Below are 57,671 nucleotides of genomic sequence, written 5' to 3' on the forward strand. Positions count from 1 at the left end.
GTATCTCGCTGCTTGACTGCGCGGCCGCCGACGTGGACACGGTCTGCGACAACATCTACAACAAGATCACCGACAAGGCCCGCGACCTGGTGAAGGTCGGCGAGTCCATCGAACGCGACTTCGGCATCCCGATCGTCAACAAGCGCATCACGGTCACGCCGATTGCGCTGGTGGGCGCGAGCTCTTGCAAATCGCCGGAGGACTTCGTCAAGATTGCCCATGCGCTCGACCGCGCGGCCAAGCAGGTCGGCGTCGATCTCATCGGCGGCTACAGCGCGTTGGTTTCCAAGTCGATGACACCGGCCGAACGCATGCTCATCGAATCGATTCCGCAGGCGCTCTCGCAAACCGATATCGTCTGCTCGTCGGTCAACGTCGGCTCCACCAAAACCGGCATCGACATGGATGCCGTCGAGCTCTTAGGCCACGTCATCAAAGACACCGCCTATGCCACGCGTGACAACGACAGCTACGGCTGCGTCAAATTCGTGGCCTTCTGCAACGCTCCTGACGACAACCCGTTTATGGCCGGTGGTTTCCACGGTGTCACCGAAGGCGATGTGGTCGTCAACGTCGGTGTTTCTGGGCCTGGTGTGGTCTCCCGTGCGCTCGACGCGGCCAAAGGCAAGGATTTCGAATTCCTGTGCGAGACCATCAAGCGTACCGCTTTCAAGATTACCCGCGTCGGTCAGCTTGTTGCGCAGGAGGCTTCCAAGCGGCTCGGTGTGCCCTTCGGTATCATCGATCTGTCGCTGGCTCCCACGGCCGCAGTCGGCGATTCGGTGGGCGAAGTCTTGGAGAAGATTGGCCTCGATCAGGTCGGTGCTCCTGGCACCACTGCGGCGCTCGCGATGCTCAACGATCAGGTGAAGAAGGGCGGCATCATGGCCTCCTCCTATGTTGGCGGCCTTTCCGGTGCGTTCATCCCAGTTTCTGAAGACAAGAACATGATTGATGCGGCGGCATCCGGATGCCTGACCATTGAAAAGCTCGAGGCGATGACCTGCGTCTGCTCGGTCGGCCTTGACATGATTGCGATTCCTGGCGAGACCACCGCTTCCACGATTTCTGGCATGATTGCTGACGAGGCCGCCATCGGCATGGTCAATCAGAAGACCACCGCTGTGCGCGTCATCCCCGTCTATGGTAAAAGCGTCGGCGAAGTGGCCAATTTCGGCGGCTTGATGGGCTACGCGCCAATCATCCCGGTCAACCAGACCTCCTGCGAAGCCTTCGTCACCCGTGGCGGCCGCATCCCCGCCCCGATTCACAGCTTCAAGAACTGAAGTCCGGTAACAGAAAAGGCCACTGACACACTGTCGGTGGCCTTTTCGTCATATTCTTAGGAAATTTATTCCCCGCCTTGGAAACCGAGCTGGCGCCAGGCTTCGTAGATGGCGATGGAGGCGCAGTTTGTGAGGTTGAGGCTGCGAAGGCTCGGGCGCATCGGCAGACGCACTTGCTCGGCGACGTGCGGGCCTTCCATGATGTCCATTGGATCGGGGATGTTGCCCGGTTCCGGGCCGAAGAGCAGGATATCGGTCGGTTTGTATTCGATGTCCGTGTAGAGCTTGGTGGCATGCGCGGTGAAGGCGATGATGCGTGAGTTCGGCATCGACTTCACCAGGTCGTCGAAGTCCGGGTGCAGCACGACGTGGGCCATGTCATGGTAATCAAGGCCGGCGCGGCGCAACTTGGTGTCTTTGAGGTTGAAGCCGAGCGGCTCGACCAGATGCAGAATCGTCCCGGTCACGGCGCACAGGCGGATGGCGGAGCCGGTGTTGCCGGGGATGCGCGGGGAGTAGTAGCACAGGTGCGGCGTCACCGTCTTGGCCTCGCTGGCGTCCTTGGCGCTCATCATCGCGTCGACCACGCTGATCGGGTTGCCGTGCGCGTCGGTGACGAGCTCGTCCGGCCCGTAATTGGACTTGCGATAGCCGTATTCGTACATATCGGTGACTTTGTTCTCTGGATTCCCGGCGTTTTCCGCCGTCTGCGCTGCTTCTGTCATAGTTCAAAGTTATCGCCGCAAAGCGACACGAAAAAGCCCGCCGGAAACCAGCGGGCTTTTCATCGTTAAAGAACCCTTACATCAGGCTCTCATAGATGGCGCGGATTTCGTCCTTGGTGGGTTTGCGCGGGTTGCCGCCCGTGCAGACATCTACGAAGGCGTTCTCGGTCAGGCCGTCGATGTCGCTTTCCTTGGCGCCGACCTCGCTGATGGTGGTCGGGTTGCCAAGGTCGACGGTGAGCTTGTGAATCTTCTGTACGGCCTCTTCGCGCACCTCGTCGATTGAGCGATCAGGGTTGTAGGATCACCGTCGCCGAACGCGTGGGCGATGGCGCGGTACTTCTCACCGGTGTAATCCTTGTTGTATTCCATGACCGGGGCGAGCAGAATGCCGTTCGCCACGCCGTGCGCAACACCGAGCAGACCACCCAGAGCGTGCGCCATGCCGTGCACCAGGCCAAGGCCGACATTGGAGTATGCCATGCCAGTGATGTAGGAAGCGTAGGCCATCTTCTCGCCGGCCTCAACGTCGCCATCGGCAGACTTGGCGAGGTTCTCGGCAATCATACGAATCGTCTGCAGCGAGAGGCAATCGGAAAGCTCCCAGGCGCCTGGGGTGACGAAGCCCTCGATGGCGTGGGTCAGTGCGTCGAGGCCAGTGGCGACCTTGAGGCTGCGCGGCATCGAGTCGGTCATGTCCGGATCGACGAAGGCGACCAGCGGGATGTCATGCGGGTCGACGGCGACGAACTTGCGCTTCTTGGCGGTGTCGGTGACCACGTAGTTGATGGTCGTCTCCGAAGCTGTTCCGGCGGTGGTGGGCACGCCGAAGATCGGGACGGACGGGTTCTTGGTGGCAGCGGTGCCTTCCAGCGAAAGCACGTCAGCGAACTCTGGGTTCGCGGCAATGATGCCAATGCCCTTGCAGGTGTCTTGCGGCGAGCCGCCACCCAGACCGATCAGGAAGTCGGCGCCGGCGCTCTTGAACTTCGCCACACCGTCTTGGATGCACTCCACCGGCGGGTTCGGCTTGACGTTGTCGAAGATTTCGTAGGGCATGCCGGCCGCATCGAGCACGTCAGTGACCTTCTTGACGGTTCCGGTCTTGAGCAGCACCGGGTCAGTGACGATGAAAGCCTTGGTGAAGCCGTGTGCCTTGGCGACATTCGGGATTTCCTTGATTGCTCCGCGCCCGAAATAGGCTTCCTGATTGAAGATCATGCGATACACCATTGTTCACTCCTTTATGGTTTTAGTGTGAGATAGCTCACATCGTTGTTTATTGTAGTGTCATGTTCCTACTATCTCGTTATCGCTCACAGCATTTGATTCGTAAGGCTGTAGCGGCATCAGGGCAGAATGGTCGGATGATTCAGGAAGGCGTGGATATGACGGCAACTGGCGAAAGTCCGTGCGATGTGGATAAAAACTCGTACAGCGGGATTGAAAATGTGCGTGCCGCAGATGCGGATTCGGCTCGAGGGCTCGCAGGTGAGCGTGGACCGGTCGAAGGTTTCAGTGCCGACGAACTTGAAGTGATGAGGCAGGAGCTGTTCGCGTGGTGGGACGAGAACGCCCGCGATCTACCGTGGCGATTCGGGCGCACGACGCCTTGGGGCATCCTCATTTCCGAAGTCATGAGTCAGCAGACGCAGATGAGCCGCGTGGTGCAGTATTGGACCAATTGGATGGACGTCTGGCCGGATGCCGCAAGCCTTGCCAAGGCGAGTACGGCCGAGGTCATCACGGCATGGGGCAGGCTTGGCTACCCGCGGCGTGCATTGCGGCTTCAGGAATGTGCGAAAGTGGTGGCCGAGCAATATCACAACGAACTTCCTCATACCTACGACGAGCTGGTGGCACTGCCGGGCATCGGCGACTATACGGCCAGCGCGGTGATGAGCTTTGCGTTCGGCGAGCGTATCGCCGTCCTCGACACCAACGTCCGCCGCGTGCTCTGGCGCACGTTCAAAGGCGAAGAGTCTTTCGGCGGTGCCACCAAGACGGAGGAACGCAAGCTGGCGAACGCCGTGCTGCCGCAAAGCCCTAAAGAAAGCGTGATTTGGAACGAGGCTCTGATTGAGCTGGGCGCGTTGATTTGCACCGCCAAGAATCCGAAAATCGACGAGGACCCGTGGGCCTCGCACAGTCGCTTCTACGCCGCCGGCTGCCCGCACATGGGGGAGAAGCGCACCCGTCCGCGCCAGAGCTTCAAGGGCACGAACCGTCAGGTGCGCGGCATCGTTTTGAATGCCTTGCGTGCGCTCGCAGACTCATCGCCGAAGGAAGCGTTGCCTGATGGCATTGATGGTGCCGGGTCGCAATCGCAACACGAGTCATCGCAGTCACAGTCACAACGTTCCAACAAAGATATATTGTCTCGCCCCGAGGTCGAAAAGCTTTGGCCTGACCACATCCAACTTGACGCCTGCATCGCCAGTCTTGATGAGGACGGGTTGATTGAGATCGAGGCTGACGGCTCGTTGCGTTTGCCGCAGTGATGCGTCTTTGAATTTTGGATGGGCTATGCGGATAGTTGATGTTTTGGATGATTGGGCCAGCGTAACGGGGCAACGATAAGTGCGGTAAACGATGCGTAGGCGCGGACGGCGTGATGTGATGCAATGCGATTGGCCTGGAATTCAGGAAGTTCGTTTACACTGGAAGTATGACCTCTCAGCAGCCGAAAAAGCGCGATTCATCAAATGACGCCAACCGCAAACCCAACAAGGAGATGCAACGCGTCTATCTGCGCCGTCGCATCGTGGTGGTGATTGTGGCGCTGGTGCTGGTCGCGTTGATTGGGTTCGGGGTTTATGCACTCGTGACCAAGGCTTCCGCCGCGCACGGTCATGATGGTCAAGCCGCCTCGAGTTCGGCGGCGTCCAATGCTCATAAAAAGACGGGTCGAAGAAGGCCAACAAATCCGCGGATAAAAAGAGCGATGATTCAAAATCTGGAAAGTCCGATAAAGACAATAAGGACAGCAAAGCCAATCAGAGCGGCGTGAAGCAATGCGGAGAAAAAGACGTGAAACTCGAGCTGACTCCGGCCTCGCAAAGCGTTGGGCTGGGCGGTTCACTGGATTTCAAGGCCACGATTCGCTATGAAGGCTCCGATTCATGCCTCATCGATGCCTCGAACGCTTCGCGTATTCTCACCATTTCGTCGGTTTCCGGCTCTTCCTCGGACGCAGATTCCAGCGACAAGTCCGGTGGTCAATCTGGTTCTGACTCCAAAACGGGTTCTGGCGCTCAATCAGGTTCCAATTCCGGTTCTGATTCGCAGGCGGGTGCAGCTTCCGGCAGCGATACGGTCTGGAGCTCCGCGGCATGCCCAGCTAATACGCGCAAGCTGCTGATGGCCAAAGGCGACAAGGACGTGCAGAAAATTACTTGGCCAACCGACAAAACTGGCTCGACCTGCGTGCCTGATCAGCAGCTTCCTCGCGTCAAGCGTGGCACCTACATGGCCCAGCTGAGTCTCAAAGATCATCCAGAGGTCAAAAGCGAGAAAGTTCCTGTCACCGTTCAGTAGCCGATGTTGCTGGACTGCAATCCAAGTTTCAGATTTTTAGAATGCTGTTAACGATGAATTCCCTCGCTGGTTTTGCCCAACGAGGGAATTTCCGAATTTAACCGCTACTCGATAGCCAAAGGGCGCCGAGTGGCGAATAAAACAACAACATAATGTGCAATCAATGCTGACAACATGATGAAAGAAGACAGAGCAACCTCGCTGTTGCATGAGAAAAGTAAATGGGCACCGACACGGAGGTTGGTTTTTGGGTTTGTTGGCCGTGTCGATGCCCGGTTGGTTCCCGCCCGAGGGTGTTGGATTCCGGGTGGGAAGTCTTAGATTGCATTGCCGTGAAGCCATGTCTTCTATTGACTAGGCTTCGCGGCAATGGTGTTATCTGCTGTGACGGGCTTTTCTGCGCTGGTTGCGCAGGCAGGTGACCGCAGCAAGCAGGAGGAGCGTCGCGCCGATTCCGCCAGCCATCAGTGTGGCAAGCCGTTGTGGCCGCCCGCCGGTCAACGGCAGGCCGGATTGTGCGCCGCTGAGCCTCAGGCTCGCAGTGGTGTTCAGCGAAATGGCAGTATTGCTGGCTTGCCAAGGTCCGTTGGTGCCGAGATAGGCCTTGATGTCGTACTGCCCTGCGCGGATGGTATCGGCATTGTGAGGCAACGTCACGGCCCAGGTGTGCGTGTTGGCGCCGTTCCAACTCAGGGATGTGGCGTCCCATTGGCTGTCGGCACTGCCGGTATTGGCGCATTGCCATGCCGTCTCGGCGCTACCGGTGGGTTTGACGCAGGCGGTGACGGTATCGGTGCTGGCCCAAGGTGTGGCCGACCCGGTGATGCGGATCTGGTTGTTGCTGGCGATGCGCACAGCCCCCATGTTCGTGGGTGTGGCCACGGTCTTCCAAACGGCGTAGAGCGTTTTGGCACCGATACCGCCCAGCTGCTTGCCGGGGTTGAGCGTGGCGTCGGCGGCGGTAGCGGTGGAGGAGGTGCTCCATCCGATGAATGCCAAATGGGAAACGCCTTGCCCTGAATCAATGGCGCCGATGGGTATGGTGCCTGTCGGGACGGTCACGCGCGTATAACCGCTGGCGGTGTCTACAAGCCCCTGCACGGTTCCGGCCGGCGCTCCGGTGCCGCCGTTGGCGTCGAAGCCGACTTTGGCATAGGGCAATATGCCGGTCAATTCGCTGCCGTTGGTGGTGGAGGGCACCGTGCTCACCGCTCGTGTGGTACTCGGGTCGGTCAAAGTGACCCAAGTACTGATGGTGTAGGTGTCGCCGTAGTCGGCCTGCAGTTCGCCGACGGAGGGCGTCCAGTAGACGGTCCCTCCCGTTCCGCCGCCGGGGTAGGTATATGTGCATCCGCCGGAGGAGGGGCACCAGGCGGCGCCGCCCGCACTGGAGGCGGCGACGTGCAGGACCTCGCTGTTGTAATGGGTGGCGGGGTTGTCGACCGTGAGCCTGGTGGTCGGGCTGCCGGAGGTGGGCACGGTGACCGTGGGTCTGTTGGCCTTGGGTGCGGGCGCGGCTCGCCATTGCGCGTAGAGGGTGTAGGTGGCGTTGGTGTCTTTGGGGAAGTAGACGGTGCGGTTGGAAGGCCAGTTGTTCCCGCCGGTGCCGGCGCTGTTGGTGTCCCAGTGATCCCAAAGGCTGTTGGCTTTGTTGCCGGTGATCATGGTGGCGCTGGGCATGGTGACTGATCCGGTGCCGGCGCTGGTGTCCGCCTGCAGGTCGACCGATCCACCGCCGGTGCCGCCGTTGGCGTTGACAGAGGTAATTTTCACGCATGGCGGTGTGATGCCACTGCCCTCGCGATAGAAATCACCGGCCGGGTTGGATGAAGTCACGTGCGCGGCCACCGATGCTGTATTGCCGAAGTAGGTGAGTGTGGCGCACTTGTTGGCCGTGTGTGTGACTATATCCCATCGTTGATTACCGTCTAATTGATTAGTTAAAGCCTGAGGATATTTAAATATTCGGGTTGGTCCGAAAGTCAGATGTTGTAGATTGTGCAGGGGTGTGGATGATGCAAAATCAGTCGGAAATATTGAATCGAATACACCCCAATCGACAGCGTGGCTGTTGTTCCAATTGGTTAAGTCTATGGCTTTCAGTCTGATGCAGCCTAGGAACATTTGTGTCGCGCCTGCGCCGTAATGTCCAATGTGGCTGACATCCCAGTCACCCATGCCTTTGATATCGGTGACGGCGCCGTCGCCGTAGAACATTCTGTTGCCTGCGGCACCCCAAAGTTCGAGATTGCCGTTGGTCGTATCGAATGTCGTTAAGGCTGGCATATCGTTGAACATGGGGTTGTCTGTGGAGTCAGTCTCGCCCGTTGTAATCAAGTAGTAGTAAGTACCTAAAAAGATACTAAGATTTCCCTCGGTTTGTACTCGGGTAATTTGGGGCTTATATCTGTCCCAAGGTACATCTTTACGGGCAACACCGTTAAACATTGGAGCGGGAGTCATTCCTCCACCTGATATATGCAGAGTGCAGGCGTCTGGGGAATCATTGAGCCACCAAGAAACGGTGGCGGTGGCGGTGCCGGTTAGATGATAATTGTCGATAGTGCTTTGCGGAAGTGAATCGAGAGTTCCGCGAGCATTGTAAGTTGAACATGAGGAGCGTGTGCTAACAGCTGGGCGAACATGCGCTGACGTGTTGTCTGGATGACGACTTTGATCGACGCTGGTCAAAGAATCGCGGTGATTGGGTTTGTCCTGGGAATGCAGTGATGCAGTTGGTGAAGAACTGCTTAACGAAGAACTGTTTAATGGACTTGACTGGTTACTCAGATATTGCGGGGGGGGCGTGCCCAATGCTGTTGTTGTAATACACAATGCTAACGCAACAATGCTACGAAAAATACCCATATCAAACCCCAAACTTGCTGAACTGCCAATGAACGTTATTGGCACATTTCTGCTGAACGGATTTAATTATACAGCCATGCAATACAAATGTGTGTTTCGTCACTTCGCAAGACTTCGGATCAGCCGTTCGTGAAGGCCTGCAAAATCCTTATTTTGTAAGGTGTTGTTTGTCTCACCTCGGCGTATAATATTGCTTTTGTATAAGGTGTGTCATATTGCGGGCATGCTCTAACGACGAAGCGCCCGCGTAGTGTAGCCGTTTGCGGCGCGTTTCCTCGAGTGAATATTGAAAGATCAAGCGAGCGATAAGGAACGTCCATTGGCTGAAAATAAGCTCAAGACGAACACCACACAAGTCATCGCACGCGCCGATGAGCACGATATCAAGTTGCATAAGGCGTCGGACCGTGTGAATTTCGGTTCCATCAGGGAACCCATTGATGTGCCCTACCTTCTGGGTGTGCAGACCGATAGCTTCGATTGGCTCATCGGCAACGCGCGTTGGAAGAAGAAGGCCGAAGCCGACATCAAGGCCGGCACCAACAACGTGGCCCACACCTCGGGCCTCGAAGAGGTCTTCAACGAGATCTCCCCGATCGAGAACTTCGCACAGACCATGAGCCTGACATTCTCCGATCCGTACTTCGAGGAGCCGCGTCACACGGTCCAGGAGTGCAAGGAGAAGGATTACACCTATTCCGCACCGCTCTACGTCAACGCGGAATTCGAGAACGGCGACACCGGCGAGATCAAGAGCCAGACCGTTTTCATGGGCGACTTCCCGCTGCAGACCCCGCACGGCACCTTCATCATCGGCGGCACCGAGCGCGTCATCGTCTCGCAGCTCGTGCGTTCCCCGGGTGTCTACTTCGACCGTACGCCCGACCGCACTTCCGACAAGGAAGTCTTCGGCGCGAAGATCATCCCGTCGCGCGGCGCATGGCTCGAGTTCGAGATCGACAAGCGTGACGTCCTGGGCGTCCGCGTCGACCGCAAGCGCAAGCAGTCCGCCATCGTCTTCCTCATGGCCATCGGCATGACCAAGGATGAGATTGCGAAGTCCTTCAAGGATTACCCGCTCGTGCTCGATGCTCTCGAAAAGGAGACCATCAATACGCAGGACGAGGCCCTCACCGACCTCTACCGCAAGATCCGCCCGGCCGACACCGCCACCCCGGAAGCCGGCAAGAACCTGCTGGAGTCCTTCTACTTCAACAACCACCGTTACGACCTCGCACGCGTCGGCCGCTACAAGATCAACCGCAAGCTCGGCCTCGAAGCCGACCCGACCGATCGCAGCCTCAGCCGCGAAGACATCATCGCCACCATCAAGTACCTCGTGGCTCTGCATGCCGGCGACAAGACCTTCCCTGGCAAGCGTGACGGCAAGGACGTTGACCTTCGCGTTGAGACCGACGATATCGACCACTTCGGCAACCGTCGTATCCGCCAGGTCGGCGAGCTCATCCAGAACCAGCTGCGCACCGGCCTGAGCCGTATGGAGCGCGTGGTTCGTGAGCGCATGACCACTCAGGACGCCGAGGCCATCACCCCGCAGTCCCTGATCAACATCCGCCCCGTGAACGCGACGATCAAGGAGTTCTTCGGAACTTCCCAGCTCTCGCAGTTCATGGATCAGAACAACCCGCTTTCCGGCGTGACCAACAAGCGTCGTCTCTCCGCGTTGGGCCCCGGCGGCCTCTCGCGCGACCGCGCCTCCATGGAGGTCCGCGACGTCCACCCGTCCCACTTCGGACGTATGTGCCCGATTGAGTCCCCTGAAGGCCCGAACATCGGCCTTATCGGCTCGCTCGCGACCTTCGGCCGCGTCAACCCGTTCGGCTTCATCGAGACCCCGTACCGCAAGGTTGAAAACGGTCACGTCACCGACGAGATCGAATACATGACCGCGGACCGCGATGCCGAGCACGTCATCGCGCAGGCCAACCAGGAGCTGGACGAGAACGGCGACTTCGTCTCGAAGACCGCACTTGCCCGTTCCGGCGAGGACGAAGCGGTCGATGTCCCGGTCTCCGATGTGGACTACATGGACGTTTCCCCGCGCCAGATGGTTTCCGTCGGCGCTTCGCTGATTCCGTTCCTGGAGCACGACGAGGGCCACCGAGCACTGATGGGCACCAACATGCAGCGTCAGGCCGTCCCGCTCGTTAAGTCCGAGCGCCCGCTGGTGGGCACCGGCGCCGAATGGCGCACCGCCTACGATTCCGGCGACACCATCCTGAGCGAGAAAGACGGCGTGGTCACCTACGTTTCCGCGGATATCATTCGCGTCACCAATGACGACGGAACCCAGTCGAGCTACAAGCTCGCCAAGTTCCAGCGTTCCAACCAGACCACCAACTACAACCAGGTCCCGCTGGTCCACGACGGCGAACGCGTCGAGCGCGGCAGCGTCCTGGCCGACGGCTCGGCCACCGAGAAGGGTGAGCTGGCCTTGGGCAAGAACGTGCTGGTCGCGTTCATGCCTTGGAATGGTTACAACTACGAGGACGCCGTCATCATTTCGCAGCGCCTCGTGAAGGACGACACCTATTCCTCGATTCACATCGAAGAGTATGAAATCGACGCCCGCGACACCAAGCTCGGTGCCGAGGAGATCACTCGCGACCTGCCGAATGTCGGCGAGGAAGCAGTGGCCAACCTCGACGAGCGCGGCATCATCCGCATCGGCGCCGAGGTCGAAGCCGGCGACATCCTGGTCGGCAAGGTCACGCCTAAGGGCGAGACCGAGCTCACCCCTGAGGAACGCCTGCTCCGCGCCATTTTCGGCGAGAAGAGCCGCGAGGTGCGCGATACCTCGCTGCGTGTGCCTCACGGCGAGACCGGTACGGTCATTTCCATCAAGGAGATCACCCGCGACGAGGCCGAAGAGGACGGCGACGAGCTGCCCAACGGCGTCAACTCGATGATTCGCGTCTACATCGCTCAGCACCGTAAGATCACGGTGGGTGACAAGATGTCCGGCCGCCACGGCAACAAGGGCTGCATCTCCCGCATCCTTCCGGAAGAGGATATGCCGTTCCTGCCCGATGGCACCCCGATCGACATCATGCTGAACCCTCTGGGCGTGCCTAGCCGTATGAACCTGGGTCAGGTGCTGGAACTGCACTTGGGCTGGATTGCTCACGCTGGCTGGGACATCAAGCTCGACCCGGATCTCGAGGCCGAATGGAAGAAGTACGTGCCGCAGGGCGCCGAGCACGGCGATCCGAACACCCCGGTGGCCACCCCCGTCTTCGACGGCGTGCGTCCCGACGTGATTCAGGGCCTGCTGCGCAGCACCCTTCCTGACCGCGACGGCAACAAGCTCGTGGGCGAAGACGGCAAGGCTACCCTCTATGACGGCCGCACCGGCGAGCCTTTCCCGAAGCCGATTTCCGTGGGTTACATGTACATGCTCAAGCTGCATCACCTCGTGGACGACAAGATCCACGCGCGTTCCACCGGCCCGTACTCCATGATCACCCAGCAGCCGCTGGGCGGCAAGGCTCAGTTCGGCGGCCAGCGCTTCGGCGAGATGGAGGTGTGGGCCCTCGAGGCCTACGGCGCCGCTTACACGCTGCATGAGATGATGACCACCAAGTCCGATGACGTCGACGGCCGCGTGCGCGCCTACGGAGCCATCGTGAAGGGCGAGAACCTGCCGCCGGCCGGCATTCCCGAGTCCTTCAAGGTGCTCTTGAAGGAAATGCAGTCGCTCTCGCTCAACGTCGAAGTGCTCAACGCCGACGGCGTGGCCATCGACCTGAACGACGCCGAGGATGACCCGGTGGGCAACTCCAATGATCTCGGCTTCAACATCGGCGCCCGCCCGGACGCCGCGGCCAAGGACGATCAGGCTGCACCTCAGCCGGAATACCGCTAGAGGCAACGCTTAAAACATACGGCTTAGCCCGGGGCTTGGCAAAAGGAAAGTGCCAAGCCCGGCAAGCCGGCCGAAAATCGTAATTGTTACCAATTGGAAGACAGGACAACATAGTGCTGGACGTCAACGCATTTGACAAACTGAGGATTGGACTCGCCACCACCGAGGACATCCACAACTGGAGCTACGGCGAAGTCAAGAAGCCGGAAACCATCAACTATAGAACTTTGAAGCCCGAGAAGGACGGCCTGTTCGGAGAGCAGATCTTTGGACCGACCCGCGACTGGGAGTGCGCCTGCGGCAAATACAAGCGCGTTCGTTTCAAGGGCATCGTCTGCGAACGCTGCGGCGTGGAGGTTACCAAATCCCGCGTCCGTCGTGAGCGCATGGGCCACATCGAGCTGGCCGCACCGGTCACGCACATCTGGTTCTTCAAGGGTGTGCCGAGCCGTTTGGGCTATCTGCTCGACATCGCGCCGAAGGACCTCGAGAAGGTCATCTACTTCGCGGCCTACATGGTCACGAGCGTCGATGAGCAGCAGCGCCAGCAGGATCTGCCGGATCTGCAGGACGAGTTCGACACCGAGATCGCACAGCTCAACAAGCGTCGCGACAATGAGATCGAGGAACGCGCCAAGAAGGTAGAGACCGATCTGGCCGAGCTCGAGGCCAGCGGAGAAGCCAAGGGCAGTGCGAAGTCCAAGCTGCGCAACTCCGCCGAGCGCGAGATGGCGGCTATCCGCCAGCGCTACGACGACCAGGCTCAGCGCCTTGCCGCCGTGTTCGACCGCTTCAAGACCTTGAAGCCAGGCGACATGGAAGGCGACGTCGACCTGTGGCAGGAAATGGTCGACCGCTATGGCGACTACTTCGAAGGCTGCATGGGCGCCGAGGCCATCCAGAAGCGTCTGCAGGACTTCGACCTTGAGGCCGCCGCCAAGCAGCTTCGCGAAGAAATCGACACCGGCTCCGGCCAGCGCAAGGCCCGCGCCCTGAAGCGCCTGAAGGTCGTCAACGCCTTCCTCACCACGGACAACAAGCCCGAGGCGATGGTGCTGAACGCCATTCCGGTCATTCCTCCGGATCTGCGCCCGATGGTCCAGCTCGACGGTGGCCGTTTCGCCACCTCCGATCTGAACGACCTCTATCGCCGCGTCATCAACCGCAACAACCGTTTGAAGAGGCTCATCGAGCTCGGCGCTCCTGAGATCATGCTCAACAACGAGAAGCGCATGCTGCAGGAAGCCGTTGACTCCCTGTTCGACAACGGCCGTCGTGGCCGCCCGGTCACCGGCGCTTCCAACCGTCCGCTGAAGTCCCTGAGCGACATGCTCAAGGGCAAACAGGGCCGTTTCCGTCAGAACCTGCTCGGCAAGCGCGTGGATTATTCCGGCCGTTCCGTGATCGTCGTCGGTCCGTCGCTGCGTATGCACCAGTGCGGTCTGCCGAAGCCGATGGCCCTGGAGCTCTTCAAGCCCTTCGTCATCAAGAAGCTCGTGGATCAGAACTACGCGCAGAACATGAAGAGCGCGAAGCGTTTGGTCGACCGTCAGGATTCGTCCGTCTGGGACGTGCTTGAGGACGTCATCTCCGAGCACCCGGTGCTCCTGAACCGTGCACCTACGCTGCACAGGCTCGGCATCCAGGCCTTCGAGCCGATTCTGGTCGAGGGCAAGGCAATCCATCTGCCGCCGCTCGCTTGCGCCGCATTCAACGCGGACTTCGATGGCGACCAGATGGCAGTCCATCTGCCGCTGAGCGTCGAGGCACAGGCCGAGGCCCGTTCCCTGATGATGGCTTCCGACAACATCCTGAAGCCGGCTGACGGCCACACCGTGACCATGCCTTCTCAGGATATGATTCTGGGTCTCTATTACCTCTCCACCGTGGTGGAAGGCGCCAAGGGCCAGGGCCGCGTGCTCGGTTCCGTCGAGGAACTGCGCATGGCCGTCGACCGTCACGATGTTGACACCCAGGCCAAGGTGCTCGTGCGCCTGCCTAAGGACTTCGTGCTTCCCACCGATTGGGAGCCGAGTGAGCTCAAGGTCATCGACCCTGAGCCGGGCAGCCCGGACGTGGTCAAGGAAGAGCGTTTCAAGGACGGTTCCGTCCTCTTCGCCACCTCCTATGGCCGTCTGAAGTTCAACGAGACCCTGCCGACCGACTACCCGTTCATCAACGAACAGGTCGCTAAGGGCAAGCTCTCCACGATCGTCGACGATATCGCCACGCGTTACTCCACCGCTCAGGTGGCCGCCACGCTGGACGCTCTGAAGGATCTCGGCTTCACCCGCGCTCCTTGGTCTGGCGTCACGATGTCCTTCTCCGACATCGTCGAGCCGCCGGAACGTCTCGACATCATCCATGACTACGAAGGCCAGGCCGACAAGGTCAACGACCAGTATGACATGGGTCTGTTGACCGAAGAGGAACGCCGCCAGGAGCTCATCAACCTGTGGACCGAATGCACCGACAAGGTTGCAGATGCCATGCGCGATAACTTCAAGGACGACAACAACGTCAACATCATGGTGCAGTCCGGTGCTCGAGGCAACTGGATGCAGATTCGCCAGATCTCCGGTATGCGAGGACTCGTGGCGAACCCGAAGGGCGAGATCATCTCCCGCCCGGTCAAGTCCAACTACCGCGAAGGCCTCTCCGTCTTGGAGTACTTCATCTCCCAGCACGGCGCCCGTAAGGGTCTGGCCGATACCGCACTTCGTACCGCGGAATCCGGCTACCTGACCCGTCGTCTCGTCGACGTGGCCCAGGAGGTCATCGTTCGCGAAGAGGATTGCGGCACCAAGAAGGGCCTGATGGTCAAGATCGCCGACCGTGATGAGGACGGCAATCTCGTGCTTGTCAAGGACGCGGACGGCGGTCCTTACTCCCGTCTGCTCGCCGACGATGTCATCGATCCGAAGGACGGCAAGACCGTACTCTACAAGCGCGGCGACGCTCTTTCGATGGATGCTTTGCGTGACATGGTCGCTCATGGCGTCGAAGAGGTCAAGGCCCGCTCCGTGCTGACCTGCGAGTCCAAGCGTGGCGTGTGCGCGAAGTGCTATGGCTGGTCGCTGGCCACCAATCGCTTGGTGGATGTCGGCGAGGCCATCGGCGTTGTCGCGGCACAGTCCATCGGCGAGCCTGGTACGCAGCTGACGCTTCGTTCCTTCCACTCCGGCGGCGTCGCTTCCGCTTCCGATATCACCCAGGGTCTTCCCCGTGTTACCGAGCTCTTCGAAGCCCGTACGCCTAAGGGCGAGGCTCCGATTGCTGAGTACCCGGGCACCGTCAAGGTCGAGGACACCGATCACGGTCGCACCGTGACGCTGACCCCGGACGATACGACCATCGAACCGATCACCTACCCGGTGACTCGTCGTGCGCCGTTGATGGTCAAGGACGGCGACCACATCGACACCGGCACCCAGCTGATCGAAGGTTCTGTCGACCCGAAGAAGGTGCTGCGTATCCTCGGACCGCGTGCCGCTCAGGTCGCCATCGTCGGGCGTGCACGACGTGTATCGTTCTCAGGGCGTGGATATCCACGACAAGCACCTTGAGGTCATCGTCCACCAGATGCTTCGCCGCATCACGGTGATCGATTCCGGCTCCACGAATCTGCTGCCCGGCGAACTGGTCGATCAGACCAAGTTCCGCGATGCCAACATCGAAGCGGTCAAGGCTGGCGGCAAGCCTGCTGCCGGTCGTCCGGAGCTCTTGGGCATCACCAAGGCTTCGCTGGCCACCGATTCCTGGCTCTCCGCCGCTTCGTTCCAGGAGACTACCCGCGTGCTCACGGAAGCCTCTTTGGAGCAGAAGTCCGACGAGCTCAAGGGCTTGAAGGAGAACGTCATCATCGGCAAGCTCATCCCTGCAGGCACCGGCCTGGCGCGTTATCGCAACGCAACGGTCGAGCCCGACAAGGCCATCCGCGACACCATCTACCCGAACTTCGGTTTGGGTGGCGAAAATGCCAGCGGCGACTTCGGCGAGGGCGGCATGGACGATGTGGACTTCTCCAACATCGACTTCGGCGACCTGAAGCTCGGCGACGATTTCAACCCCGATGACTTCCTGAACGATCAGGGCGGTGCTGACGAACTCGGTGGCGACACCGATTTCGGTGCGGCTGCCGGCGCTGATCAAACTGGAGCCGATTCCGGTTCTCAGGCCTGATGATTGATTGACTGTCGGTTCGGCTGCCTCTGGTCGCCGAACCGACAATGTAGTAGATCTTCAAGTTTTGCCCTCCGATGTATAGCATCGGAGGGCAAAACTGTATTTGAAGCGATTCATGATTATTGTCGCCGGTGATGTTGTGGTTTAACGGTAGTATGACACTCATGAGTACTTTGCCTTTTCCGCCGCCACCGGAGTACGGATGGTATGACGATGACGCCGCGCCGACTTCCGTCAACGAGGTCGCAGACGACCGGGTTCCGGCGAACCAATCTGTTCAAGAAGCGGTGACGAGCACCGAACAGAAGCCTTCGGTCGATGCCGGTTGGTCGTCGGCGATGCCTGAAACCAACAGCGACGGCGATATCGAGGATTGGGACGGCACGGTGCTGTCCACTGCGTTCATGGCCGAAGAACCGAAAAAGCGCTATCGCCTCCACAATGATGCGACGGGACAGGATATCATCCTTGATAAAAGCGCCTTGCTGGGCCGCAATGTGTCGGCCACAGTACCCGAAGGCGCGGCGTCGATCAAGCTCGCAGACCCGACGCGTACCGTCTCGCGCAACCATGCCGCCGTCAGTTACGACAAGGACGGCGTGCTGTGGATTGAGGATTACGGCTCGCTCAACGGCACGTATATCATCGACGGCGATCACGAGGTGCAGGTTAAGGATCGCCCCGTCCGGTTGGTGGCTCCCATGACTTTGCGCATTGGCGACCAGTTCTTCAAACTCACTGAAGACAACGGCTGAACGGTAGTTTTGAGCGCGTATTTGAATCTGACTTGTGCGGGTTTGGCTGGCTATGGGTCTGACTAGCGCTTATGGTTTGGCTTGTTGCTGCAACGTTCCGTTTCGGATTTGAGGATTAAACTCAAGCGATATCGTTCAAATCCGGCGTGTGAATCATGAATGTCCCGCTACTGTTGCAAAGGCAAGGTAGCGGGACATTTGTTTTTCCAAGGCTTATGACCGGCGAAACTATTATTTGACCGGTGAACTATTGCTGCCGAGTGGCTAGGGCAGCGTCGATGGCTGGGTCGTGCAACTGGGCGAGCCAGTTCAACAACTCAGGATAAGTGTTGGGGTTGCGGGCCAAGCATGGGCGCAATTCGGGAGCATACTGGGCGATGCTGGCAATGGTCATCTGGTCCGTGTTCGGGTCCAGCGCTTGCTCGGCCGTGTATCCATAGGCATTGGTGGCCACGGGGATCTGTTGTACGTAAGTAGGTTGCGCTTGCTGGCTATTGGATTGCGACGCATCTGGGGCAACAGAATCAAAATAGGCGGATACATTAGTGACGGGGTGGATGGTCATCATTTGCGGATTCTGTTCGTCTGGTTCGCAGAAGTCTTGTTGATTCGCGATATGGGAGATCGAACTGTTCTGTTGCGTCTGCATGTCGGCGTAGTGAGAAGTCGCGGAAGCCTGGGGCTCGCTTTGAGGCTGTGCTTCACGCGGTGAAACGGCTTGGTCGGGCACCTCAAAACCCATGGATTTGAGTGTTTCGCGGGCGCGGTCGTCACCGAACTGGGCAATCCAGCGCCTCAGGCCGGGATATGCTCGGGGATTCGCGGCGACATTAGCTCCGAACTCCGGGTTTTCGTAGGCGACTTTCGCCAGCATGACCGGGTCTGCGTTGGAATCCTGAACTATGGAGACGGCGGTGTCGTAATCAACCATGTTGAGTTCGCTCCTTTTTAAAAAATGAATCCAACGGACTTCATCGTTTTTCTGTTTCAGCAGACCAATGCTGCTGCTTCTGGCTTTAATTATAAAGGCGAATCATCGCAATGTCATGCAAAAGACGTATTTATGGCTGGCATCGAGAAATTTATACAGTATGGAGACTGTCGAGGGTGACATCGCCGAGGGTTTCCAGTTCTTCTTCGTCGTCGAGCCTGCTCGCATGCCACGGATTCGGCCCGTCGGCAATGGAATTCGAGTTGACATCGACCACGATGACGGTGATGTTGTCATCGCCGCCTGCGTTAAGCGCCGCCGTGATTAGGGCATCGACCGCTTGCTGCGGCTCGGGGTTTGCATGGCAAATGGCGCCGATACTGGCATCGTCGAGCTCTGCGTACAGTCCGTCGGAACAGATGACGAACCGACCTTGCGGCACGACGGCGTAGAAATCGGGCTTGATGCCTTGTGGTGCGCCGATGCATTGGGTGATGATGTTGCGGGGAATGGTGGCGTTGGCCATTTCCGGAGGCATGAGTCCCAAGTCGATGGCCTGTTGGCGTTGGGAATGGTCTTTGGTGATGTGGCTGATTGAGCTGGCGATGGGTGCGCCTTGCCGGTCGCAATCGAAATGGTAGGTGCGTGAGTCTCCGACATTGATGACGTACCAGAGCGGGGTTTGTTCTATTCCGTCTTGTTCTGAGCTGTCTCTGGACGGGCATGACGGGAGAATGATGCCGGTGGCCGTGGTGCCGGCCACGCCGCCGAGATTACGCCCCAAATTGTAGACGTCGTGCTGTGCCGCATTCAAGGTGGATTCAATGGCTTTGCGGGTGCGAACGGACTCGTTGGCCAGTGCTTTGAAACGTTCAATGGCCAGCGCGCTCGCGCGTTCGCCGCCTACACCGCCGCCCATGCCGTCGCAGACCACGTAGATGCCATTCGAAGCGAAGCAGTTGTCTTGGTTGTTGTGGCGGCGTTTGCCGATGTCGCTGCCGGCGGCCACGCGGATATGTGAATGACCTGTCATGAGCGACCTTTCCGAACGGTTGGCTTATGGATGAATTGACCTACGGTTGCCAGTATAGACGCGCGTTTTGTCGAATTCTCTGTCTGGCTTGGTTTGTCGCTTCCATCGCGTCCGGTTGCTGCTTGCTGGGTGTGATTGAAGATGGGATGTGGCATGTGGAACATGCCTTTGAGAGAAAGTTTGGTACGCAGTCGGCGCAGGCGTGGCTGGGCGGCAAGTATGGTTTTGCGCACCGCCTTGACGCGCTTCCAATAATCATCGGTGGCCTTACCGGTGTTTTCTGGTGACTTTCCGGAGAAAGCGACCCAATCGGCCTCGCGACATAGCTGCTGCAACTGCTGGTTAATGTTGGAATTGGCAGCGGTGGTGGAGGTAAGTTCATGGGTGTTGCCATTGTCTCTGACGATTACCTTTTCATGGCGACGAGATTGCTTGCGGCCGTCTTTGGTATCAGTCTGGAATGTTGTGACGGATTCCGTATCCAGCTGTTTATTCTGAAGCGCCTTGCCGATTTGCATAGCCTGATCGCGTCGGGTGCCGCTGGTCTTGATGCCGCTTTGTTCGGCAAGCATGTCAATGGCGCGCCACCCGGAGACGATGCGTTGCCTTGATGTTCCGCGTCTGGACATGGCGGCCAGCTGGATTGCCTTGATCAGGAGAATCAGCCCGCAGATGATGAGGATGATCCACAGCGGGCTACCATAGACGGCCACTTTGCCTGCTATTTCAAGGATTTTCGCCAGCATCGCGTTGCCGTTGTGGTCGCCGGCATCAGTGCCGTCGAGCGATGACTGGTCGCGAGCCTGGTTCTTGTCGCGTAGCGGGTCGACCAGCGGCACAGGCGGCTGGCGCACCAGCGTCTTCGGATTGGGCGGAGTGAGGTCTTGGTTCTTGTTGGGAATCTTCGTTTCCTTGGGCGTGGGGTAGAAGGCGACCCACCCATAGCCTTTGAGATTGATTTCGACCCAGGCTTCGATGTCGTTGCCAGTGAAATCGGTCCGCGTCACACCGTCTTTGCCTTGTTTGGTTCGCGCCTTGGAGATATTGCCATCCTTGTCTTTGGGTACGAAGCCGAGCACCACGCGGGAGGGCAGGCCGAGTTCGCGGGCCATCATGGCCATTGCCGAGGCATACTGCTCGCTGTCGCCCACCATGGCAGAGCCACCAAGCATGGAATCAATGCGGAAGTTGCCGTGGCCGGGCAGAGACGGGTAGTCGCCTGCCAGACCGTGCGAGAACCAGCCTTTGGTTTTCAGCGCCGTGGCCAGTGTGGCGGCAGTGGCACCGTCGGTGGACTGTTTGCCGGTGAGGGCTGGGGCGAGTTTGCCGGCGCTGTCGGGGATGTCCTTGGCTTTGGGCTGGATGACCTGTTGGGCGTGTGCGTGTGCGATTTCCTGTTGGCTGGGGACGGGAGTGATAGTGCCTGATTCGGTGTAGGTCGCGCCGGCGAGGGTGCTGTTGGGCACGATGGCGGAGTGGGTACCGGTGTTGTAGTAAAGATCGGTGTCGCTCAGATTGATTGATGAGGCATCGCCTGCCAATGGCAGCCATTGTTCCGAGAAGCCCTGGTGCAGTTTGAAGGTGGCCGTGAATTTCCGACCGTCCTGGCTCGCCGGAATGCTGCTGCCGATTTTGCGGTAATCGGAGGAGCTGGAAGCGTCCGAGGAATCGGAAAGGTTCCAGACATTGCCGTCGAAACGGTCCATCACGGCCAGACGCAAGGGCGTGCCGGCGGGCAGGCCGCTCACGGTAATCAGCGTGTCTTTCTTGTGGTATTTGACGTAGGAACGCATCTGGCTCAACGGGCTCGTGTATTGGTGCGGGTCGAGCGGGGGATTGTAGCGGTCACGCAACGTCAGGCGGTGCTGGGGAACAATGAGAGTCGCTCCGAAAGCGAGGCCCACAGTGAGTACGAGGATGATGATGACACTGGCTAATCGTTGCCAATCGAGCGATTGCCAGCGCCAGGAAAGCCAGATGACCAGCACTAGCATGGCGAGGATGCCGCAGGCCGGACGGGTCGTGCCATGGTCGGTGCCCAGCAGAGCGCTGGCGGCCAGGTTGAGTGCCAGTGGGAAAACGGTGATGAGGTTGATTTTGTTGCTCGACGAGATGGCGAATATTCCGGCAAGGAATGCCGTCCACAGATTGAGCGTCCACAAGGCCATCAGACTGCCATGGGCCGTACCGAGCGGCGGAATAACGGCGATGACGTATTTGAAGGAGCCGAAGGTCTGGGTGAAGCCTTGGCTCAATGTCTGCAATGTCGGCACGATATGGGTGATGGTCGTCTCGTTGAGCGCAATAATCGGTCCGACGATGAACTGGGCGAGGGCTAGGAATACGATCTGCCACCACAGTTTCAGGGCCGGAGCCATGCCAGCGAGGGCGATGAGTACGCCGATGAGCGCCGCCGGTATGGCGGCCATACCCCAGACGAGCGGACTGCCGTAGACGTCGATGAGATTGGCGGAATTGAGGGTGATAACGATCAGGGTGAGCAAGGCGCCGATACTTGCGGCGGTCTTCGAGCGGCGTGCGGAGACGAATATCTGGCGTCGACCAGCACCTGCGGATGTCACGGCGATGGGCGAGCGGGTGGTGTGTTGGCCCAAGAGCCGGCGGTGTTCGTTGAAACCGATGAGGTCGGCGAAGCTGAGTTTGTGGAAGCGTTGAAGGCAGAGGCAGTTTGATTGACGGAATCGACAGAATCGGAGGCAATACCGGCAGCAGGTTGCTTAGCAGAATCGCTCATATTGCCGCGGAAACGTTGTGGAAGTGCGTTGCTCATTTCAGCGCCTCCATGATCAGCGGCAGTTCGTCCAAATCGGAGAGCGTGGCCAGGGTGAAGTCGTCATATTGGTGGATGGCACTGCCCGCTATCGGGTCGATTTGCAGCATGATGCAGATGGATTCTTGGCTCATTGCTGACGCGATGCGGCGCAGGCGTTTGAGTGTTGCACCGGAACCGACGATGAAGAAATAGAACGAGGCGTTGGAACTGGTAGTCAGGGTGGCGGCAGCCAGATTGGGATTTTCGTCCATGTCAGGCCTGACAGCGCTCATCCAATCAAGGAAGGAAGTGGGGTCGTGCGCAATGAGCGAATCGGACGAGGCTTGAATAGTGAGCGGACGGTCTTCGATCAGGCATTCGATGCCGATGGAGGCGGCGATGCTGACGGCCAGTTCGAATTCGTCTTCCGTCACATAGTCGGCGGGATTCACACCCAAGGTGATGGAGGTGTCGGTGCGTTTGGTGGCCTCGTATTGCCGAACCATCAAGGAGCCGGTTTTGGCCGAAGAGAGCCAATGGACGTTGCGCATGTCATCGCCGGGCCGATATTCGCGCAGGCCGTAAAAATCGAGGTCATCGTCGACCACTTGGCCGGACGGATTGCCTTCCAGATCACGGAAAATGCCGGAATCGAGCGTGTTGAGCGCAACGGTTTTCGGATGGATGAACACCTCGATGGAATCGGAAAGCGACTGTTCGTGCCGAACAATGCCGAAGGGGTCGCCCTTGCTGATGTTCAACGGGCCTACCGGCAAGACTGCACGCGAGGTGGTGCGGAACTCGACCTGTTCGGTCTTTGACTTGCCGCCAGCCAGTGCGGGGATACGGAACCGTTGGTGAGTCTCGCCCATTGGCAGGTCGCCGCGCACGCCCACTGTCTGGCTTTTGCCGGGGTTGGAAATGTTGACATCGACCCGGACCATGTCGCCCACGGTAATGCGGTTGTCTGAAACCGACAAGTCGGCATGGAATTTTGTGTTGCCTAATGACATGACTATGCCGGACAGCAGCAGGGCCAATGCGATGACACCGCACATCAGCAGCTCATGCCATCCCAATATCGGGAAAGCAATCAGGCACACTGCGCCCATGCCGATCACGGACCAGCCCAACGGCGAAACATATGCGGTGAACCATCCGGGAAGCTTTTTGCCTGTTTGCGTCAAGAAACGGCGCGCTTTCAGCAGCAGACGGGCAAGGCTGTGCCGAGGCCTGGCATTCGTTGCTGCTGGGGCCTTCGGCTGCTGTTGCTGATGTGTGGAGAAATGCATGGTACGGCTTTCAGGCTCCGATATTCGGAGCGGGGACGGATTCGACGATTTCGGCGACAATCTGTTCGGACGTCTCGCCCTTGAACGCGGTTTCGGCGTTGAGGATGATGCGGTGGGCAAGCACCGGCACGGCGAGGTCGCGCACATCGTCGGGGATGACATAGTCGCGGCCGTCGGCGGCGGCCCAGATACGCGAGCAGCGGGTTAGCGCCAGCGCACCGCGCATGGAGGAACCGACGCGCAGCTTTTCACTGAGCCTTGTCGCCTCGATGAGACGCTCGATGTATTCGAGAATGCGTTCGTCGACATGCACCTTGCTGGCGGTTTTTCGCAGCCTGATGATGTCTTCGCCGCTCAGGACAGGGAGACGGTTTCGGCGCGGTCGGTGATATCGATGTCCTTCAGGATGTTGATGGCCACGTCGTGGCCTGGCGCGCCTATGGAGGTCTTGATGAGGAAGCGGTCCATCTGGGCTTCGGGCAGCTTGTAGGTGCCGAGCTGTTCCAACGGGTTCTGCGTGGCGATGACGATGAAGGGCTGCGGCATGGCGTAGGTCTTGCCGTCAACGGTGGTTTTCTGTTCCTCCATGACCTCCAAGAGCGCGGATTGCGTCTTCGGCGAGGCGCGGTTGATCTCGTCGGCCAGGACGATGGAGGCGAAGATCGGGCCGGGACGGAATTCAAATTCGCCGGATCTCTGGTCGTAGAAGGTCACGCCGACCACATCGCTGGGCAGAAGGTCAGGGGTGAACTGGATACGCTTGAACGAGGTGGCGATGGAATTGGCCAGGCCTCGCGCCAGCTGGGTCTTGCCGGTGCCGGGGTTGTCTTCCAAAAGCACATGTCCGCCGACCATCAGGGCTGTGACGCACAGTTTGATGGGTTCTGGTTTGCCGACGACGACCTTGCCGATGTTGTCGACCAGTGCGTCGAAAGCTCGTTTGAAGTCGAGTATGGAATTATCCGGCGGTTCGATGATAGAGCTTGGAATGGCACTACCGCTAACGGGGTTGTTGTCGACAATGTTCTTATCGACGGTGCTGGTGTGATTGGCTCTGGTGTCGGCAATGCTGCCGTCAACCGTATTGTCATAAGCGATGTCGGCGCGCTTGACGTGGTTTATGGGCGGTTTCGGCAGTGTGGAGAACAAAGTGTCGTCATCGGTCTTGTCGGTCTTGTCGTTGCCGTTCGGCGCGAGCCCCGAAAGGTGCGTGGCATCCGAGAGCCTTGTCTCGTCGTCGGATGGATCGCTGTTCTGTATGCTCATAGGTTCTCCTTCATGAGGTAATGGGCCGATTGATGATTATTGGTGTACTGATTGCGCATAACGCTTTTTCTGCAACGTCGGAAAATGCTCGATAAGACTTTCGGCCTCAACCTGACTCGGCGTATCCAGATCGCCTGGCATGCCGGGTACGCTCGCCGAGCTCGGAACGGGAGATGTGCTGGGATCACTGGGCGTAGCCGTTTTGGCTTGCCGTATTCCTTCGACCCTGGTGCCGGTTTTCTCGTCGTTGTACTGCGTGTCCGAACCTGCGTCGGCAATGATTGCCTCGATTTTCCAAGAGAAGTCGTTGTTGTCGTAATCGTCGTCGCCGAGCGCCGTGACATCGCACGCGGCTGCCTGCCCGGGCTGCCAGCCGGTGCAGGGAGCGTCCTTGCCGTCGACGCTGATAGTCAGGCTGGCGGTGACATGGCCGTTGTAAGTATCGACGTTTCCGCCGGTCACGTTGATCTTATGACGGTCGCCCGGCACCCATTGCATCTTCAGGTCGGAGGAAATGTTGGCTTTCTTCTTATAAATATCGTTCGACTGTGCAGTGGCGCTCGGTCCGGAGCTGCCGTTGAGCAGCTGGGACACGCTCACGTCGGCACAGGTGCTCCAAGGGCTGGCGGTGGCATATTGCACGGAGGTGTTGCTGGTTTGTGCCCCGTTGTTGACGGAGAAACCGTCGTATTCGCCTTTGCCGACGATGTTCACGCGGCACTGGTCATTGTTTCTGGAGATGCCGATGGACGGTGCTTGAACGGAATAACCGGGAGTCGCTTCGGCGCTCGCCGCCGGAGTGGGGCGTGCCGCGCGTTTGGGATTGACGACCACCGAGATTCTTTGCCTGGTGTTGTATTGCCTTTTCTCGACGTGCACCGTGTCGCTCAGGCTGTTGCAGGTGATGTTCGGCGAGAAGTCGCCGCTCACGTCGATGCTTCCGCAGCCGGCGTTGCGCATGTTGCCGAGCGTGACATTGATGCTCATCGTGTCGCCTCCGGCATTCTGGCGCATGGATACCATCGGCTGATCAGGGTCGCCCCAAGCAGGATTGCCGCCGGTGGAGGCCTCATAGCTCAGCGGGCCGTCACCCGCACGGTTGTGGGCGCGAACGGTGGCACTGAAAACGGCGCCGTCGGTGATTTCGCCGTTGCCGAGGTTGAAGGTCTGGCTCAGACCGCTTGTGTGTTTGACTTTGCCGTTCATTGTCACGGTGTAGTCATCGGGCTTGGTACCGGTATAGCCTGGTGCATCCCAGCTGACGGTGACCTGTTGATAACCGCCGGTGACTCTGACACCGCTGGGGGCGTCGGGTACTTTGTCGGGCATGCCTTCCACAGTGTTCGACGGCTTCGACCAGCCGGCCTCGTTTCTGGCTCGCACGCTGAAACGATAGGCTTTGCCATTCGTCAGACCGTTGATGTTGCAGGTGGTGACAGCGCCGCACGATTTGTTTTGGCCGCCCCAGTCCACCACGTATTCGCTGATGGGGCTGCCGTTGGCCGAGCCCGGAGTCCAGCTCAGGTTGACGGCTCCGTCGGCGGGCTGGCCGGCGACCGGGGAGAGCAACGGCGGGGCGGGTTTGTCGATTACCGAGACGGTGATGGTGGTGCTGACCTCGCGTTCTTTGGTATGTGTGGCGTCCTGCACATTGACGACGACCGTGTTGGAGGAAGCGCCGATGTCGGCGGCCGCACGGATGACGATGGTGCCCTTGGCCCCGCAGTCGACCTTGAGTTTTGCAGTGTCGTCGGCCTGGCAACTCACCACGTTCAGCGGTGTGCCCGGGAACGGGTTGAACGCGCCGGAGAGGATGTTGACGGTGGTGGAGTCGCCGGCGTTCATGCGCCTGCTGACTCCGGAGATCTGGGCGAGTGGGCGTGTGGACTGCACGACCTGTGCCGTCAGTCCTGCGGAAACGGTGCCGTTCGAGTACTTGATGGTGATGGGGATGCTCGAGATCGACCCCACGGTTGCATCGGCAGGGGATTTGATGGTGAGTTTGCCGCCGCTGGTCAGGTGCGATTCGATCGAGCCGGAGGCTTCGCCGCCGGAGTAGCTGTAGTTCTTCTCGTCCTCGTCCAAGCCGCTGGGTGCGTGGGTCAGGGCCTTCAAGTCAACGGTCTTGGCTTCCTCGCCGGCCGCGACGCTGATGGTGGAGGAGGAGAAGGTCGGCGGCGGCACGTTGCGGCCGATGACGGTGATGGGCAGGGTGAGCACGGAGGAATTGATGATCTTGGCCTGCTTGGAACCGTTCTTGTCCTTGCTGTTGGCATCGTGTTTGCCGTCATAAACCGTGAAAGTGATGGAGGCCGGGCCGGCGTAGTCTTTCGGGGCGGTGAACTTCAGGGTCTGGTCGTTGACGTAATAATCTGAGTTCGCGCTCTTGGTGGCGCTGATCGAATCTTTGTCGACATAAGGGGTTTTGCCGGGGCCGACGCGCACGTAATCGGCGAGATCGATGTTGACGCTGCGTTTCGCATTGACCTTGATGGGCGGGGCCTTGGGGCGTAGTGTCGGCGGGAAGACGCCATATTGCGGTACCTGCACGAAGGCCGTAGAGGTGATGTGATAGGTGGTGTTCGTCACCGTGTAGGGTACGCTGCGGGCTTCGTCCGTCAGATCGATGGTCACCGTGGTGGACTTGTCGCCGCCCTTGACTCGTGCATGGTCGGCTGCGGTCGGGTCGATGCCCACTTTGAGTTCGTCGGTAGTGCCGGAAGGATTTGCAATCCATTGGGAGAGGTCGACGTCGATGGATTTCTTGTCGAGCGTCGCGGAAGAGGGTACGCGGTAATCGTAGGCGGTCGGCGGCTCGATGGGGGCGTTCGGGTCGGTGATTACGGTCAGTGTGGCGGTGTCAGAAAGCCCTGCCTTGTCTTTGACGGTATAGACGATATATGACGTTCCTGCCTGCGACGGGGTCTTGAAGGAGATCATGTTGTCGGCGACGCTGGCCTCGTCGATGCCTTGCACTTGCAGGTTCTTGTCGATACTCAGGTCGGTGTTGTCGCCGGAGATGTCGTTCTGGGTCACCGGCACGTTGGCCGCCGTGTTGGGCCGCAATGTCACCTGATCGTCTCGTGCGTACACGCCGGAGTCGGAAGTGCCTTTGTAGACGCCCATGCGGATCTGGGCCTGGGCGCGCTGGCCGGTCCAATCCTCCACCGCGTAGGAGAAGGCGTCGGTGCCTGACGAATCGCTGTAGGCCTCGTAGACCATGTAGTTCGCGCCGACTTCGTCAATGCGGCCCATCTTCGGCGAATTGTCGCCCAAGCCAAGCAAAGTGTCGTCGTCTCCGTCCGCGTCGATGCCCGTCAGAGTGATGGGAATGCGCACTTTCTGTCCGGCGGCCACCTGCGCTTGCGTGTCCTGTGGGGTGGGGGCCGGCTTGTTGTTGGCGTCCTTGGTGTGCACGGTGATGGTGATGGTGTCGGAGGCCGCATTGCCGAGGTTGTCGCGCACCGTGTAGGTCACCGGATAGACGCCGGGGGTGTTCGAAGCCTGATAACGCACTTCGTCGCTCGAGACGAAGACGAGTCCTTTGAAGGTCTTTTTGTTGTATTGCAGGGCGTTCTGCAGTTTCACGGTGGTGCCGTCGGCATGGGAGACATGGTCAAGCACATCGACGCTGACGATGCCGCCCGTACGCACGTTGGCGGTGACATTGGCGGCCTTCGGTGCCGCGTTGGCAGTGGTCAGGGCCGGCGGTTGCAAGACTATCGTGCCACGGGTCGAACCTGCCGAATTGGCCACTGTGTAGGTGAGTTTCACCGGTTTGGTGGGAATCTGGCGGGCGGTGATATACACACGTTTGTGGGCCACTAGCCCGGTCTTGATTCCCAGTTTCGGGTCGACGCTGACTGAAGTCACCGAAAGCACACCGCCCAACGGGTCAGTGTCGTTGTTCAGCGGCTCAACGATGGCGGTGCGGTCGGCCCCCAGAAGCGCCACGTCATTGGCCGCCACCGGTTTTGCCGATTCTCCGGTCACCGGCTGCACTTCCAAGCGCGCAAGTCCCTGTGCCTCGACGCTGCCTTGGCTGATGGTATAGGGAACGTAATATGTGCCGGGGTTGCTGGCCTTGAACGTGAAGGAAAGGTCTGCGGCATTGGTTGAGGTGGTGGAACCGGTCGGGGTGTTGACGGAGGAAAGCACGTGCGGCTGGGCGCTGGTGCCATGCACGTATTGTTTGAGTTCCACAGTGGTGGAGGTGTCGGGTGTGGTGTTCTTCGTCACCGCGTCGATCAGTGCCGGCAGTGTGTTCGCCGGGCGTACGGAGAAATAGATGAGTCCGTTGCCGGTGTGCATGCCGTCGGAGACGGTGACCTCTACAGCCACGCGGCCGCCAGTCAGGGAACCAGTATTGAAAACGAGCTGGCCGTCGGCGCGGGTGGAGACGGCGACCTGGTTGTTGTTCTGGGCGACAGCCGACACAAGAGTCATCGGGTCGCCTTCCGGATCGGTGAAACTGCCCAAGGCGTTGACGGTGAACGTGGCTCCCTGCTCCACCTCGTATTCGGGAGGAGTGTCGCTCTGGGCCGGAGACTGGTTCGCAGTGTCATCGGTGATGTTGAGATTGACCGTCGCGGCGCTGGTCTGCCCGCGTCCGTCATTGATTTCGTAGGTAAAGGTCGCCTTGCCGGCGGTGGCGCCCGTGGTGTCCAGCTGCAGATAACGGCCGGAATAGATCGGCGAGACCGTGATGCCGTTGGCTGAAACAGGACCGACTTTGGTGATGTGCAGTACGGAGCAGTCCGTCTGTTCGTCGTTGCGCAGCACGTCGAGGATCTGCTGGCTGCCCACGCGCGCCCCGAAGGTGTCGTCTTGTGCCTTGATGGCGCCGGACTTTGTGGAACATGTGGGTTTGAACTGGGTTTGGTTGTTGGCGGAATCGGAATTCTTCTGCTGGTCGGCGGTCTTTTTGACCTCGATTTGGCGCCATTGGATTTTGATGACCTTGTTGGACTGGTCAGGATTCCAGATATTGCCATTGGTCACGTCGTTCAGGACGACGAGCCGGTGGTTGGTGCGGAAGACGAGTTGCGAAGTGGGGGAGATAGATTGCAGGCTTTTCCATTGCGCTTTGGTGTTGTCGCCTTTGTCTTGGTTCGCGTTGGCGTCGCCGTCGGCGGAGCATAGGCGGATATAGTTGTGCGCCTGCTGCGACCAGGCCGTGTAGACGCAGCCCTTGGAAGAGACGGGTTGGGCAGGGTCTGCCGTGCCTTTGTTCATGAACGCGGAGACTTTGTTTCCGTGCTTGAAATCAACGGTGAAAACGCCGTTGCTTGCGCTCGCTGCCGCCCAATCGCCCTGAGCGTCGTCGGTGGCTGGAGCCTGGAGCGTTATCGGCCCGAGCGAATCGATCTGCGCGCTGCCGCCCTGCCACATAATGCTCTGTTTGGTTGCGATAACCGGCCGGTCGCCGATAACGGTGAAGCTGTCGGCGTTGACCTCTTTGCCGTTGGTGATGGACTTCAGCGTCTTCACCCCGCTGTGTCCGTTGTCCATTTTCAACACCGTTCCATCGGCAGGCCGATATCCGTAGACAGCGCCGTTTCGGTCGACGGCCAGGAGCCCGTGCGCCCCGAGCTGCATCTGCGGGCTGGAGGTCTTGGGTGCTATGGCGTCGAGATTGCCGGAATCTCCGGCCCATACATTGCCTGTCTTGCGGTTCAAAAAGGCAGTGGTGTTCCCGCCCATGAACGTGGAAGTGGAGCTTTTGACCTCGCTTTTGCCGTGAATGCCAAGGGTCGAGGCGACGATGCCCTGCGCCTTCGCGCCGTCGGAGAGGACGACATTGTCGTCGTGTTGGTTGACGTCGAAGGTCGGGGTAGTAGGGGCGATGGCCCCGTTGGCCTGCTGCAGCTTGACGTTGAACCGTGCGGCCTTGCGGTCTTTCAGAGAAGTGACCCAAACGGTGCCGTCGTCAAGATGAACGTTGGTGCGGGTCAGGGCGTTGATGATGATGGCCCCAGCGACGATGCCCAGCAGCAGGAGCAGAACGAGCACGGGGGTGAGCCAGCGGCGGTTCGTCTGCGAATTCAGGCGTCTCAGGGCAAGACGGAATCTGCGCTCGTCTTGTGGTTTGCCCGATGCCTTCATCAACTGTTTCCTGCTTTCCTGATTGATGTTGATGTATTGTCGCCAATAACCTGAAATGAGATTGTTGGCGGGCCTACTATGTCTATTTGCATTACTCTATTGTTTACTGTTCGGTTACGGCACATGCCATCGTGGGAGTAGCGGACATGCGTCCATCGGCCCTTACGGTGCTCACCTGAATGCAGGTCTGTGGCTTCTCGCTTGTGGCGTTGAGCGTGACTTTGGTGTCGTGGACTATTGTCGTTTGCGAGCCTGGTGCCGCGCTCCCGTTCTGAATTTCCGCCCAGGCGTAGCTGTCGCCGGCTTTCGGCTGGGGGTTGGTCCAGGTGAAGGTCACCGTCTGGCCGTCGGACGTGCCGTTAAGGTTGGCGACCTGGGGCACAGCGGCTCCTGCGTCTTCGGCAGTAACGTCATCCTGTTGGCTGTCTTGCTGATTGCCACCGTCCTTCTTGCCGTTCTTGATGTTCGGCGACTGGTGCGAAGGTGGCGTTTGCATGGTGTCGATATGCGTGTGTTGCGCTGATGTACTGCTATCCATACGCGGCATCACGGCGAAAACGAATAGCGCGGCAATGACGGCCACTGCGGCCAATGCCGACAAAACGATAATCAGCGGCTTTTTGGACCGTTTCGTTTTCAGCGTGCTCGGCGTCGTGTTGCGATGACTTTTGCTCCGCGATTGAGGCTGCGAATGATGTACCGGAAACTCCGAGCAATCCTCGGCCACCAGCGGGGTCATGTTGAAGCCGCAATCCTGCTGTGCCTCCTGCAAGGCCCGTCCGAACTGCAACGCGGAAAGGTAGCGGGCATCCGGGTCTTTGTTCATGGCCTTCAAAAGAACGCGTTCGACCTCTTTGGGAACATCGGGCAAAGCGTTCTTGGGCAGCTGGTCAGAAACGATGTACTGGGCCAGTTCGTTCTGCGTGCGCGGCTGGAAGGCGTATTCGAACGGCGATTTGCCTGCCATCAGGCCATAGAGCGTGGCCGCGAGCGAATAGATGTCGGCGGTTTCGGCGCCGCCTCCCTTGCCGGTGAGCACTTCCGGCGGCGCCCAAGGCACCGAAAAACCGGTACGAGATTTCGACTCGTAGATGCTCGTGGAGATGCCAAAGTCCGAAAGCGCGGGCTGGTTGGCGGAGGTGATGAGGATGTTGGCCGGCTTGATGTCTCGGTGGATGATGCCGTGGCGGTGTGCGGTCTGCAAGGCACCGGCGAGCTTGACGCCCAGATCGAGCGTTTCCGCGACCCCCAGCCTGCGGCTATGCATGATTTCCTTGTAGGAGCCATGTGGCGCGTATTCAAGGATGAGGTAAGGCAGGTGTGTCTGTTCGGTCAATCCAGAACCATAGATCGAGACGATATAGGGATGCGCCGAAAGCTGGGCCATGATCGTGGCCTCTTTGCTGAACGCCTTGTCGAAACTGAGGTCCTGCCGCGATTTGCCTACTTTGACGGCGACCTCGCGGTTGAGATTGCGCTGGCGATAAAGGTACACGTCGGCCGTGGAACCGGAACCAAGTTCGCGGACGAAATCGCAATCCGGTATCGTCGGTGCCATCGTGACCTCCTTTCCGCGTGTTTCCTTTCGGGACCAATCGCCATACATTTTATCTGTCTTCATCCACCTTGTCGGGTTTGCGCTGGCTTGTCAAGAGTAGCCCGGGAATCTTGAAATAAATTCAAGAAATCTTGAGAGTCTATGGAGATGGGGCGAATGCGTTCGGTTGGCTAACGGGTCTAGACTGGGACGGTGCAATTGGGAGAATATCAGGGCAGTAAAGGTGACATGATGGCAGAAGGCAGTGAAAACAAGCCGATTCAGACGACGATGGTGCATCGGCGCAGGCCGGAGATACTGGCTCCGGCGGGCAACCTTCGCAGCTTGAAGACCGCCATCGATTTCGGCGCGGATGCCGTCTACTGCGGCGGCAAGGAATTCGGCATGCGTTCGGCGCCGAAGAACCTCTCGATGGAAGATCTGAAAGCCGGTGCGGAATATGCGCACGAGCATGGGGCGCGCGTCTACGTGACCTGCAACGTTCTGCCCCATAACAACGAAGTCGAGGACATCAAGACCTACATCGCCCACCTAGCCCAGACCGGCATCGATGCGCTGATTGTCACCGATATCGGCGTAATGATGGCCGCGCATTGGATTGCCCCACAGCTCGAGCTGCACGTTTCCACCCAGGCCGGTGTCACCAATTATTTGGCCGCCAACGCGCTCTACGAACTGGGCGCTCGCCGCGTGGTTCTCGCCCGTGAACTTGACCTGCAGGCTATTCGCGATATTCGCGCAAACATTCCGGAAGACATGGATATCGAGTGCTTCGTGCATGGCTCGATGTGCATGGCCTTCTCCGGCCGCTGCCTCATCTCCAACTACATGAACGGGCGCGACGCCAATCATGGCGAATGCTCGCAGCCCTGCCGCTGGAAATACCACGTCGTCGAGGAAAAGCGCCCCGGCCAGTTCTTCCCGGTCGAGGAAAACGACGAAGGCACGTTCCTCTTCAACTCGCAGGACATGTGCATGCTCGATCACCTGGACGACATGATCGACGCCGGTGCCACCAGCCTCAAGATCGAGGGCCGCGCCAAAAGTGCCTATTACGTCGCAGCCATGGCCAACGCCTACAAGTGCGCGGTCAATGAGTATATGGTGCAGCGCGGCTTCGAGGACCAGGACGGCAACACGCTCAAGCCGTTCCATGACATGGTGCGCCGTTCCGACGTCGTGCGCGTGACCAAGGCTGTCAGCCAGCTCGAATCCAGCGGTTCCATCGGATTCCACGGCGTGCAAAGCGCCGGTGCCGAGGCCGCCGCCAAGACGACGATTTCCGCAGCCGTGCCGGCTTTGGTCGGCGAGGAAGCCACGAAAGCGCAAGGTTACGCCGAACCCAAGCACGTCGAACTGCCGCAATGGCTCAAAGACGAACCCTACAAGGTCTCACATCGCGACTATTCCACAGGTTTCTACTATCCGGAGCACAAGGCCGGACAGAACACCGACCGCGGCGGCTATTTCCGCGACTGGCTCGTGGTCGGTGAGGCCATTTCCTACGACGAGACGACGCAACGCCTCACACTGATGAGCCGCAACAAGATCGAGCCCGGTCAGCTGATCGAATTCCTGATTCCCGGGCACGAGCCGATCGACTATACGGTCGCCGTTGGCGGAATGGAAGATGCCGACGGGCAGCCTGTCGAGGAAATCAACAATCCAGCGCATGTTTTCTCGATGCCGTTGCCGTTCGCAGTGCCTGAAAACTCGATGATTCGCTCGCATGCCTTGCAACGCACGCTCAAGGCTGAATGACGAGGTGAGTGCGGCCCGCTAGAGTTGAAGGCATGAGTGATTCCATGAACGAAACCGCCGGAAACGAACAGTACGACGATGCGATTCTCGACAGCAACGCCATCGCGCCCACCGATGCGGAAGGCAACCCCATCCCTGTCACCATTCCCGTCGACCTGGCGCCCGGCGTCAAGGTGGTCTACACCACGCGCCTCGGCGGCGTGAGCGCCGGCGATTGGGGAGACCTGAATCTCGGCGGCAAATCGGGTGACAATCCGGCTGCAGTGCGGGCGAACCGCATGGCGCTTACAAAGGCCGTGGGGGCGCCGCTGTCGTTGTTAGCACAGGTTCATTCCGGCCGTGCCGTCGATGTTGACGAGATGTTCGAAACCAACGCGCCGTATGGCTGCGACCGTTCCGGCACGATTATTGAAGCCGGCAATGAAGATGGGCCGGAGGCGTATCCAAGGCTTGAGGCCGATGCCGAAGTCACTGCGCAACAAGGCGTGGCGCTGGGCATGTTCGCCGCCGACTGCTTGCCGGTGCTTCTGGCCGACCCGCAGGCCAGTGTCATCGCGGCGGCGCATTGCGGGCGCAAGGGCCTGCAATGTGGGGTCATTGGTGCCACAGTCGATCTGATGACGGCCAAAGGCGCGAAGCCCGAACGCATCGTGGCTACGCTCGGCCCCTGCATCTGCGGCGATTGCTACGAGGTGGGCGACGAGATCGCCGACGAGTTCGACGCGCAATTCCCCGGCACCTTCACTCTGACCCGTTTCGGCGGCCCCGGTATCGACATCGCCAAAGCCGCGCTGCAGGAGCTAGACAAGGCCGGTATTCCGCGCGACAATGTCATCAGCTCGATCCCGCGTGTTTCCGCCGCGACGCAATATCTCGACCAGGACGCCGAACTTGCCGCACTGTGTGCCTCAGACGGCGAGGGCAGCCCCGAGTTGGAGGAACGCATCGGCGAGGTGCGTCACAGCCTGTGCACGCTGGAAAACCCGCTCTGGTATTCGCATCGCCGTGCTTCCTTGGCCGAAAAGCAGCACGAAGGTCGCATGCTCGCTCTGATTGTGCGCGAATAGGCCGGTCGTTCGACGGAATGATTGCGAGCATCTGCACAGCCAATGACATGAGGTGATCAGCAATATCATCGGCCATTGGCTGTGCTTCTTTCCTGCTTGCGAGTTCGCGCACCGCTCGCGCTAGACTGGACACCATGGAACACTTGAACGTCGTCATCTCAGGTTTCGACCCCTACGAAGGGGTGGAACACAACCCCTCGCACGTGGTGCCACAGGCGCTCGCCGCCGATGGGCTGGGCGGAGAAGCCGGTTTCGAGAGCGACGATCCTCTGCGTGATGTCGACATCTCCATCAATGCCGTTGATCTGCTGGTGAGCTACAAAGAGGCATGGCCCCAGCTCAAGGAGACTCTGGAAGCCACGCACCCCGACATCGTCATCGCCACAGGGCTCAAAACCGCGGCCCGCGGCATCCTGCTGGAACGTTGCGCCAACAACATCATCGATACCGCCAAGCCCGAAGCCAAAGATGAAGCGCTGGGCATGCGGGCGGACGCCCCTGAAGAGCCGTTGCTCCAGCCCATCGCTTCCAACGGTCCAGCCGCTTTCTGGACGAGGCTGCCATTGCGCTCGATTCTGAATGATTTCGCCTCGGAGGGCATCGCGTCGGCGCTGAGCTCGGACGCGGGCACGTTCGTCTGCAATTCTCTTTTCTACAACCTTATGAAATGGACGGCTTCCCAGCACAAAGTGCTCTCGGGATTCGTCAGCCTGCCGGTCATCAACGAAGAACCGCATTCCCAGCACGGTCTGCCGTTGAATCAGCAGATCGAGGCTTGCCGTGTGGTGGTGCGTCAGACGGCGCGATATTTCCTGGAACCCACCTCGTCGAGTATTCTCATCGCTTGATTTTTACTGCGTGAATCGCAACGATTTCGACAGATTCGGCGTCGGCGTATGCGATTGCTCAGCGCCGTTTCATTGTTTCGCGTGGTGTCTGTGAGGATTAGACGAATGTTACGGGATGACTTCGGCAAATACACTACAATGAAATGACTGATATATGCTTTCAATAACTGCGGCATGGGTCGCAAAGCGGAGGGAATTACGATGGCGGATCGCTTTCTGACAGAGTTGCGTGGATACAACAAGGAGCAGGTGGACCAGAAGTTGGCCGAACTGCAGCAGACATTGGACGGTTTGCGCGCCCAGGTCGCTTCGAGTGATCAGACCATTCTCCAGTTGCGTGCGCAGCTTGCCGAAGAGAAGAACAAGGCTTCGAAGGCCTCGAAGGGCAATTCGTTCGCCTCGCTTGGCGCTAACGCCCAGCAGATGCTTGCCAGTGCCGAGCAGACCAGCACCGAGCTGGTCAACCGCGCCAAGCAGGACGCCTCAAGCACTCGCGCCGCTGCGGAACACCAGGCCGAGACGCTGGTCAACAATGCCAAGCTCGACGCGCAGCATATCACCGATGAAGCTAATTCCAAGGCCGCCACGATTCTCGCCAAGGCACAGACCGAGTCCGAATCGATCACCACTTCCGCCAAGCAAGACGCTACCCGTCTGCGCGAGGAGACGGCCAAGAAGGTCACCGAGCAGCGCGACACCATCGAAATCGAGCTGACGAACACTCGCGAGGAACACAACAAGCGTATGGCCAGCGAAAAGGCCAAGCAGGATCGTGAGATCGCCGAACTCAAGGCGCAGACCACCCAGCAGGTTGCTGAGCAGCGCAAAACGGCCAGCGATGAGGTCGCCAAGCTCAAGAGTGACGCCAACGACCAGATTGAGGCTGCGCTGGCTGAGGCCAACAAGAAGCTTGCCAACGTGCGCGAGCAGGTCACCCGCCAGACCACCGAGGCCCAGCGCAAGGCCACGGAAATCATTGACGCCGCGAAGGCGAAGGCTCAGGGCATCACCGATGAGGCCGAGGTGCAGCGCACCAAGACCTTAAGCCAGGTCAACGCTGAGGTCGAGCAGATTCGCACCGATATCTCCGAGCAGCAGGAAGAGGCGACAGGCAAGGTTAACGACCTTTTGAAGCAGCTCGAGCAGAGCCGCGCCGCCGCCAAGAAGGAAACCGACAGCCTGATTGCCAAGGCCAAGGACATCCGCGACGAGGCCGATAACTACACGGTTGCGAAGCGCCAGGAAGCCGACAAGCAGGCCGAGGACATTATTGCCAAGGCCAAGAAGGATGCCGAAGCGCGCGTTGAGGAACGTCGTCAGGCCGCGCAGGGCGAACTCGATGGTTTGCAGAAGCGCATCAAGGACCTTCAGGAGCGCGAGTCGACCATTACTCAGCGTGTCACCGAGCTGCGTTCGATGTTCACCAACGCGTTCTCCGGCTTTGGTTTTGCCGATAACAAGCAAGGCGGCGTGAATGTGCCGGTCGTTAATGCCGTGGCGAACGATCTCGACGATGCCGCCAAGCAGGACGGCGACGGCAAGGGCGAGAACGATGCTGCCGATGCGTCTCAGGAAGCTGCGCAAGGTGATGCCTCAGCTCAGCAGGCTCCGGCCCAGTCTCAGCAAGCTTCTCAGGAAGAGCCGTCTGATGAGTGATATGAAACCGCTGAGCGACGAACGTCTGGAACAGTTGCAGGAGGCTTTCGAAGCGAAGCCCGTCAACACGTTGGCGATGAACGCTGTCACTACCTCCGGCATCAACCCGGTAGCGCACAATTACGACCGCGCCCGCAGGCTTCAGCGCCGTTTCTCGGTGACCGTGGACAACAGCGAAGTCACCAACCAGAATCGTTCCGGGCGTTGCTGGCTCTTTAGCTCGCTGAACGTGGCGCGTTTTGTGGCCAAGAAGAACCTCAATCTCGATCAGTTCGAGTTCTCGCAGAACTATGCGATGTATTTCGACAAGCTCGAGCGCATCAACTACTTCGTGCGCGATGTCGCAGACTTGGTTCGCGCCGGTGAACCTGCCGACTCCCAGCTGATGCAGCATCTGCTTGCTGACGTGATGGGTGACGGCGGCCAGTGGACGATGGCCATGAACGTCTACAAGAAGTACGGCGCCGTGCCCAAGGATTTCTTCCCGGAGACCGCATCTTCCACCAACACCAGCGAGATGAACACACAGCTGCGCCGTCTGCTGCACACGGCCGTGGCGCACATGTACGCCGATCCGTCCGCCATCGACAGCATCGTCGACGAGACCGTCGAAGCCGGTCACCGCATGCTCACCATCCACTTGGGCGAGCCGCCGAAGAGCTTCGACTGGGAATGGACCGACAAGGACGGCAACTTCCACCGCGATGGCGAGACCACGCCGGTCGAGTTCTGGAAGAAGTACGTCGGCAGCGCCGATCTTGAGGATTACGTTTGCCTCGTAGACGACCCGCGCGCCGAGCACGCCAAGGGCAAGAAGATCGGTATCGAGCACTTGGGCAATGTCGTCGGTGGAGACCCGACCGAGTATCTGAACGTTCCCAACCAGTTCATGAAGGACTGCGTGCGCCACATCCTTTCCGAAGAGGGCATGCCGGCTTGGTTCGGTGCGGATTGCCACCCGATGATGGACCGCAACAACGGCGCTTGGGCCACCGACCTTTACGAATACGGCAAGGTCTACGACGTCGATTTCGACATGGACAAGGAAGCGCGCGTGCGTTACGGCGACTCCGCGATGAACCACGCGATGGCGTTCGTCGGTGTCGACGTGGCCGACGACGGCAAGACCACCAACCGCTGGCGCGTGGAGAACTCGTGGGGCTGCAAGGTGGCCGACAAAGGCTACTTCACCATGAGCGACGACTGGTTTAGCGAATACGTCTACGAGGTCGCCGTCCCGAAGTCGATGCTTCCCGCCGAATATCAGGCCGCGCTTAACGAGCCCGCCACGATGCTTCCAGCATGGGATCCGATGGGCGCTCTCGCGTAAGAAAAGCCCTGTGGGCTTTTCGTGCGAGAGCGGCTTGGCCTTGTCTCATGACAAGGCCAAGCAGAATTGAGTGTTCGCGTAAGTGAACTCAATAATTGCAGGGCCCGGAGGGCATTGGCCTAGCAACACCTAGCTTTTAATACGACTGAATCCGTTGTCTCTGTTAAAGAGAGGCAACGGATTCAGTGTAAGAAGAAGGGTGCCGACGATGAGGTTGGTTTATTTGGGTTGTTGGTTCCACCGTCGACACCCTGTTTGAATTCCCGCCCAGCGGTTATTGGGTGTTACCGGACGGGAAGTGTTGTAGGTGGCATAGGCTCGGCCGTCGTTACGGACAGAACCTATGGCCACGGGATTATTCGGGGCGCACAATCGCTCGCCGGCAGTCGTCGCCATGCTTATGCGTGGTGTTTTTGCTGTCGGCGGTTGTTGGCGATGCCGGCGGCGGCCACGACGGCCAGCGCCAGGGCGAGGGCTGCGATGAGGACCCACTGGCGGCGTCCGCCGGTCAAAGGCATCTGGTGCTGGTAGATGCCGGCGATCTTCCATGTGCCGTTGGCGGGAACACTGTATACCTGCGGGGTGCCGGTGCGGTAGGTGTCCGTGCTGCCCAGCGTGGCCGTGACCGTGGTGTCCCCACCCGCCAGGTCTCCCGCGTTGATGACGCGCGTCCACGTGTGGCTGGTGCTGCCGTCATAGGCCAGCGTGGCGCCGTGCCCGTCGGTCGCGTCGACGGCCACATTCGCGCATCCGGCCGCCCCGACGCACACGCTGAGTCTGTCGCCGGCGGTGAGGGGTGTGGCGGTGCCGGTGACAGTGACCTGGTTGGTCGTGACATCGCGTTTCACGCTCGTGACCGTGGGTGTCCTGACCTCTCGCCAGACGGCGTAGTCGGTGGCCCACTGATGCAAACCGGGGTGACGGGTGTGCTGTGGTTGAGGGCGCAGGTGCTGTTGGGCGTGCAGGCGTTCGCCCGTGTTGAATCGGCGCTGGTGGCCCACCCCTGGAAGACGCCGTGGTCGTCCGTGGGGCTGCCGGACGAATAGCCGTGCATGCCGTCGGCGCCGGGCATCCTGATCCAGGCTGTGCCGCTGCCCGTGTCGATGAGCGCGTCCGCATGACCGTCATGGGCGTTGCTCCCGCCGGGTGCCGTGCCGCTGCCGCCGTGCGTGGTGTTCACGTCCAGCGGCTGGCTCGCATACGCCAGCGTCCCGGAGGTGAGTCCGCTGCCAGCCTGGGTCGCTTCGGAATCGACGCTGTTGTTGGTGGCGGGGTCCTTGACCGTGTACATGGCGGTCATCGTGTACGCTAGGCCCGGGCCGGGGAACGTCGTGGACTGGCCTGCAGTCAGCGAGCCGGGCAGGCTAAACGTCGGCAGGCTCATGGTCTGCTGGCCGCCGGCGCTGCTTGCCACGCTCTGGCATTGGTCTGCCGCGTAGCCGCTGCTTTGGCTACTGGGCTTCACACACGCCTTGAACGAGGTGTCGCCCGTAGGCAGGTTGGCGGACACCTTCACCGTGGCCGTGCCCTGGTCGGGGGTGTTCGTGGTGACGTTCACCTTGTCGACCGTGCCACTGGCCTCGCCGGTCAGCGCCTGCCACGTCGCATCGATCGCGGCCGCGCCGCCGGCGCCCTTGGGTGCGGTGAGCGTGTGGTTGCTGATCGTGGCCGCACCGCCGGTCACGCCGGTCGTGTCGAACGACCAGCCCTGGAACAGGGCGTGCGGCCTGTTGGCGGTGATATGGGTCGCCGCGTCGCCGGGTATGGTGTACGTGCCGTCTCGGAAGGTGGTGTCGATGGCGAGTCCCGTGGTGTCGGTGGTGCTGATGGTGGTGGGCAGAGCGTTGTCGCCGGTGCCGCCGTTGAGGTCGTATTTGAGGTCGGTGTAGGTGACGTTGACGTCGGTGCGGATGTAGGTGCCTTGGGGGTTGGCGCTTGCGGCGCGTGCCTTGAGGGCGTCGAGCGTGCCGGCCGTGGCGGCGCCGGCGGGGTCGGCGACGGGTCCCTGGTCGATGGGGTGGTGGCCTTGGGGCCAGTCCCATGTGTGCCAGGTGGTCGTCTGGCTGATGGTGCTGAAGGGCCCCACGTGCGCGTTTCGGGTGGTGAGCCTGGTCCGTGGGCCGAGGCGGAGGCGTTTGAGGTTGGCAGGCAGCATGTCATTCATGTTGCCGTTGTAGCCGCCGGTGTCGATGCCGGTGGTGTCCCACCCGCTGATATCGAGGTCCTCCAGGGCGGTGTCGCCGTCGAACGTGAAGTTCAGGCTGGTGAGGGCGGTCGTGTCCCATCGGCTCAGGTCCAGTGTGGTGAGGCTGGTGCAGTCGCGTATGCCGAACATCTGGAGACTGTGGGTGTCCCATGCGCCGATGCCTTTGATGCCGGTGAGGGCTGTGTTCGCTATGAACAGCATGTCCATGGCGGTGGCGGTGCCGGTCTTCCATCCGGTCAGGTCGACCGATGGCAGGGCCTGGTCGTAATAGAACAGGTGGCTGCCGCCGGATTTGTCGAGGGTGACGGGGTGGCCGTTGTCGTCGATGCGGGTGAGCAGGGGCATGTTGCCGAACGGGGTCGCGTTGCTGCTGTACGAGCGGGCGTCGTCGCCGGTCAGGGTGAGGTCGCCCTCGATGGAGATGCCGGTGATGCCGGGTTTCGAGGCGTCCCACGGGGTCGTTCTGGTGTTGAGGTTGGGGCTGGTGCCGCCGGTCAGGCGCAGGGTATCGTTCTGGATGGTCCAGCAGACCTCGGCGTCGACGCGGTCCAGGCCGGCGGTGGGCGATCCCGTTCTGCCGTCGTGCCCGTAGGGGGCGCCCCAGGATTGCCAGCCGGCCGAATCGCCGCAGTGGCCCGGTTTGGGTGCGTTCCCCAGCGGGATCCAGCGGGCGTAGAGGGTCAGCAGGGTCTCGTTGTCCCCGCCGGGCGTGCCGGCGGAGGAGGGCACCGCGGTGGCGTTGCCGGACGGATAGTCCGTGCCGGTGCCGTCGGACGTGGTGTTCCATTTGCCAAACGTCTGGGCCGGCGGCGGGGTGCCGATGCCGCCGGGCAGGGGCACATAGGCGTTGCGGTCGCCGGAGTCGATGAGGCCCCTGACGCTGCCGTCGCCTCCCGGCTGCTGCTGGCTGCCGGGCCTGAGGGCGACGGTCATGTAGGGCAGAACGCCGTTGACTCGCGTCCAGCCGCTGGTGACGGCGGCGCCGGTGGAATCGATGGCGTTGGAGCGCACCTCTGCGGTCCATGTGGCGCCGGGTGTGAAGCCGGTGTCGTCCGTTGTGAAGGAACCGGCGGGTACGATCGGCGAGTAGCTGAGGCTCCAGGAGAGGGCGCCGGGGCTGCCCTTGACCCGGATGTCCCATCCCGTGGCGTTCATGGGCAGCCCGGAGGCCGTGAACGAGACCTTCCCATGGCCGTTGTCGCGCTTCCATGTCGCGCTCACGCCGGTGGGCGCGGGCAGGTCAACCCAGATGGCGTAGAGCGTCACTGTGGTCTTGCCGTTGGCGGTCGTGCCGGCCGTGGTCGGGATGACCTGGGCGCCGGACGGGAAGGTGCTGCCGGTGCCGTCGGCCGCGGTGGCCCAGTTGCCGAACACCTTGCCGGCCAGGCCCATGCCCGAACCGTCGGGCAGTGTGAACCAGGCCTTGCCGGTGGGCGTGTCCACCAGCGCCTGCTTGCCGGCGGGGGCGGTGCCGGTCGTGGCGTTGTTGCGGTCGAAGCCCACACTGACATAGGGCAGGACGGCCTGCCTGACGTCGGGGTCGCTGCCCACGGTGCGGCCCGTGGCCGGGTCGACGCGGCTCATGCTGGCGCTCAGCTTGTACTGGCCGTCCCAGCCGGAACGCAGCTGGCTCGGCGTGAGGCTCCAGGTCAGGGTGTCCGCGCCACCCGCGGTGGCATACGGCTGACTGACACTCCAACCCGAACCGAACGCGGAAGACACATTCAACGTGTCACCGGCCTGGTGGGCGGGCATAGACACCACGACGTCGACGCTTGGCGTGGCACCCGCCGCGGCGTGCACATTCGGCGCGGCCATCGTCGGACCAGTGAGTACGGACCAGGCGGCCGACAAGGTTAGCGTGGTGTGATTGCCCGTGGTCGTGCCCTCACTGGTGGCGATGGTGGCTTGGCCAGGCTGACGCGTCCGCCCGCCACCGGTCCAACCGGCGTAAAGCATGTGGCTGGGGTTGATGAGATTAGAAGGCTGGGGTAGAGTAAACACTGCCGTGCCGCCGGCCGTGTCGACCAGTGCGTCGAGCGTGGCCGGCGCACTGCCGGTGGCGCCGTTCTTGTCGAACGACACGCTCATCCAATCAATACACCGTCGAGGTCGCCGGAGGGGGAAGTCGCGCCGCCGCTGGTCTGGATGGCGGTGAAGTGGTGAGTGCCGCCGTAACCGTATCGCTGGAGGTAGTCGCTGGCCTTGAACTTGACGTTCCATTGCCATGCGCCGGTCCCTTGACCGGAGCGGTTGGCTTGTAGACAGGTATCGGTGCCGATTGAGCCTTGCGTCATGCATGCGTTGACCGAGTCTCCGCCGATGCCGTCGGCGTTGCCGGCCAGTTCAACTTCGTTGGTGCCGGAAAGATATATGGCGGTAAGGTTGTGAGGTGCCGGTACACCCTGCCAAAGGGCCGTCATCGTCAGCGAGGTGCATGCCCCGCTGGTTGTGCCGGCCGATTTGCTGATGGTTGCGGTGCCTGCTGGCCACGTGGCGCCGCCGCCCGACCATCCCATGAACGCATAACCCGTTCTGGCCAAATTTCCTTTTCCGGGAAGGGTAGGTGATGCAGTACCTGCGCCCGTATCGATGAGAGCCTTCACATCGGCCGGTGCGTCGCCCGAAGCGCCACCCGCAGCGAACGAGACATTCATATATGGTAGAGTGCCGGACGCGGTTCCCGCTGCGCTGGTTACCGCGTTGCCGGTGGCCGGGTCATTGGCCGTGGTGGTCACGCTGACGCTGTACGTGCTGCCCGGAGCGGATTCCAGCTGGCTTGCGGCAATACTGTTGGATCCGTTCCACGAGCAGCTGTTACTGCTGGAACAGCTGGAGCTGCCGCCCTGTCCCGTTGTCAGGTTCATTCTTCCGCCTGACGGGGCCGACGCGTTGCTGGCCGAAAGGTCCACCGTCGCAGTGCTCCCGGCCAACGCATGTGTGGCACCTATCGACACTGTCGGTTTGGGCATGTCTTTCCATTGTGCGTAGAGATTGTAAGTGGTGTTCGCGCCTTTGGGGAAGCTGGCATAAGCGCCGGAATTATAGGAAGTGCCTGTGTCGCTGCTGTTGGTGTTCCAATGAGTAAACAGTTTGGCTGAGGGGTTGCCGGAAATATATGAGCTGGGATAGGGCATGTAGAATCCGTTGGACCCAGTGGTGGTGTCTGCCTCAAGGTTTGCCCATCCGCCGCCAGATCCGCCGTTGGCGTACATGTAACTCAAGCGTACGCAACTGGGAGACAGCGCACTATCGGTGGTGTAATAGTCACCTGCAATGTTGGTGCCTTGGGAGACGCGGCTGGCAAGGGCGGCCGTATTGCCGATGGTGGTGATGGATGCGCAGTGACCCGGGCTGCTGGTATAGGCCTCCCATGTGAGGTTGGCAGGTACATTGTTGAACGCGGGGAAGCTATGTGAGTAGCCTTGTAATAGAGCGGTATGCTGCCCCAACTTGAGATGGCGCAGGCTGGAGGGCAACATGTTGAGAAAGGGGCCTCCTTCTGTGGTCTCTCTTGCTGCACGTGTGTCCCAGTTGGATAGGTCCAGGCTGGTCAGACTGTCGCAGCCGGAAAATATTTGACTCATATTGTCGACTTTGCTGGTGTCCCAGTTGGATAGGTCTAAGCTGGTCAGTCCGCTGCAACCGTAAAACATGGTGCTAACGTCATTGACGTTGCTGGTGTTCCAATTGGCAATATTCAGGTTCGTAAGCCCGGTATCTTGGGAGAACATATTGTCGAGGAGAAGAGCATTGCCCATGTTCCAACCAGATAGGTTCAAGCTACGTAGGTTTGTAGTTTTCATGAACATATTTTGGAAGTGAGTGTTTTGGCTGACGTCCCAGTTTTCGATGCCGTTTATGGTCGTCAAAGAGTCGTCGAATTCCAAGAAACCTTCGGCAGCCGCACCGGCGAGGTGGAGGGTACCTTGGGTTGTATCGAAGGAGGTGAGGTTATGCATTTGACCGAAGGCGCTTTGATTATGATCCATGTAATACCAATGGGTGTATAGCGTAAGGTTGCCTTCGATTTGCACTCGAGTAATCCGCGAGGCGTAAGAGCTATTGACCCACTGGATCCAAGGCGCGGGTACTTTTCCTATGTCGGGGCTGGTGCCGCCGGAAATGTGGAGGGTGCAGGAGCTGTCAACATACCAGGTGACGGTACTTGAATCTCTGCCATAAATATTAGGTAGGCCGTCGGCGCTGGTGGCTGGTGTTCCCCAGGCAGCCGGGCTGGACGGTGTGCAATAGGACTGTGGCCCAACCGAAGGTTGTTCGTTTTCTGAGTTGGACTTTGACTTGTTGGTGCTGCTTGCTCCAGTTGGTTGGCTGTCGAATGAGCCAAACGTCGATATCGTGGGAGTAGGGCTTAATGGAGAGCGTGGGGTTAAAAGTGTTGGCAGTGAACGCTGAATTGCCATGGAAGGCTGCGGGGATTGCTGGGTCGCGATGGTGCGTTGTGCGGTGGAATGGGATTGTGAGGAAATAGACTGAAGCGAATCAGAATAAGTGGAATGTGAAGCGGACCGCGACGATGCGGAAGGGCCGGAAGAGGCCGAATGCGAGGAGAATTGTATTACGTTATTTGACGGCGAACTGTCGACGGTTAGAAATCCCGCGGGGGGGGGGGTAGTATTCAATGCTGTTGTAATACAAATAAATAGCGTGACTATGCTTTTAAAAACACCCATGGCACCAAACCCTTTTCATGCTTCATGAAATGCGCCAAACTCAACGCATTACTAAAATCATCATTAATTTACAATATCCGTAGTACAAAAGTGATGGTTTCGTGTTACATTGTCGCGGCGAGTTGATGCGGCGGTTGGTTCCGTATGGGTAGGCGGATGGGCGGAATGTCGGCGTGAAATCGACTTTGAAGAGAACTGGGTTCCCCGCTCTGTTTGGGCTACTCGAAATGCAATGCGTGTTCCCGTGCCGGATGTGCAACAGTGGATGGCAGACTCGGCGGCGACCTGTTTTTATAGTGAACCAGCGATGGTGTGCGCATGAAGATGGCTATAATAGACACCCTATGGTCAATTGACGCCAATGGGCGTTCGGACGAGAGGAGGGAATGATGGCGATTATGCGAGGGCCTGGAAGTTCGGAGGATGCTCGGCGATTCAGCGAGGAAGCTGTTTATCCCGAAACCGTGGATGTCAACATCCGTCAGCTCGACCCGATTCCCGCGCCGCGCGAGTTTCTGAAAGAACGTCCACTGACCAAGCCGATGAGCGACCTGGTGCTGAAGTCGCGTCAGGAAATCCGCGACATCCTGCACGGGCGCGACGATCGGTTGCTTGTCATTGTCGGCCCCTGCTCGATTCACGATCCCGAGGCGGCGAAGGATTACGCCGGGCGGCTCGCCAAGGTCAACGAGGAACTCAAGGACCGTCTGATGATCGTCATGCGCGTCTATTTCGAGAAGCCGCGTACCACCGTGGGCTGGAAGGGCCTGATCAACGACCCGGATCTCGACGGCGAATTCAATATTCGCAAGGGTATGTTCCTGGCTCGCAAGGTGCTTTCCGACGTGCTCGAGCTTGGTCTGCCGACTGCTACCGAATGGCTGGATCCGATCACTCCGCAATACATCTGCGACATGGTCAGCTGGGGCGCCATCGGCGCGCGCAACACGGAGAGCCAGGTGCACCGCGAGCTGGCCAGCGGCATGTCGATGCCGATTGGCTTCAAGAACTCCACCGACGGTTCGGTGAAGGTTGCCGCCGATTCCTGCTACGCCGTGGCCAACGAGCATCATTTCCTTTCAATTAACCTCGACGGTCGCGTTATTTCCGCGGAAACCAAGGGTAATCCGGATTGCCATATCGTTTTGCGCGGTTCGAGCAGTGGACCGAATTACGACGCGGAATCTGTGGCCAAGGCGCTGGAAACACTGAAACAGTCCAAGGTTACTGGGCCCAGCGAGCACGGTCTGGTCATTGACGCCGCGCATGGCAATTGCGGCAAGGATGAGGTGCGCGAGGCTGAGGTGATCGAGGAAATCGCCGCACGCTTGGCCAAGGGCGAACCTGGCATTTTCGGCGTGATGATGGAAAGCAATATCCGTGGCGGCCACCAGTCGCCTGCGCCGCTCGATCAGCTGGTCTACGGCCGCTCGGTCACCGATGCCTGCATTCCATGGGACCGAACCAACGAGCTGCTCCACACCCTTGCCGACGCTGTTGCTACCCGCCGCAAGCTCGACGGTGAGTGAATAAAACCGTTATTGCGACCAAAAGCACGATGTTGATGTTTATTTTTGTGCTTTGGTCGCAGTAAAAATGCAACTACGACAAAAACGCGGGAAAGCATGCTTTTAGCCGCGGCAGTGTGACAGTTTCAGATGTGGTCTGGTATGCCTTGTCGGCGCTATGATCGATATGTTGACAAAGACTAATAGATCGACAACTACGACAGAGAGAAGTTTGGCGATGGCGAACGCGGAAAGCAAGCCGGGTAGCAGTGAGCAGAACGACCAGGGCATTGACGCCGCCAAAAACCATGCCGCTTTCGAAAAGGCGCGGAAAAACGGAGAGAACCCTCTGAAGGTCAGTGGCATCACGCGCTGGGAGGATGAGGCCGGCGTCAATCGCATCGTCAACCGTCGCGTTTTCGAGCTTGAGCCGTTGCCCACTCCGGCCGATGTGCTCTCCAACATGCCGCTGAGTTCCGAGGCGACAGATTTGGTCGTTCGCTCCCGCGATGAGATTCGCAACTGCCTCTATGGCAAAGACGACCGGTTGTTGGTAATTACCGGTCCTTGCTCGGTTCACGACCCTGCGGCAGCGCTGGATTACGCGGGCCGTCTGGCGAAGATGAAGGACGAGCTCGGCGATCGTTTGCTTATCGTCATGCGCGTCTATTTCGAGAAGCCACGCACCACCGTGGGCTGGAAGGGCCTGATCAACGACCCCGACATCGACGGCAGTCACAACATCAAGAAGGGCCTGCTGCTCGCGCGCAAAACTTTGCTTGGTGTGCTTGATCAGGGTGTTGCGGCTGCGACGGAGTTTCTGGAGCCGACCAGCCCGCAATATATTTCCGATGCGGTGAGCTGGGGTGTCATTGGTGCGCGCAACACCGAATCGCAGATTCATCGTCAACTGGCCAGTGGGCTTTCGATGCCGATTGGCTTCAAGAACGCCACAGACGGGTCCGTCAAGGCCGCCATCGATGGCTGCTATACGGCTGCTCAACAGCATACGTTCTTCGGCATCGACCATCTGGGCCGGGCAAGCGCCGTCGAAACACTTGGCAACCCTGACTGCCACGTCGTATTGCGCGGCTCCTCAACCGGACCCAATTACGATGCGGTGTCGGTCGGACAAGCGATGCAGGATATTCGTGGCGAGATGCCGGAGGACTCCGCTGCGAGCCACGGTCTCATCATCGACTGCTCGCACGGCAATTCCGGCAAAGACGAGATTCGTCAGGCCGAGGTCGTGCGTGAATTGGCCGGCCGCATCGCCGTAGGCGAGCCCAATATCACCGGCTTGATGATGGAAAGTTTCATCGCCGGAGGCAATCAGCCGGCGGCTCCGCTTTCCCAACTCGAATACGGCAAGTCAATCACCGACAAGTGCATCGCCTGGCCCGAAACGGAACGTCTCCTCCGAGAGCTTGCCGACGCAGTAGATGTTCGCCGCGGCGCATGATTCGCGTCATTTAATACGTAATTTTGTGACGAAGATTGTGCCGTGAATGCCTGATTTGCGTCTGATATATTGAAAACAATTTCGACCAAAAACAAAACGAAATCAAGAAACGAGGAAACATGAAGACCGTTGCCATCATTGGGGCCATGGAAGAAGAAGTCGCGTTGATCGCGAAGTCTCTGAACGATGTCAAGCACAACAAGACCGCGAGCCTCGACATCAACGTCGGCACACTGACTTCCAAGTCCGGCGAGCAGATTGCCGTCGCCGCAACCGTCGGTGGCATGGGCCTGGTCAACGCGGCCGCGACCACGCAGTGCCTCGTCGACAACTATCATCCCGATGCGGTCATCTTCTCCGGAATCGCCGGCTCGCTCAACAAATCCATGCACATCAACGACGTCGTGCTCGGCGGCACCCTGCGCTACCTCGATTCCGACATGCGCATGATCGCTCAGTGGAAGCCTGAAACCGAGGAATTCCATAGCGACCAGCACCTGCTTGATGTGGCCGGCGAAGCGCTCGACGAGCTGGGCATTCATCACATGACCGGCGTCATCGCCTCTGGCAACAATTTCATCGGCACCCCGGAACAGGCCGCCGTGGTTGCTGAAAAGACGCACGCCGACGCGGTGGAGATGGAAGGTGCGGCCGTGGCGCACGTAGCCGCCCGCAACGATGTGCCAGCTTTAGTCATCCGCGCACTTTCCGACGAGGCCGACACCGAATACGAGCAGTTCAAGGAATTCGACATCTCCGAGTACGCCGACACCGCCGCTCGTCTCGCCGTCGATATCGTTACTCGGCTTTGATCTGAGCCTTTTGGCTCCTACTGTTCAGCCAAGCAAATCGACCGCGTATGGACCTATCAGTCATGTCGTAGAGACGCGATTCTACGCGCCGGTTTTCGCAGCAGGTCTGTTCGCTCAATGAGAAAACCGCTGACTTCGATTTCTTGTGGCTGAACGGTTCTCGCATGAAAAGGTCGGTGCCCCGTCGACGCATTGGTCGGTGGGGCACCACAAATTTGGTCGGTGACACTGACGTCAAAAAATAATTTGCTGGTGCTGTTTTCGTGTTTCTGCCATGCATAATTCATACAAAAGGTCGGTTTTCGAATTGTCACACGGTCGGAGGCCGATTTTTTGATTGGTCGGCGGCGCTGCCAAGTGCCGCAGCAGAAATGCCACAGATTGTCTAATCATTGACGGCATACCTTCTGACATAATAAAAGCGTGAGCAACATCATGCACAGCACTACGTGCAAGCGCCTTATCGCTGTCGTTTCCTCGTTGGCGATGATGGCTTCTCTTTCGGCCTGCGGTGACAATACAAGCCCGGCCGATTCTTCCAATGCCGCAAAAGACAAAAACTCCGGAATCTCTGGTGAGTTCCACGGTGCAGGTGCCTCCTCCCAGCAGGGTGCAGTGGAGGCTTGGATCGCGACCTATCAGAAGACGAACCGCAATGCGAAGATTGCCTACAACCCTTCTGGTTCCGGCGCGGGGGTCAGCACGTTTCTGACCGGCGCCATCGCATGGGCCGGCACCGATGCGCCGTTGAGCGACCAGCAGGTCGAGCAGTCCCAGAGCATTTGTGCATCCGGCAGCGCCTTCGACGTTCCGGTTTACGTCTCGCCTGTAGCCGTGATGTTCAATCTCAAAGGCATTTCGGGGCAGGGCAAGCATCTGAACATGGATGCCGGGATTATCGCCCGTATTTTCGACGGCAAGATCACCCAATGGAACGACGACGCCATCAAGGCCGAAAATCCCAAGGAAAATCTGCCTGCCGTGCCGATCACTGTGATTCATCGTTCCGACAAGTCCGGCACCACCAACAATTTCACGTCGTATCTCAAAGCTGCCGCGCCAAGTGATTGGGGCTACAATCCGCAGGAAAACTGGCCTAACGAGGTCGGGCAGGCTGCCAAAGGCACCGACGGCGTGGTTAGCAGCATCGGCCAGGCCGATGGCACCATCGGTTACGCTGATCTCGCCAAGGCCGGCAATTTCGGCACGGTCTCAGTCAAGGTCGGCTCCGATTATGTCGCGCCTACCGCTGAGGCCGCCGCGAAAACGGTGAACACCTCGCCGTTGCGCCAGATGCCCAAGGGCAGCAAACGTGTGGTGGTGGACGTCGATTACGGCACCGCCGTCGCAGGCAACTACCCGGTGGTTTCCTCGTCGTATGCCGTGGCGTGCCCTGCCTACAAGGACGCCAAAACCGGCGCCTTCGTTCGCAGCTGGTTGGACTATGTCCTGAGCGACTCCGGCCAGGAAGTCGCCGCGGACAACACCGGCTCGGCGGCGCTGGGCGGAGCATTGACGCAAAGCGCCCTGAAATCCGTGAATACCATACAGACGAAATAACGTAATCAAATTTTTCTTCAAGACCATCAACAAATCGCAAGCGTTGCCGGAAGTGTTGGCAGGCTTCGGATTCGAGATTTAGGAGAAGCGTGACGATGACATCAGAAAGCGGTGGCGCGGGCGAGGCGATGTCCGTGGGTGCGGTGGATGCCAAGCCGCACAGGCATAGCCAAGACCGGATTTTCCATGCGGTGGCCGTGTGCTGTGGTGCCTTGATATTGGTGGCTTTGGGCGCGGTGGTGCTCTTCCTGCTGCTGCGCGCCTGGCCGATTTTTGCCGGTCCGCAGGCTAAGACTTCCGCGGTTTTCGCCTCCCTGAGCGGCGGCAAGGCACACGGGTTCTGGCAATATGTCGGGCCTCTGGTTTTCGGTACTGTGGTGATTGCGGCGCTTGCGCTGGCAATCGCCTTTTTTATAGCTGTTGGCGTGGCCTTGTTCATCACCTTCTACGCGCCGAAACGCCTCGGCACAGTGCTCAATTACGTCGTTGATTTGCTGGCCGCAATTCCTTCGGTCATCTACGGCCTGTGGGGCGCGCTGGTGCTGGTTCCGGCGATGTACCCGTTCTGGAATTGGGTTTCCAAACATCTGGGCTGGATTCCGTTGTTCGCCGGCCCTGCCGCCAACCCGCCACGCACCGTAGCCAGCGCCGCGGTGATTCTGGCCATCATGATCATGCCCATCATCACTTCGATGACCCGCGACATCTTCGCCCAGACTCCGCGACTCAATCAGGAAGCGGCGCTCGCGCTGGGTGCCACCAAATGGGAGATGATCAAGCTGACCGCCCTGCCGTTCGCTAAGTCCGGCATGGTCTCGGCCTCGATGCTGGCGCTTGGCCGCGCACTGGGGAGACCATGGCCGTGATGATGGTGCTTTCGCCAGGCATGACCTATTCGTGGCACTGGCTGCAGGCATCGAAAAGCCAGACCATCGCCGCCAACATCGCCGCGCAATACCCTGAAGCTGATTCGCTTGGCGTCTCCGCTCTGATTGCTACCGGTCTCGTCCTCTTCGTCATCACGTTCGTGGTGAATCTCCTTGCCCGACGCATCACCAAGAAGGGAGGTGCGCGATGAAAGAACGTGACAAGGGCATGGCAGAATCGATCGCTTTGAATGCTTCTCAAGCCGGAACCGTTGCCGCCGATGCAGTGGTGGCAGCCTCCGATGCTGCTGCCAACGCTTCGGAATTCGCTGGCCACACCCCCGATTTCTCAAAGTTCAAGCCATCGGAAGCACTGCTCAAGCAGCGTGAATGGAAGAGCCGCATTATGGCGGTAATCATCGGCCTTGCGTTTATCGTCGCGATGATTCCGCTGATTTCGCTGCTCTGGACCACTATCGCGCGCGGCGTCAAACGGCTCAATCTCAACTTCCTGTCGTTCAACATGTCTGGCGTCATCGGTGGCATGCCCACGCCCTCCGGCGGCCACGGCGGCATCGAACACGCCATCATCGGCACGCTGGAGGTCACGCTCGGTGCAATGGTGATATCCGTGCCGGTCGGCCTGATGTGCGCGATCTATCTGACGGAGTACGCGCGTGGCGGCAAATTCGCCAAAGCCATCTCGCTGCTGGTCAACGTGATGAGCGGCATTCCCTCTATCGTTGCCGGTCTTTTCGCCTTCTCCCTGTTCTCGATTCTGATGGGTCCTGGTGTCTCCAACGGTTTCGAAGGCTCGGTCGCGCTTTCGATTCTGATGATTCCCACGGTGGTCAATTCCAGCGTCGAAATGCTGCGCATCGTCCCCGACGACCTGCGCGAGGCCTCGTATGCGCTCGGAGTCACCAAATCTCGGACCATCGTCAAAGTCGTCTTGCGAACGGCGCTTCCGGGCATCGTCTCTGGCGTCATTCTCGCCATCGCCCGCGTGATTGGCGAAACCGCGCCGCTCTTGATGACGGCCGGATTCATCGTCACCACCAACTGGAACCTCTTCAGTGGGCAGATGACCACGTTGCCGGTCTTTGTCTACCAGGAATACAGCAAGATGTCGGTGACTTGCCCGCCCAGCGCCGGCTTCGGCTGCGTCGCTTCCATTCCTTCCGAGCGTTCGTGGGCGGCGGCCCTTGTGCTCATTGCCATTGTGCTGGTCCTGAATCTCATCGGTCGTCTGGTGCAGCGTCTTTTCAGCGTGGAGGCATCTAAGTGAGGGGCTATATCGCGCGATTAATCACGTATCATAGCTCATCGGCCTCGATGCGCGCGCACTTTTTGACGTTAGCGTGCGAAAAGTGCATTTTGGATTCGCTAAAGTGCAGGCATCTGACGGCAGCGTGTGAAAAGCGCATTCGAGATTCGGCAAAGTGCGCTTTTTGAACGGTAGCGTCTGAAAAGCGCCATACGTAAAGGCGACACGAATTCCAATATCGGTATCAACAATGAAAGCGAGTCAACATGGGGCAACGCATTGATGTCGAACACCTCAACGTCTACTACGGTGATTTCCTGGCCGTTGAAGACGTCAACCTCAACATTCAGGCCAACAAGGTGACAGCCTTCATCGGACCGTCCGGCTGTGGAAAATCCACAGTTCTGCGCACGCTCGACCGCATGCACGAGATCACGCCAGGCGCTCGCGTCGAAGGCAAGGTCCTGCTTGACGGCCACGATCTCTACGGCAAGGGCGTCGACCCGGTGGCCGTGCGTCGCGATGTCGGCATGGTCTTCCAGAAGGCCAACCCGTTCCCGACGATGTCCATCCGTGAGAATGTGCTGGCCGGCATCCGCCTGAACAACCGGCACATTTCCAAGTCTGACGCCGATGACTTGGTGGAGTGGGCTTTGCGCGGGGCGAATCTCTGGAACGAGGTCAAGGACAGACTCGACAAACCGGGCATCGGGCTTTCCGGCGGCCAGCAGCAGCGCCTGTGCATCGCCCGTGCCGTCGCCGTCCACCCGCAGGTGCTTCTGATGGACGAGCCGTGCTCCGCCCTTGACCCGATCTCCACGCTCGCTGTCGAGGATTTGATCAACGAGCTCAAGCGCGACTATACCATCGTCATCGTCACCCACAACATGCAGCAGGCCGCCCGTGTTGCCGATTACACCGCCTTCTTCAACCTGAAAGCCGTCGGCAAACCCGGCCACCTCGAGTATTTCGCCGACACCACCACGATGTTCAACAACCCGCAAAACGAGGAAGCCGAGCGCTACATCTCCGGCCGTTTTGGCTGAGTTTGGTGTTATTATTCAATGCTTTCTCATGCAGATTCATGCCTGCGAAGCAGTGAAGGAGAAGTTCACTTTATATGGTATTCAGAGCTGTTCAGATGAATAAAGTTCTATGCTATTCCGCCGTTTTGCTTTTTAAATGACGAAATCGACAGCACGGAAGCCGTGGTTCCGATATTTTCCCTTCAATGTTGCATGCTGATGACTTTATGCAGCATCTAAAGCGTTTTGTATATCGGATTGCCATTCCGTGCTGCTGATTCTTTTTAATTGCAGCATTGAACTTCCGCAATGGAATTTTTATGAATCAGTTCTGTGAACACGCAGCACCGAAGACGAATCGGGAAGAAACTATCTTTCTCTGCTGTTCAATTAGATTATCGACTACGCCATTCCGCCGCTTTACATGCAAGAGTATTGGGAATCGCAGCATTGAAAGCAAAATAATCTTCAAATACGTTTAAGAACCTCATACTTATTGTGTTTGAGCTCACACGCATAGCAACCATATCCTGTTAGTACTCGAATTCCGAGATGGAACACACTGCCATGCGACGATTCCAAGGATAAAAGGCAGTATTGGGCCTTCCTGAGCTCACTGATTTTGTTCCTTCACCAAGACTTGATGTTTCAATCACAGTGAATCCCGCAATTTACCTAATATGCCCAAACGGGCATGTCTCATAACGCAGAAGATAAATTCCAGATCTCAAGTCTTTGTTGCTGGTTCTACTTCATTGGTGGATAACTCGTCATGGCTACCTTGGTTTCGGCGTATTGCGCATTGGTATGGTCCTACTTCATTACGAACGGCTCGTGATAGCTACCGGTTTGGTTGTTTTTATTCGTTCGAGCGGCTTGGCGATTATGGAAAAGTTGAATAAAGCACCACGGGAAGCCAGCTGTCGTCCGGCTTGCAACGCAAAACGCGCCCTGACCTCGTCGTCATCGATATCGCCAGATGAAATGATGACGATTCTCCATCCATTCGCACGCAATTTATCCCGTTTTTCTCGGTCACGGTGCCATTGCTGCTTGTCATAACGATGTTGGTCTCCATCGTATTCCACGCCGACATGCCACTGGGGCCAAGCCATATCCAGTGTCATCGGCGCGCCGGATGTAAATTTCAGCCCTGGAACGATGAAATTGACTTCTGGACAGGGCAAGCCGTGGGAGAGGAGCGCGAGTCTGCTTTCGGTTTCTCGGGGTGAACAGACACCTGGCATAATGAACCTCAAGGCCTGCTTGCACCGTTGCTTGCCAGTGAATCGCGGTGCTGATGTAACGAATGAAACAAATTGATGATGGATGTGATTCATCTGCGCGACGTCATTATGCGCTTGCGCGTGAATAATCGATTCGGCAAGCACGATTAAGTCCATTAATGGCACATGTGCGCCGAGTTGCGCCCAAGTGCTGATGAGATCCAGCGTGAAGACATGCTTGGATATTTGTACCTGGCATGCAGGTTTGAGCATCTTCCAAACATGGTGTTCGACGAGTTTGCTCTGGACTCTGAGATTTTGACAGCTTGCGGTTGTATGGAGTGCGTTGGTGTCAAGGTCGCAATGTTTGGGTAACGATATTCCTTGAAGTTCAAGCGAAGTCGTCATTCCGAACAACAGCTCTCTTCCCAATGCTTTCGTCACTTGGCTGCATCTCGACATAGCGGTTTGGCGTAATTTCGCGGATTCTGCGGTTTCGATCGATGGCGTTCTGTGACTCATATCAGCACATTAGCGGATATTGCATTGTTACCGAGCCGTTTTCCGGTCATGTGGTCGAATGGTTGTCTTCTCGGCGTGTTTGTGCATAACTCGTTGCCGTCTAAGCGCAAGTGTGCATGGATTGGAATTATTGTATTGATTGATATTGGCTAATTATGGTCTTACCTCAACTGACCTAATTGGCGATTTTGCATGATATTCGCGATTGATTAAAGACAATTGAGCAGATACTTGGATAGAGTTTTGCTTAGGCGTCGAAGGAATATCGGCACAGCTAACGGGATAGACGACAAATAGTAATTTCCCTGATGAATAAGAATGGTGCAGAGCAATCCGGCAAATTCGCGATGAAGTCTGTTTCGTAGCAGGGAAGGCTTAGAAAGTTGATTTTGCTGTTCGGTGCTGTATCCAGAAAAATCAAAGGTTGAAATTCTGCGAAAAGTATTGTTGCTTTCCGTGTTTTTGCAGCATGGAAAGGCTAAATAAAGTAATTATTGCTTCAATGCTGTGAAATACGAGAAGAAACACAGCAGGAAAGCAAATTATTGTCGAGGGATTTTCTCACTGCTGTGAGCTTTCAGTTTTAAGCCGTGGAATGTAGTGCATGCTATTTAATCGCCGCTTTTGACGTTTAACAAATTACGTAAAGGTTTTACCTGTCAGAGCTCATACAAAATAAAGACATAACTTTATGGTTACGATGATTGCCAATCAAAATTCAGAAGACGATATGCTGTTTAATGGTACAGAAAAGATTTTTAATCCAGAACTCTACCAGACACGCTGGAAGAATTATGGCCGGTGGGGATGTTATATTCGATACGTCCGCGGAACCGCGGGCGAGTCGCAGCAACCTCCGTATCGTCAATTCATTCATCAACAGTTAGTGAAGTTCGTCGGTCTTGTAGTGTTGAACGCCGTAAGCGCCGACCGCCCATTTTCTGCAACCTGACTTGGCGATGCACAAACCAAGGAAGAGAGAACGATGGACAAGTTCTTCCATCTCAAAGAAAATCACACTACGGTATCCACTGAAATCACAGCGGGCATCACCACCTTCTTCGCGATGAGCTATATTATCGTCGTCAATCCGCAAGTCCTAAGCACCACCGGCATGCCGTGGGGCGCCGTGTTCCTCGCCACCATCATCGCCTCCGTCGCCGGAACCTTGGTGATGGGCCTCTTCGCCAACGTTCCCTATGCGCAATCCGCAAGCATGGGTCTCAACGCCTTCTTCGCCTACACCGTCTGCGCCGGCCTCGGCTTCACCTGGCAAGAGACGCTGTGCATGACGTTCCTGTGCGGTCTGATCAATATTCTGGTCACCGTTACCTCCATCCGCAAGCTCATCATCGCCTGCATCCCCGAATCGTTGCAGCACGCCATCGGTGGCGGCATCGGTCTGTTCGTGATGTACGTCGGCATGCTGAACGTCGGTTTCATTTCCTTCACCCCAGGCGACCCGAAGGCTGCTGCCAAGGGCGGCCCAATTCACGCGACTCCTGGACTTTCGATGCTCAACAACCCCGAACTCTGGGTCTTCCTCATCGGCTTGGCCATCGCCATCGTGCTCACTCTGCTTAACGTTCGTGGTTCGTTGTTGATTTCCATCATTGCCGCCGCCATCATCGGCATTCCCTTCGGCGTGACCAACATGTCCA

At 58.8% G+C, this 57,671-nt stretch carries 31 protein-coding genes and 5 pseudogenes (2 of these 36 running past the window's edge); 21 read left to right on the forward strand and 15 right to left on the reverse strand.

The features are described 5' to 3' along the window. Positions 1–1,286: the 3' portion of a PFL family protein gene (locus OZX57_RS01905; RefSeq protein ID WP_277162501.1), read on the forward strand. Its footprint begins 79 nt before the window's first position; 1,286 of the gene's 1,365 nt are visible here — the last part of the coding sequence; the start codon falls outside the window, past its left edge; the stop codon is at positions 1,284–1,286. A gap of 65 nt (positions 1,287–1,351) precedes the next feature. Here OZX57_RS01905 and OZX57_RS01910 read toward each other — a convergent pair whose 3' ends face one another. Then, the gene (locus OZX57_RS01910; RefSeq protein WP_277162502.1) at positions 1,352–2,011 is read right to left on the reverse strand and encodes a tRNA (cytidine(34)-2'-O)-methyltransferase; all 660 of its coding nucleotides are present in this window, start codon (positions 2,009–2,011) and stop codon (positions 1,352–1,354) included. A gap of 76 nt (positions 2,012–2,087) precedes the next feature. After that, a pseudogene (fucO, locus tag OZX57_RS01915) lies at positions 2,088–3,244 on the reverse strand (lactaldehyde reductase). A gap of 305 nt (positions 3,245–3,549) precedes the next feature. Here fucO and OZX57_RS01920 point away from each other — a divergent pair. From OZX57_RS01920 to OZX57_RS01930, 3 genes are all read left to right on the forward strand, one after another. Then, entirely contained in the window at positions 3,550–4,512 is a 963-nt protein-coding gene (locus OZX57_RS01920) for an A/G-specific adenine glycosylase (protein ID WP_277162901.1), read from the forward strand. Positions 4,513–4,679: 167 nt separating this feature from the next. After that, positions 4,680–5,021, forward strand: coding sequence for a hypothetical protein (locus OZX57_RS01925; RefSeq protein ID WP_277162503.1), 342 nt, complete (start codon positions 4,680–4,682; stop codon positions 5,019–5,021). A gap of 20 nt (positions 5,022–5,041) precedes the next feature. Then, positions 5,042–5,548, forward strand: coding sequence for a hypothetical protein (locus OZX57_RS01930; protein ID WP_277162504.1), 507 nt, complete (start codon positions 5,042–5,044; stop codon positions 5,546–5,548). Positions 5,549–5,923: 375 nt separating this feature from the next. Here OZX57_RS01930 and OZX57_RS01935 read toward each other — a convergent pair whose 3' ends face one another. Further along, a complete protein-coding gene (locus tag OZX57_RS01935) occupies positions 5,924–7,885 on the reverse strand; it encodes a hypothetical protein (RefSeq protein ID WP_277162505.1) in 1,962 nt (653 codons plus the stop codon). Between the two features lie 850 nt (positions 7,886–8,735). Between OZX57_RS01935 and rpoB the strand changes: the two genes are divergently transcribed. The 3 genes and pseudogenes from rpoB (at position 8,736) to OZX57_RS01950 (ending at position 17,242) form a co-directional block, all read left to right on the forward strand. Beyond that, positions 8,736–12,302 carry a DNA-directed RNA polymerase subunit beta gene (gene rpoB, locus OZX57_RS01940; RefSeq protein WP_277162506.1) on the forward strand — a complete coding sequence of 1,189 codons (3,567 nt, stop codon included), beginning with the start codon at positions 8,736–8,738 and terminating at the stop codon, positions 12,300–12,302. Between the two features lie 113 nt (positions 12,303–12,415). Continuing rightward, positions 12,416–16,484 (forward strand): annotated as a pseudogene (locus tag OZX57_RS01945) (DNA-directed RNA polymerase subunit beta'). A 167-nt stretch (positions 16,485–16,651) separates the two neighbouring features. Further along, complete coding sequence (locus tag OZX57_RS01950; protein WP_277162902.1) at positions 16,652–17,242, forward strand: FHA domain-containing protein; 591 nt, start codon at positions 16,652–16,654, stop codon at positions 17,240–17,242. 247 nt (positions 17,243–17,489) lie between these two features. On the opposite strand, the gene OZX57_RS01955 is transcribed toward OZX57_RS01950, so the two are convergent. From OZX57_RS01955 to OZX57_RS01990, 8 genes and pseudogenes are all read right to left on the reverse strand, one after another. Continuing rightward, the gene (locus OZX57_RS01955) at positions 17,490–18,173 is read right to left on the reverse strand and encodes a hypothetical protein (RefSeq protein WP_277162507.1); all 684 of its coding nucleotides are present in this window, start codon (positions 18,171–18,173) and stop codon (positions 17,490–17,492) included. A 151-nt stretch (positions 18,174–18,324) separates the two neighbouring features. Next, complete coding sequence (locus OZX57_RS01960; protein ID WP_277162508.1) at positions 18,325–19,206, reverse strand: serine/threonine-protein phosphatase; 882 nt, start codon at positions 19,204–19,206, stop codon at positions 18,325–18,327. Then, the gene (locus OZX57_RS01965) at positions 19,203–21,821 is read right to left on the reverse strand and encodes a transglutaminaseTgpA domain-containing protein (RefSeq protein WP_277162509.1); all 2,619 of its coding nucleotides are present in this window, start codon (positions 21,819–21,821) and stop codon (positions 19,203–19,205) included. Before OZX57_RS01965 ends, OZX57_RS01960 begins: the two co-directional genes overlap by 4 nt. Beyond that, positions 21,785–21,997 (reverse strand): hypothetical protein, encoded by a 213-nt coding sequence (locus OZX57_RS01970; RefSeq protein WP_277162510.1) that lies wholly within the window; start codon positions 21,995–21,997, stop codon positions 21,785–21,787. Before OZX57_RS01970 ends, OZX57_RS01965 begins: the two co-directional genes overlap by 37 nt. Next, positions 21,994–23,271, reverse strand: a complete 1,278-nt coding sequence (locus tag OZX57_RS01975) for a DUF58 domain-containing protein (protein WP_277162511.1) — start codon at positions 23,269–23,271, stop codon at positions 21,994–21,996. The genes OZX57_RS01970 and OZX57_RS01975 overlap by 4 nt, the downstream gene beginning before the upstream one ends. A 10-nt stretch (positions 23,272–23,281) precedes the next feature. Continuing rightward, a pseudogene (locus OZX57_RS01980) lies at positions 23,282–24,267 on the reverse strand (MoxR family ATPase); the annotation flags it as partial. A 306-nt stretch (positions 24,268–24,573) separates the two neighbouring features. Continuing rightward, on the reverse strand, positions 24,574–30,642 hold the full coding sequence (locus OZX57_RS01985) for an Ig-like domain-containing protein (RefSeq protein ID WP_277162903.1): 6,069 nt from the start codon (positions 30,640–30,642) through the stop codon (positions 24,574–24,576). Positions 30,643–30,745: 103 nt separating this feature from the next. Continuing rightward, positions 30,746–32,200 (reverse strand): serine/threonine-protein kinase, encoded by a 1,455-nt coding sequence (locus OZX57_RS01990; RefSeq protein WP_277162512.1) that lies wholly within the window; start codon positions 32,198–32,200, stop codon positions 30,746–30,748. Between the two features lie 270 nt (positions 32,201–32,470). Between OZX57_RS01990 and OZX57_RS01995 the strand changes: the two genes are divergently transcribed. From OZX57_RS01995 to OZX57_RS02015, 5 genes are all read left to right on the forward strand, one after another. Further along, a complete protein-coding gene (locus OZX57_RS01995) occupies positions 32,471–33,961 on the forward strand; it encodes a U32 family peptidase (protein ID WP_277162904.1) in 1,491 nt (496 codons plus the stop codon). A 44-nt stretch (positions 33,962–34,005) separates the two neighbouring features. Further along, positions 34,006–35,028, forward strand: a complete 1,023-nt coding sequence (locus tag OZX57_RS02000) for a polyphenol oxidase family protein (protein ID WP_277162905.1) — start codon at positions 34,006–34,008, stop codon at positions 35,026–35,028. A gap of 134 nt (positions 35,029–35,162) precedes the next feature. Further along, positions 35,163–35,876 (forward strand): pyroglutamyl-peptidase I, encoded by a 714-nt coding sequence (locus OZX57_RS02005; RefSeq protein ID WP_277162513.1) that lies wholly within the window; start codon positions 35,163–35,165, stop codon positions 35,874–35,876. A 201-nt stretch (positions 35,877–36,077) separates the two neighbouring features. Then, positions 36,078–37,532 (forward strand): cell division protein, encoded by a 1,455-nt coding sequence (locus OZX57_RS02010; protein WP_277162514.1) that lies wholly within the window; start codon positions 36,078–36,080, stop codon positions 37,530–37,532. Then, positions 37,525–38,862 carry a C1 family peptidase gene (locus OZX57_RS02015; protein WP_277162515.1) on the forward strand — a complete coding sequence of 446 codons (1,338 nt, stop codon included), beginning with the start codon at positions 37,525–37,527 and terminating at the stop codon, positions 38,860–38,862. The genes OZX57_RS02010 and OZX57_RS02015 overlap by 8 nt, the downstream gene beginning before the upstream one ends. A 398-nt stretch (positions 38,863–39,260) precedes the next feature. On the opposite strand, the gene OZX57_RS02020 is transcribed toward OZX57_RS02015, so the two are convergent. Genes OZX57_RS02020 through OZX57_RS02030 form a run of 3 tightly spaced genes read right to left on the reverse strand, consistent with a single transcriptional unit; the run spans position 39,261 to position 45,492 of the window. Beyond that, positions 39,261–39,710: a hypothetical protein gene (locus OZX57_RS02020; protein ID WP_277162516.1), complete on the reverse strand. Its 450-nt coding sequence runs from the start codon at positions 39,708–39,710 to the stop codon at positions 39,261–39,263. Further along, positions 39,707–43,159, reverse strand: coding sequence for a BspA family leucine-rich repeat surface protein (locus OZX57_RS02025; protein WP_277162517.1), 3,453 nt, complete (start codon positions 43,157–43,159; stop codon positions 39,707–39,709). Before OZX57_RS02025 ends, OZX57_RS02020 begins: the two co-directional genes overlap by 4 nt. Further along, complete coding sequence (locus OZX57_RS02030) at positions 43,156–45,492, reverse strand: BspA family leucine-rich repeat surface protein (protein WP_277162518.1); 2,337 nt, start codon at positions 45,490–45,492, stop codon at positions 43,156–43,158. The genes OZX57_RS02025 and OZX57_RS02030 overlap by 4 nt, the downstream gene beginning before the upstream one ends. Positions 45,493–46,151: 659 nt before the next feature. Between OZX57_RS02030 and OZX57_RS02035 the strand changes: the two genes are divergently transcribed. From OZX57_RS02035 to pstB, 7 genes and pseudogenes are all read left to right on the forward strand, one after another. Further along, positions 46,152–47,291, forward strand: coding sequence for a 3-deoxy-7-phosphoheptulonate synthase (locus OZX57_RS02035; protein WP_277162906.1), 1,140 nt, complete (start codon positions 46,152–46,154; stop codon positions 47,289–47,291). 217 nt (positions 47,292–47,508) lie between these two features. Then, the gene (locus tag OZX57_RS02040) at positions 47,509–48,732 is read left to right on the forward strand and encodes a 3-deoxy-7-phosphoheptulonate synthase (RefSeq protein WP_277162519.1); all 1,224 of its coding nucleotides are present in this window, start codon (positions 47,509–47,511) and stop codon (positions 48,730–48,732) included. Between the two features lie 119 nt (positions 48,733–48,851). After that, complete coding sequence (gene mtnN, locus OZX57_RS02045) at positions 48,852–49,544, forward strand: 5'-methylthioadenosine/S-adenosylhomocysteine nucleosidase (protein WP_277162520.1); 693 nt, start codon at positions 48,852–48,854, stop codon at positions 49,542–49,544. Positions 49,545–49,979: 435 nt separating this feature from the next. After that, positions 49,980–51,104 carry a phosphate ABC transporter substrate-binding protein PstS gene (locus tag OZX57_RS02050; protein WP_277162521.1) on the forward strand — a complete coding sequence of 375 codons (1,125 nt, stop codon included), beginning with the start codon at positions 49,980–49,982 and terminating at the stop codon, positions 51,102–51,104. A gap of 128 nt (positions 51,105–51,232) precedes the next feature. Continuing rightward, positions 51,233–52,182: pseudogene (pstC, locus tag OZX57_RS02055) on the forward strand (phosphate ABC transporter permease subunit PstC). Beyond that, positions 52,179–53,258, forward strand: a complete 1,080-nt coding sequence (gene pstA, locus OZX57_RS02060; protein WP_277162522.1) for a phosphate ABC transporter permease PstA — start codon at positions 52,179–52,181, stop codon at positions 53,256–53,258. Before pstC ends, pstA begins: the two are co-directional and overlap by 4 nt. Before the next feature lie 245 nt (positions 53,259–53,503). After that, positions 53,504–54,283, forward strand: a complete 780-nt coding sequence (gene pstB, locus OZX57_RS02065; RefSeq protein ID WP_277162523.1) for a phosphate ABC transporter ATP-binding protein PstB — start codon at positions 53,504–53,506, stop codon at positions 54,281–54,283. Positions 54,284–55,083: 800 nt separating this feature from the next. Here pstB and OZX57_RS02070 read toward each other — a convergent pair. Then, positions 55,084–55,932 carry a hypothetical protein gene (locus tag OZX57_RS02070; RefSeq protein ID WP_277162524.1) on the reverse strand — a complete coding sequence of 283 codons (849 nt, stop codon included), beginning with the start codon at positions 55,930–55,932 and terminating at the stop codon, positions 55,084–55,086. Between the two features lie 769 nt (positions 55,933–56,701). On the opposite strand from OZX57_RS02070, the gene OZX57_RS02075 reads away from it, so the two are divergent. Together OZX57_RS02075 and OZX57_RS02080 are read left to right on the forward strand one after the other, a co-directional pair. Next, the gene (locus tag OZX57_RS02075; protein WP_277162525.1) at positions 56,702–56,962 is read left to right on the forward strand and encodes a hypothetical protein; all 261 of its coding nucleotides are present in this window, start codon (positions 56,702–56,704) and stop codon (positions 56,960–56,962) included. Between the two features lie 33 nt (positions 56,963–56,995). Next, a pseudogene (locus OZX57_RS02080) lies at positions 56,996–57,671 on the forward strand (NCS2 family permease) (it continues 718 nt past the right edge of the window).

It is taken from the genome of Bifidobacterium sp. ESL0682, assembly GCF_029392815.1.
In the GTDB taxonomy this organism is placed as follows: domain Bacteria; phylum Actinomycetota; class Actinomycetes; order Actinomycetales; family Bifidobacteriaceae; genus Bifidobacterium.

What these genes read in the sequence shown, in the direction of transcription:
- OZX57_RS01910 (WP_277162502.1), bottom strand. Translation starts at nt 2,011, where the DNA reads ATGACAGAAGCAGCGCAGACGGCGGAAAACGCCGGGAATCCAGAGAAC.
- OZX57_RS01920 (WP_277162901.1), top strand. Translation starts at nt 3,550, where the DNA reads ATGAGGCAGGAGCTGTTCGCGTGGTGGGACGAGAACGCCCGCGATCTA.
- OZX57_RS01925 (WP_277162503.1), top strand. Translation starts at nt 4,680, where the DNA reads ATGACCTCTCAGCAGCCGAAAAAGCGCGATTCATCAAATGACGCCAAC.
- OZX57_RS01950 (WP_277162902.1), top strand. Translation starts at nt 16,652, where the DNA reads ATGAGTACTTTGCCTTTTCCGCCGCCACCGGAGTACGGATGGTATGAC.
- OZX57_RS01955 (WP_277162507.1), bottom strand. Translation starts at nt 18,173, where the DNA reads ATGGTTGATTACGACACCGCCGTCTCCATAGTTCAGGATTCCAACGCA.
- OZX57_RS01960 (WP_277162508.1), bottom strand. Translation starts at nt 19,206, where the DNA reads ATGACAGGTCATTCACATATCCGCGTGGCCGCCGGCAGCGACATCGGC.
- OZX57_RS01970 (WP_277162510.1), bottom strand. Translation starts at nt 21,997, where the DNA reads ATGAGCAACGCACTTCCACAACGTTTCCGCGGCAATATGAGCGATTCT.
- OZX57_RS01975 (WP_277162511.1), bottom strand. Translation starts at nt 23,271, where the DNA reads ATGCATTTCTCCACACATCAGCAACAGCAGCCGAAGGCCCCAGCAGCA.
- OZX57_RS01985 (WP_277162903.1), bottom strand. Translation starts at nt 30,642, where the DNA reads ATGAAGGCATCGGGCAAACCACAAGACGAGCGCAGATTCCGTCTTGCC.
- OZX57_RS01990 (WP_277162512.1), bottom strand. Translation starts at nt 32,200, where the DNA reads ATGGCACCGACGATACCGGATTGCGATTTCGTCCGCGAACTTGGTTCC.
- OZX57_RS01995 (WP_277162904.1), top strand. Translation starts at nt 32,471, where the DNA reads ATGGTGCATCGGCGCAGGCCGGAGATACTGGCTCCGGCGGGCAACCTT.
- OZX57_RS02000 (WP_277162905.1), top strand. Translation starts at nt 34,006, where the DNA reads ATGAACGAAACCGCCGGAAACGAACAGTACGACGATGCGATTCTCGAC.
- OZX57_RS02005 (WP_277162513.1), top strand. Translation starts at nt 35,163, where the DNA reads ATGGAACACTTGAACGTCGTCATCTCAGGTTTCGACCCCTACGAAGGG.
- OZX57_RS02010 (WP_277162514.1), top strand. Translation starts at nt 36,078, where the DNA reads ATGGCGGATCGCTTTCTGACAGAGTTGCGTGGATACAACAAGGAGCAG.
- OZX57_RS02015 (WP_277162515.1), top strand. Translation starts at nt 37,525, where the DNA reads ATGAGTGATATGAAACCGCTGAGCGACGAACGTCTGGAACAGTTGCAG.
- OZX57_RS02025 (WP_277162517.1), bottom strand. Translation starts at nt 43,159, where the DNA reads ATGAGCGTGTCGTTCGACAAGAACGGCGCCACCGGCAGTGCGCCGGCC.
- OZX57_RS02030 (WP_277162518.1), bottom strand. Translation starts at nt 45,492, where the DNA reads ATGGCAATTCAGCGTTCACTGCCAACACTTTTAACCCCACGCTCTCCA.
- OZX57_RS02035 (WP_277162906.1), top strand. Translation starts at nt 46,152, where the DNA reads ATGGCGATTATGCGAGGGCCTGGAAGTTCGGAGGATGCTCGGCGATTC.
- OZX57_RS02040 (WP_277162519.1), top strand. Translation starts at nt 47,509, where the DNA reads ATGGCGAACGCGGAAAGCAAGCCGGGTAGCAGTGAGCAGAACGACCAG.
- mtnN (WP_277162520.1), top strand. Translation starts at nt 48,852, where the DNA reads ATGAAGACCGTTGCCATCATTGGGGCCATGGAAGAAGAAGTCGCGTTG.
- OZX57_RS02050 (WP_277162521.1), top strand. Translation starts at nt 49,980, where the DNA reads ATGCACAGCACTACGTGCAAGCGCCTTATCGCTGTCGTTTCCTCGTTG.
- pstA (WP_277162522.1), top strand. Translation starts at nt 52,179, where the DNA reads ATGAAAGAACGTGACAAGGGCATGGCAGAATCGATCGCTTTGAATGCT.
- pstB (WP_277162523.1), top strand. Translation starts at nt 53,504, where the DNA reads ATGGGGCAACGCATTGATGTCGAACACCTCAACGTCTACTACGGTGAT.
- OZX57_RS02075 (WP_277162525.1), top strand. Translation starts at nt 56,702, where the DNA reads ATGGTTACGATGATTGCCAATCAAAATTCAGAAGACGATATGCTGTTT.